The 53,089-nt window shown below is 71.7% G+C and carries 59 protein-coding genes, 2 tRNA genes, 1 other RNA gene and 1 pseudogene (2 of these 63 cut by a window edge); 31 read left to right on the top strand and 32 right to left on the bottom strand.

Translation table 11 applies throughout. From position 1 onward, the window contains the following. Nucleotides 1-404: the final stretch of a serine hydrolase gene (locus ABWI07_RS05705; protein ID WP_353817823.1), read on the top strand. It extends 478 nt beyond the left edge of the window; the window shows 404 of its 882 coding nt (coding positions 479-882); the start codon falls outside the window, past its left edge; it ends in the stop codon at nucleotides 402-404. A gap of 7 nt (nucleotides 405-411) precedes the next feature. On the opposite strand, the gene ABWI07_RS05700 is transcribed toward ABWI07_RS05705, so the two are convergent. Beyond that, nucleotides 412-888, bottom strand: a complete 477-nt coding sequence (locus tag ABWI07_RS05700) for a MarR family winged helix-turn-helix transcriptional regulator (RefSeq protein ID WP_149262892.1) — start codon at nucleotides 886-888, stop codon at nucleotides 412-414. Between the two features lie 63 nt (nucleotides 889-951). Between ABWI07_RS05700 and ABWI07_RS05695 the strand changes: the two genes are divergently transcribed. The 3 genes from ABWI07_RS05695 to ABWI07_RS05685 all read left to right on the top strand — a co-directional run bounded on the left by ABWI07_RS05695 (nucleotide 952) and on the right by ABWI07_RS05685 (nucleotide 4,035). Further along, entirely contained in the window at nucleotides 952-1,332 is a 381-nt protein-coding gene (locus ABWI07_RS05695; RefSeq protein WP_353817822.1) for a hypothetical protein, read from the top strand. Nucleotides 1,333-1,404: 72 nt separating this feature from the next. After that, on the top strand, nucleotides 1,405-3,168 hold the full coding sequence (locus ABWI07_RS05690; protein ID WP_353817821.1) for a S9 family peptidase: 1,764 nt from the start codon (nucleotides 1,405-1,407) through the stop codon (nucleotides 3,166-3,168). 156 nt (nucleotides 3,169-3,324) lie between these two features. Continuing rightward, on the top strand, nucleotides 3,325-4,035 hold the full coding sequence (locus ABWI07_RS05685) for a hypothetical protein (RefSeq protein ID WP_353817820.1): 711 nt from the start codon (nucleotides 3,325-3,327) through the stop codon (nucleotides 4,033-4,035). On the opposite strand, the gene ABWI07_RS05680 is transcribed toward ABWI07_RS05685, so the two are convergent. After that, on the bottom strand, nucleotides 4,013-4,681 hold the full coding sequence (locus tag ABWI07_RS05680) for a TetR/AcrR family transcriptional regulator (protein WP_149262889.1): 669 nt from the start codon (nucleotides 4,679-4,681) through the stop codon (nucleotides 4,013-4,015). The two genes, ABWI07_RS05685 and ABWI07_RS05680, sit on opposite strands and share 23 nt — an antisense overlap. Before the next feature lie 105 nt (nucleotides 4,682-4,786). On the opposite strand from ABWI07_RS05680, the gene ABWI07_RS05675 reads away from it, so the two are divergent. Beyond that, nucleotides 4,787-5,194, top strand: a complete 408-nt coding sequence (locus tag ABWI07_RS05675) for a nuclear transport factor 2 family protein (RefSeq protein WP_353817819.1) — start codon at nucleotides 4,787-4,789, stop codon at nucleotides 5,192-5,194. Here the strand turns inward: ABWI07_RS05675 and ABWI07_RS05670 are convergent. Further along, nucleotides 5,184-6,248, bottom strand: a complete 1,065-nt coding sequence (locus ABWI07_RS05670; protein WP_353817994.1) for an aspartate-semialdehyde dehydrogenase — start codon at nucleotides 6,246-6,248, stop codon at nucleotides 5,184-5,186. The two genes, ABWI07_RS05675 and ABWI07_RS05670, sit on opposite strands and share 11 nt — an antisense overlap. Before the next feature lie 200 nt (nucleotides 6,249-6,448). After that, entirely contained in the window at nucleotides 6,449-7,723 is a 1,275-nt protein-coding gene (locus tag ABWI07_RS05665) for an aspartate kinase (protein ID WP_149262887.1), read from the bottom strand. A 203-nt stretch (nucleotides 7,724-7,926) separates the two neighbouring features. Between ABWI07_RS05665 and ABWI07_RS05660 the strand changes: the two genes are divergently transcribed. The 4 genes from ABWI07_RS05660 to ABWI07_RS05645 all read left to right on the top strand — a co-directional run bounded on the left by ABWI07_RS05660 (nucleotide 7,927) and on the right by ABWI07_RS05645 (nucleotide 11,409). Beyond that, the gene (locus ABWI07_RS05660; RefSeq protein WP_353817818.1) at nucleotides 7,927-8,955 is read left to right on the top strand and encodes a hypothetical protein; all 1,029 of its coding nucleotides are present in this window, start codon (nucleotides 7,927-7,929) and stop codon (nucleotides 8,953-8,955) included. Nucleotides 8,956-9,193: 238 nt separating this feature from the next. Beyond that, nucleotides 9,194-10,441, top strand: a complete 1,248-nt coding sequence (locus ABWI07_RS05655; protein ID WP_353817817.1) for a hypothetical protein — start codon at nucleotides 9,194-9,196, stop codon at nucleotides 10,439-10,441. Between the two features lie 5 nt (nucleotides 10,442-10,446). Beyond that, nucleotides 10,447-10,707, top strand: coding sequence for a peptidoglycan-binding domain-containing protein (locus ABWI07_RS05650; RefSeq protein ID WP_200842248.1), 261 nt, complete (start codon nucleotides 10,447-10,449; stop codon nucleotides 10,705-10,707). A 207-nt stretch (nucleotides 10,708-10,914) separates the two neighbouring features. Beyond that, nucleotides 10,915-11,409 (top strand): winged helix-turn-helix transcriptional regulator, encoded by a 495-nt coding sequence (locus ABWI07_RS05645; RefSeq protein ID WP_149262884.1) that lies wholly within the window; start codon nucleotides 10,915-10,917, stop codon nucleotides 11,407-11,409. A gap of 26 nt (nucleotides 11,410-11,435) precedes the next feature. Here the strand turns inward: ABWI07_RS05645 and ABWI07_RS05640 are convergent, their stop codons facing one another. Beyond that, entirely contained in the window at nucleotides 11,436-12,284 is an 849-nt protein-coding gene (locus ABWI07_RS05640) for an LLM class flavin-dependent oxidoreductase (RefSeq protein WP_353817816.1), read from the bottom strand. Between the two features lie 103 nt (nucleotides 12,285-12,387). Continuing rightward, complete coding sequence (locus tag ABWI07_RS05635; protein WP_353817815.1) at nucleotides 12,388-13,557, bottom strand: FAD-dependent oxidoreductase; 1,170 nt, start codon at nucleotides 13,555-13,557, stop codon at nucleotides 12,388-12,390. 111 nt (nucleotides 13,558-13,668) lie between these two features. Between ABWI07_RS05635 and ABWI07_RS05630 the strand changes: the two genes are divergently transcribed. The 4 genes from ABWI07_RS05630 (at nucleotide 13,669) to ABWI07_RS05615 (ending at nucleotide 16,499) form a co-directional block, all read left to right on the top strand. Further along, complete coding sequence (locus ABWI07_RS05630; RefSeq protein WP_200842247.1) at nucleotides 13,669-14,235, top strand: TetR/AcrR family transcriptional regulator; 567 nt, start codon at nucleotides 13,669-13,671, stop codon at nucleotides 14,233-14,235. 173 nt (nucleotides 14,236-14,408) lie between these two features. Beyond that, entirely contained in the window at nucleotides 14,409-14,960 is a 552-nt protein-coding gene (locus tag ABWI07_RS05625) for an RNA polymerase sigma factor (protein WP_353817814.1), read from the top strand. Then, nucleotides 14,957-15,916, top strand: a complete 960-nt coding sequence (locus tag ABWI07_RS05620; RefSeq protein WP_353817813.1) for a CU044_5270 family protein — start codon at nucleotides 14,957-14,959, stop codon at nucleotides 15,914-15,916. The genes ABWI07_RS05625 and ABWI07_RS05620 overlap by 4 nt, the downstream gene beginning before the upstream one ends. 271 nt (nucleotides 15,917-16,187) lie before the next feature. After that, on the top strand, nucleotides 16,188-16,499 hold the full coding sequence (locus ABWI07_RS05615) for a hypothetical protein (protein ID WP_149262878.1): 312 nt from the start codon (nucleotides 16,188-16,190) through the stop codon (nucleotides 16,497-16,499). Nucleotides 16,500-16,581: 82 nt separating this feature from the next. On the opposite strand, the gene ABWI07_RS05610 is transcribed toward ABWI07_RS05615, so the two are convergent. From ABWI07_RS05610 to ffs, 5 genes are all read right to left on the bottom strand, one after another. Continuing rightward, the gene (locus ABWI07_RS05610; protein ID WP_149262877.1) at nucleotides 16,582-17,139 is read right to left on the bottom strand and encodes a DUF5063 domain-containing protein; all 558 of its coding nucleotides are present in this window, start codon (nucleotides 17,137-17,139) and stop codon (nucleotides 16,582-16,584) included. After that, a complete protein-coding gene (gene recR / locus ABWI07_RS05605; protein WP_141579784.1) occupies nucleotides 17,132-17,731 on the bottom strand; it encodes a recombination mediator RecR in 600 nt (199 codons plus the stop codon). Before recR ends, ABWI07_RS05610 begins: the two co-directional genes overlap by 8 nt. 42 nt (nucleotides 17,732-17,773) lie before the next feature. Next, nucleotides 17,774-18,142 (bottom strand): YbaB/EbfC family nucleoid-associated protein, encoded by a 369-nt coding sequence (locus ABWI07_RS05600; RefSeq protein WP_149262876.1) that lies wholly within the window; start codon nucleotides 18,140-18,142, stop codon nucleotides 17,774-17,776. A 162-nt stretch (nucleotides 18,143-18,304) separates the two neighbouring features. Continuing rightward, nucleotides 18,305-20,623, bottom strand: coding sequence for a DNA polymerase III subunit gamma and tau (locus ABWI07_RS05595; protein ID WP_353817812.1), 2,319 nt, complete (start codon nucleotides 20,621-20,623; stop codon nucleotides 18,305-18,307). Between the two features lie 86 nt (nucleotides 20,624-20,709). Beyond that, an RNA gene (gene ffs, locus ABWI07_RS05590) (signal recognition particle sRNA small type) lies at nucleotides 20,710-20,805 on the bottom strand. A gap of 60 nt (nucleotides 20,806-20,865) precedes the next feature. Here ffs and ABWI07_RS05585 point away from each other — a divergent pair. Then, entirely contained in the window at nucleotides 20,866-21,210 is a 345-nt protein-coding gene (locus ABWI07_RS05585; RefSeq protein ID WP_149262874.1) for a DUF952 domain-containing protein, read from the top strand. A gap of 10 nt (nucleotides 21,211-21,220) precedes the next feature. After that, nucleotides 21,221-21,308: transfer RNA gene (locus tag ABWI07_RS05580), tRNA-Ser, on the top strand. A gap of 53 nt (nucleotides 21,309-21,361) precedes the next feature. Here ABWI07_RS05580 and ABWI07_RS05575 read toward each other — a convergent pair. Continuing rightward, nucleotides 21,362-21,814 (bottom strand): Lrp/AsnC family transcriptional regulator, encoded by a 453-nt coding sequence (locus tag ABWI07_RS05575; protein WP_235037206.1) that lies wholly within the window; start codon nucleotides 21,812-21,814, stop codon nucleotides 21,362-21,364. Between the two features lie 76 nt (nucleotides 21,815-21,890). Here ABWI07_RS05575 and ABWI07_RS05570 point away from each other — a divergent pair, with 76 nt between their 5' ends. The 4 genes from ABWI07_RS05570 (at nucleotide 21,891) to ABWI07_RS05555 (ending at nucleotide 25,165) form a co-directional block, all read left to right on the top strand. Further along, nucleotides 21,891-22,829 (top strand): SMP-30/gluconolactonase/LRE family protein, encoded by a 939-nt coding sequence (locus ABWI07_RS05570; RefSeq protein ID WP_353817811.1) that lies wholly within the window; start codon nucleotides 21,891-21,893, stop codon nucleotides 22,827-22,829. A gap of 78 nt (nucleotides 22,830-22,907) precedes the next feature. Next, nucleotides 22,908-24,329, top strand: coding sequence for an ATP-binding protein (locus tag ABWI07_RS05565; protein WP_353817810.1), 1,422 nt, complete (start codon nucleotides 22,908-22,910; stop codon nucleotides 24,327-24,329). Further along, nucleotides 24,326-24,715: a cytidine deaminase family protein gene (locus ABWI07_RS05560; RefSeq protein WP_149262871.1), complete on the top strand. Its 390-nt coding sequence runs from the start codon at nucleotides 24,326-24,328 to the stop codon at nucleotides 24,713-24,715. Before ABWI07_RS05565 ends, ABWI07_RS05560 begins: the two co-directional genes overlap by 4 nt. 141 nt (nucleotides 24,716-24,856) lie before the next feature. After that, nucleotides 24,857-25,165: a type II toxin-antitoxin system VapB family antitoxin gene (locus tag ABWI07_RS05555; RefSeq protein WP_149262870.1), complete on the top strand. Its 309-nt coding sequence runs from the start codon at nucleotides 24,857-24,859 to the stop codon at nucleotides 25,163-25,165. On the opposite strand, the gene ABWI07_RS05550 is transcribed toward ABWI07_RS05555, so the two are convergent. The 7 genes and pseudogenes from ABWI07_RS05550 to upp form a co-directional block, all read right to left on the bottom strand. Beyond that, nucleotides 25,166-26,419, bottom strand: a complete 1,254-nt coding sequence (locus ABWI07_RS05550; protein WP_353817809.1) for a CynX/NimT family MFS transporter — start codon at nucleotides 26,417-26,419, stop codon at nucleotides 25,166-25,168. A 151-nt stretch (nucleotides 26,420-26,570) separates the two neighbouring features. After that, on the bottom strand, nucleotides 26,571-27,269 hold the full coding sequence (locus tag ABWI07_RS05545; protein ID WP_149262868.1) for a FadR/GntR family transcriptional regulator: 699 nt from the start codon (nucleotides 27,267-27,269) through the stop codon (nucleotides 26,571-26,573). A 129-nt stretch (nucleotides 27,270-27,398) separates the two neighbouring features. After that, nucleotides 27,399-28,841 carry a helix-turn-helix domain-containing protein gene (locus ABWI07_RS05540; protein ID WP_353817808.1) on the bottom strand — a complete coding sequence of 481 codons (1,443 nt, stop codon included), beginning with the start codon at nucleotides 28,839-28,841 and terminating at the stop codon, nucleotides 27,399-27,401. Between the two features lie 607 nt (nucleotides 28,842-29,448). Next, nucleotides 29,449-29,958, bottom strand: a pseudogene (locus ABWI07_RS05535) (PH domain-containing protein); the annotation flags it as partial. 7 nt (nucleotides 29,959-29,965) lie between these two features. Further along, nucleotides 29,966-30,124 carry a hypothetical protein gene (locus tag ABWI07_RS05530; RefSeq protein ID WP_200842246.1) on the bottom strand — a complete coding sequence of 53 codons (159 nt, stop codon included), beginning with the start codon at nucleotides 30,122-30,124 and terminating at the stop codon, nucleotides 29,966-29,968. 101 nt (nucleotides 30,125-30,225) lie between these two features. Next, on the bottom strand, nucleotides 30,226-30,486 hold the full coding sequence (locus tag ABWI07_RS05525) for a hypothetical protein (RefSeq protein ID WP_149262865.1): 261 nt from the start codon (nucleotides 30,484-30,486) through the stop codon (nucleotides 30,226-30,228). Nucleotides 30,487-30,662: 176 nt separating this feature from the next. Beyond that, nucleotides 30,663-31,301, bottom strand: a complete 639-nt coding sequence (gene upp / locus ABWI07_RS05520; RefSeq protein ID WP_149262864.1) for a uracil phosphoribosyltransferase — start codon at nucleotides 31,299-31,301, stop codon at nucleotides 30,663-30,665. A 194-nt stretch (nucleotides 31,302-31,495) separates the two neighbouring features. Between upp and ABWI07_RS05515 the strand changes: the two genes are divergently transcribed. Then, nucleotides 31,496-31,708 (top strand): hypothetical protein, encoded by a 213-nt coding sequence (locus ABWI07_RS05515; protein WP_149262863.1) that lies wholly within the window; start codon nucleotides 31,496-31,498, stop codon nucleotides 31,706-31,708. A 155-nt stretch (nucleotides 31,709-31,863) separates the two neighbouring features. After that, nucleotides 31,864-32,349, top strand: coding sequence for a tRNA adenosine deaminase-associated protein (locus ABWI07_RS05510; RefSeq protein ID WP_149262862.1), 486 nt, complete (start codon nucleotides 31,864-31,866; stop codon nucleotides 32,347-32,349). Nucleotides 32,350-32,483: 134 nt separating this feature from the next. Here the strand turns inward: ABWI07_RS05510 and ABWI07_RS05505 are convergent, their stop codons facing one another. Then, nucleotides 32,484-33,803 carry an alkaline phosphatase family protein gene (locus tag ABWI07_RS05505; RefSeq protein WP_353817807.1) on the bottom strand — a complete coding sequence of 440 codons (1,320 nt, stop codon included), beginning with the start codon at nucleotides 33,801-33,803 and terminating at the stop codon, nucleotides 32,484-32,486. A 186-nt stretch (nucleotides 33,804-33,989) separates the two neighbouring features. Between ABWI07_RS05505 and ABWI07_RS05500 the strand changes: the two genes are divergently transcribed. The 3 genes from ABWI07_RS05500 (at nucleotide 33,990) to ABWI07_RS05490 (ending at nucleotide 35,000) form a co-directional block, all read left to right on the top strand. Next, nucleotides 33,990-34,427, top strand: coding sequence for a tRNA adenosine deaminase-associated protein (locus tag ABWI07_RS05500; RefSeq protein ID WP_149262860.1), 438 nt, complete (start codon nucleotides 33,990-33,992; stop codon nucleotides 34,425-34,427). A 37-nt stretch (nucleotides 34,428-34,464) separates the two neighbouring features. Then, nucleotides 34,465-34,902 (top strand): tRNA adenosine(34) deaminase TadA, encoded by a 438-nt coding sequence (gene tadA, locus ABWI07_RS05495; RefSeq protein ID WP_200842255.1) that lies wholly within the window; start codon nucleotides 34,465-34,467, stop codon nucleotides 34,900-34,902. A gap of 10 nt (nucleotides 34,903-34,912) precedes the next feature. Beyond that, a tRNA-Ser gene (locus tag ABWI07_RS05490) sits at nucleotides 34,913-35,000 on the top strand. A gap of 138 nt (nucleotides 35,001-35,138) precedes the next feature. Here the strand turns inward: ABWI07_RS05490 and ABWI07_RS05485 are convergent. From ABWI07_RS05485 to ABWI07_RS05470, 4 genes are all read right to left on the bottom strand, one after another. Next, on the bottom strand, nucleotides 35,139-35,648 hold the full coding sequence (locus ABWI07_RS05485; RefSeq protein ID WP_149262858.1) for a hypothetical protein: 510 nt from the start codon (nucleotides 35,646-35,648) through the stop codon (nucleotides 35,139-35,141). A gap of 327 nt (nucleotides 35,649-35,975) precedes the next feature. Beyond that, complete coding sequence (locus ABWI07_RS05480; RefSeq protein WP_353817806.1) at nucleotides 35,976-36,854, bottom strand: EamA family transporter; 879 nt, start codon at nucleotides 36,852-36,854, stop codon at nucleotides 35,976-35,978. Further along, nucleotides 36,854-37,519: a B3/B4 domain-containing protein gene (locus tag ABWI07_RS05475; protein WP_149262856.1), complete on the bottom strand. Its 666-nt coding sequence runs from the start codon at nucleotides 37,517-37,519 to the stop codon at nucleotides 36,854-36,856. Before ABWI07_RS05475 ends, ABWI07_RS05480 begins: the two co-directional genes overlap by 1 nt. A gap of 120 nt (nucleotides 37,520-37,639) precedes the next feature. Beyond that, on the bottom strand, nucleotides 37,640-38,077 hold the full coding sequence (locus ABWI07_RS05470) for a MarR family winged helix-turn-helix transcriptional regulator (RefSeq protein ID WP_149262855.1): 438 nt from the start codon (nucleotides 38,075-38,077) through the stop codon (nucleotides 37,640-37,642). An 86-nt stretch (nucleotides 38,078-38,163) separates the two neighbouring features. Here ABWI07_RS05470 and ABWI07_RS05465 point away from each other — a divergent pair, with 86 nt between their 5' ends. After that, nucleotides 38,164-39,366, top strand: coding sequence for an alpha/beta hydrolase (locus tag ABWI07_RS05465; protein ID WP_353817805.1), 1,203 nt, complete (start codon nucleotides 38,164-38,166; stop codon nucleotides 39,364-39,366). 145 nt (nucleotides 39,367-39,511) lie between these two features. Further along, on the top strand, nucleotides 39,512-40,096 hold the full coding sequence (locus tag ABWI07_RS05460) for a helix-turn-helix domain-containing protein (RefSeq protein ID WP_149262853.1): 585 nt from the start codon (nucleotides 39,512-39,514) through the stop codon (nucleotides 40,094-40,096). Nucleotides 40,097-40,198: 102 nt separating this feature from the next. Here ABWI07_RS05460 and ABWI07_RS05455 read toward each other — a convergent pair whose 3' ends face one another. Continuing rightward, nucleotides 40,199-40,657, bottom strand: a complete 459-nt coding sequence (locus tag ABWI07_RS05455; RefSeq protein WP_353817804.1) for a winged helix-turn-helix transcriptional regulator — start codon at nucleotides 40,655-40,657, stop codon at nucleotides 40,199-40,201. An 82-nt stretch (nucleotides 40,658-40,739) separates the two neighbouring features. Here ABWI07_RS05455 and ABWI07_RS05450 point away from each other — a divergent pair, with 82 nt between their 5' ends. Next, on the top strand, nucleotides 40,740-42,065 hold the full coding sequence (locus ABWI07_RS05450) for an MFS transporter (RefSeq protein ID WP_353817803.1): 1,326 nt from the start codon (nucleotides 40,740-40,742) through the stop codon (nucleotides 42,063-42,065). A gap of 269 nt (nucleotides 42,066-42,334) precedes the next feature. On the opposite strand, the gene dnaN is transcribed toward ABWI07_RS05450, so the two are convergent. The 3 genes from dnaN to ABWI07_RS05435 all read right to left on the bottom strand — a co-directional run bounded on the left by dnaN (nucleotide 42,335) and on the right by ABWI07_RS05435 (nucleotide 45,556). Continuing rightward, on the bottom strand, nucleotides 42,335-43,489 hold the full coding sequence (dnaN, locus tag ABWI07_RS05445; protein WP_353817802.1) for a DNA polymerase III subunit beta: 1,155 nt from the start codon (nucleotides 43,487-43,489) through the stop codon (nucleotides 42,335-42,337). A 74-nt stretch (nucleotides 43,490-43,563) separates the two neighbouring features. After that, nucleotides 43,564-44,052 (bottom strand): methylated-DNA--[protein]-cysteine S-methyltransferase, encoded by a 489-nt coding sequence (locus tag ABWI07_RS05440; protein WP_502912802.1) that lies wholly within the window; start codon nucleotides 44,050-44,052, stop codon nucleotides 43,564-43,566. 31 nt (nucleotides 44,053-44,083) lie between these two features. Next, entirely contained in the window at nucleotides 44,084-45,556 is a 1,473-nt protein-coding gene (locus ABWI07_RS05435) for an AlkA N-terminal domain-containing protein (protein ID WP_149262849.1), read from the bottom strand. Nucleotides 45,557-45,734: 178 nt separating this feature from the next. Between ABWI07_RS05435 and ABWI07_RS05430 the strand changes: the two genes are divergently transcribed. Continuing rightward, a complete protein-coding gene (locus ABWI07_RS05430) occupies nucleotides 45,735-46,097 on the top strand; it encodes a nuclear transport factor 2 family protein (protein ID WP_149262848.1) in 363 nt (120 codons plus the stop codon). Nucleotides 46,098-46,156: 59 nt separating this feature from the next. On the opposite strand, the gene ABWI07_RS05425 is transcribed toward ABWI07_RS05430, so the two are convergent. Then, complete coding sequence (locus ABWI07_RS05425) at nucleotides 46,157-46,912, bottom strand: SDR family NAD(P)-dependent oxidoreductase (protein ID WP_149262847.1); 756 nt, start codon at nucleotides 46,910-46,912, stop codon at nucleotides 46,157-46,159. A 9-nt stretch (nucleotides 46,913-46,921) separates the two neighbouring features. Continuing rightward, nucleotides 46,922-48,310 (bottom strand): MFS transporter, encoded by a 1,389-nt coding sequence (locus ABWI07_RS05420; RefSeq protein WP_353817800.1) that lies wholly within the window; start codon nucleotides 48,308-48,310, stop codon nucleotides 46,922-46,924. A gap of 245 nt (nucleotides 48,311-48,555) precedes the next feature. Between ABWI07_RS05420 and ABWI07_RS05415 the strand changes: the two genes are divergently transcribed. Then, nucleotides 48,556-49,206, top strand: coding sequence for a DUF4097 family beta strand repeat-containing protein (locus ABWI07_RS05415; protein ID WP_200842245.1), 651 nt, complete (start codon nucleotides 48,556-48,558; stop codon nucleotides 49,204-49,206). An 11-nt stretch (nucleotides 49,207-49,217) separates the two neighbouring features. On the opposite strand, the gene ABWI07_RS05410 is transcribed toward ABWI07_RS05415, so the two are convergent. Then, the gene (locus ABWI07_RS05410; RefSeq protein WP_149262844.1) at nucleotides 49,218-50,864 is read right to left on the bottom strand and encodes a serine/threonine-protein kinase; all 1,647 of its coding nucleotides are present in this window, start codon (nucleotides 50,862-50,864) and stop codon (nucleotides 49,218-49,220) included. A 75-nt stretch (nucleotides 50,865-50,939) separates the two neighbouring features. Between ABWI07_RS05410 and ABWI07_RS05405 the strand changes: the two genes are divergently transcribed. Then, nucleotides 50,940-51,797, top strand: a complete 858-nt coding sequence (locus tag ABWI07_RS05405; protein WP_353817799.1) for a helix-turn-helix domain-containing protein — start codon at nucleotides 50,940-50,942, stop codon at nucleotides 51,795-51,797. A 16-nt stretch (nucleotides 51,798-51,813) separates the two neighbouring features. Here the strand turns inward: ABWI07_RS05405 and ABWI07_RS05400 are convergent, their stop codons facing one another. After that, nucleotides 51,814-52,185 carry a YrdB family protein gene (locus ABWI07_RS05400; RefSeq protein WP_353817798.1) on the bottom strand — a complete coding sequence of 124 codons (372 nt, stop codon included), beginning with the start codon at nucleotides 52,183-52,185 and terminating at the stop codon, nucleotides 51,814-51,816. Between the two features lie 17 nt (nucleotides 52,186-52,202). On the opposite strand from ABWI07_RS05400, the gene ABWI07_RS05395 reads away from it, so the two are divergent. Beyond that, nucleotides 52,203-53,089, top strand: the 5' portion of a protein-coding gene (locus ABWI07_RS05395) for a methyltransferase (RefSeq protein ID WP_353817797.1). Its footprint extends 235 nt past the window's final position; the window shows 887 of its 1,122 coding nt (coding positions 1-887); the start codon lies at nucleotides 52,203-52,205; its stop codon lies off the right edge, out of view.

Genomic DNA, 53,089 nt, shown 5'->3' with positions numbered 1-53,089 from the left:
TCACCGCGCACGACGAGATCAAGCTGCTGGAGCGGCTCACCGCACCGAACGCGCTCCTGCCCGCCAAGGCCCGCGCGTACGCGCTGAGGCTGATGCACGAGGTCGTCCCGGCGCAGCGATGGGGCACCCCCGCCGGGCACCCCGCCGACGTGACCTGGCATGTGAAGAACGGCTGGCTGCCACGTCCCGGGGGACACTGGCGCGTCCACAGCATCGGCAGCTTCGACGGGGACGGCGAGGACTACATGATCGCGGTCCTCACCCAGGACACCCCGTCCATGGCCTACGGGATCAGCACGATCGAGCGCGTCGCCCGCGCCGTCCACTGGACCCTGAACTCGTCGAAGCGCCCGGCCTCCCCCAGGCACCACCCGTCCCGGCCACGGAAGAACAAGGCCCGCTGACCAGCCCCTACGACGACTCCCGATCGAGGCTCTGCTCCAAGGCGGCCTCGTAGGCGCGCAGGGCGTTGAGGACCGTGGCCCGTTCGACGGGGGCCAGACCGCGCATGACGCGCTCCCAGGCGGAGGCGCTGCCGGAGAGCCATTCACCGATCGGCACGGCGAAGTCGGGGGCGATGGCGACGATGCGGCGGCGCCGGTCGGCCGGGTCGGCGGTGCGCTCCAGGACGCCCAGCCGCGACATTTCGCTCACCATGAGGCTCACGGTCGTCGGGGCGACCTCCAACCGGGCCGCGAGCTCGTTGACGCCTGCCGGGCCGTCGTACTCCAGATGGGCGAGCAGCGCGAGATGGCGCGGCGCCAGGTCGAGGCCCTGGAGCGCCGGGGGAATGGGCAGGCGCTTGGCGCGTCCGACGATGCGCGGCATGAGCAGCAGCAGGGCGCGGACGGCCTCGTCGACGGCCGGACCGCCCGGTTCGGTGGACATCGGCACCCTCCACAAGTACCTTTGCAATCAAAGCTTTTAGGTTCAAAGAGAACGGGGACCACTGTGCCGCACCTGACCGCCCACCTGCCAGAAGACAAGCTGGCGGGCAGGGAATCCGAGCTCGTCACCGCCCTGACCGAGGCGATCGTCGGCGTCTACGGCGAGTGGGCCCGCGACCTGGCGACCGTCCACCTGTCCGGCGTCCCGGCGGGCCGCCTCGCCCAGGGCGGCAAGGCCGTGGACACGAACGCCTCCCTGGTCATGGGCGTCCGCGCAGCCGCCTTCGACCGCCCCGACGCCCCCGAGATCATGGCCTCCCTCGCCGCCGGCCTCACCGACGCGATCACCACCGTCCTCGGCGAGGACTTCCGCCCCGGCACCACGGTGGAGTTGGTGCCCTCCCCCCAGGAACGCACCTTCGTGGCCGGCGTCCCCGCCCCCTGACCCCGTCAACGGCCTGGGGGCTTGGGGATTTATCCCCGTGATCCTGCCGGGGGGCTCCGGGATACTGGGGGGATGGTCGACGACGAGCGCTGGAAGGCGCGTTTCCGGGCCGCCCGGATTAGCCTGCCCCGTTGGGCGCGTGACGCCCCGAGCCGCAGCATCTACCGCTCGAACCTGAGCGGGACCTGGGAGGTCTACTCCTGGGACCGCGAGTCGGGTGAGCAGCGCCAGGTGACCGACCGGCCCAACGGGACGTGGTACGGCACCATCGACCCGACCGGCGAATGGGTGTGGTGGTTCGCCGACACGGACGGGGACGAGTTCGGCGTGTGGAAGCGCGTGCCGTTCGGGGAGACCGAGAGCGCTCCGGCCGTTCCCGAGCTGGAGCCGGCGTATCCGTCCGGGCTGGCGCTGGGACGCAGCGGCCTCGCCGTGGTCGGCCGGACGACCGAGGAGGGCAACACCGTCTACCTCTGCCGGCCGGGGGCGGCGCCGGAGGTCCTCTACCACCACGCCGAGGACGCCCACGTCGCCGGCCTCTCGCGGGACGAGTCGCTGGTCGCGATCGGGCACAGCGAGCACGGCGACAGCCGTCACATGGCCCTGCGCGTCATGCGGCAGGACGGCTCCCCGGTCGCCGACCTCTGGGACGGACCGGGCAAGGGCGTCTACGGCGCCGGGTTCGCTCCGGTCGACGGTGATTCGCGGCTCCTGGTGAACCACGAGCGGCGCGGCCGGGAAGAGATGCTCATCTGGGACCCGGTCGCCGGCACCGAGCAGGAGATCGTCCTCGACCTGCCCGGCGAGGTCGGCGCGACCTGGTACCCGGACGGGGCGGCGCTGCTGGTCTCCCACTCGTACGAGGCGCGCGACGAGCTCTACCGCTACGACCTGGCCGACGAGTCGCTGACCAGGATCGACACACCGCGCGGGGTGCTCGGCGGGGCGGACGTCCGGCCGGACGGGACGGTCGAGTTCTCCTGGTCGTCCGCCGCCGAGCCGCCGGTGATCCGCTCGACGTCCGGCGCGGTCGTCCTCACCCCGCCCGGGCCCACCGCGCCGCCGTCCGTCCCGGTCGAGGACGTGTGGGTCGACGGTCCGGCCGGACGCATCCACGCGCTGGTCAGCAAGCCGGAAGGCGACCGCCCCTACCCGACCGTGTTCGACGTCCACGGCGGGCCGACCGCGCAGGACGACGACTCGTTCGTCCCCACCGTGGCCGCGTGGGTCGACCACGGGTTCGCGGTCGTCCGGGTCAACTACCGCGGCTCGACCGGTTACGGCTCCGAATGGCGCGACGCGATCGAAGGGCGCGTCGGCCTCACCGAGCTGGAGGACATCAAGGCCGTCCGCGACTGGGCGGTGGAGTCGGGCCTCGCGGACCCGGAGCGGCTCGTCCTGACCGGGGGGTCGTGGGGCGGGTTCCTCACCCTTCTCGGCATTGGCACGCAGCCGGACGACTGGAGCGTCGCGGTCGCGGCCGTCCCCGTGGCCGACTACGTCGCCGCGTACGAGGACGAGATGGAGAGCCTCCAGGCGTTCGACCGGTCCCTGTTCGGCGGTTCGCCGGAGGAGGTCCCGGAGCGGTACCGCGAGTCGTCCCCCATCACCTACGCCGCGCAGGTCAGGGCGCCGGTGCTGGTGCTGGCGGGGGAGAACGACCCGCGCTGCCCCATCCGGCAGATCGACAACTACCTGGGGCGGCTCGCCGAGCTGGGGAGACCGCACGAGGTGTACCGGTACGACGCGGGCCACGGCTCGCTCGTCGTGGAGGAGCGCATCACCCAGATGGCCGCCGAGATCGGCTTCGCTCGGAAACATCTCGGCATGTCGTGATCTATCCCCGGGGCGGGCGGGCCGTTCCGCCCGTCCCGGGTTTACAAGATCGAGACCTCGGGCATCCCTCGATCGGCCGCACCTGACATCGGCACCCCCCGACATCACCTATCGGGGGGACCGCACATGCCACGGCCATGCAGCATCCAGTGCGCCATGCCGGCCGAGTGCCGGCGGGCGCCCGACATATCCCGCCACCCGGCGTTCCGTCTGGCCGCCAGGGCGACCGCGCTGGCCATCACCGCGACGATGCTCGCGCTCGCCTCACCCGGCGCGCACGCCGCGCCCCATGCCCGTTCCGGCTCGCCGCCCGCGGCGGCCGCCGGACCAGCGTCCCCGGCCGAGCGGCTGCTCGCTCCGGCGGCCGCGGCTCCGCGCAGGCGCACGGCCCGGACCGTCTTGCGGGCCTCGCGAAAACGCAGCGTCCCGCCACGGGATGCCCTGCCGGACGCGCCGAACTCGCTGCGCATGGACCAGCAGATGGCCGAGTACGCGCTGCGCGCGAGCGGCATCGGGTGGCGCTCCACCGGAGACTGCTCCGACCGGACGGTCCGGACCTGCACGTCGTTCGATGGAATGCGGTGGGGGACGATCAGGGCGCTGATCGCGTTCGCGGAGTCGAGCGGCTGCGAGGTCACCGTCACGGGCGGCACCGAGCACGGCCACGCGGGCGGGACGTACAGCCACGCGAACGGCTACAAGGCCGACATCGCGACCGGGGACTGCGTCGACCGCGCGGTGCGGCGCTACCCGTTCACCGGCGTGCGGGGCGACGGCGCGCGGCTCTACCGGTCCCCCGAGGGCGTCGTCTTCGCCCGCGAGAAGGACCACTGGGACATCCTGGTCAGGCGCGGACCTCGCGGATGATGCCCACCAGCTCGCGGGTCACCGACTTGAAGCCGGGGATGCGCGACATCGCGACCATGCGGTTGACCAGCGGGACCGTCCGCTCGACGAGCAGGTAGGTCTTGCGGCAGCCGGGCGAGCTGTCGTGCACCCAGTACAGCACGATGCCCATCGAGTAGATCCACAGCAGCTCGGGGAGCTCCGCCCGGAACTCCTTGTCGATCTTCAGATCGGAGCCCTCGACGACCTCGCGGTAGATCGCCACCGCCGAATCGCGGGCGGGCCCGGACTCGGCGCTGAACGGGTTGAGCGGGCTGGTCGGCTCGGCGGCGAACTTGAAGAACTTCCCGGCGAACTCGTGGTACGGGACCATCGTGTCGACCCGGGCCTTCAGGACGCCCAGCAGCCGCGGCGCGAACTCGGTCTCGGCCTCCAGGACGGCCCGGCAGGCGGCAACGTGCTCGTCCTGCAGTTCGTCGTAGTAGGCCTGGATCAGCTCTTCCTTGGAGCCGAAGTAGTAGTAGGCGTTGCCGACCGAGACACCCGCCTCCTTGGCGATCGCCCGCATCGTCGTCTGCTCGTATCCCCGCTCCCGGAACAGGCGCAGCGCCGTCTCGACGATCAGGGCGCGCGTCTGCTCGGACTTCACGGCCTTCGTCTCGGTCACGACTGCCACCCTAAAGCCCGAGTGCGGCCGACCGCTCATGCCACGATCCGGCGCGCGCCGCAACCCGGCGCCCCGTACCGGTGTTCACGAGGCATGATCAACACTTTGGAAACCCTCGAATGCTTCTACGCCGCGGAGGCCGACTACCTGGCCGCGGGCGGCCCCGGCAAGGGGGACTTCTCCGTGATGGCCGCCCACCTCGCCCCGGACGTCGCGATGTACCAGGCGCCCAGCCTCCCCTACGGCGGGACGTGGCGCGGCCACGACGGCATGGAGCGCTTCATGGCCGTGATGAGCGAGGCGTGGTCGGAGCTGACGTTCCGCGAGCAGCACTGCGCGGTGGACGGCGACACGGTCGCTGTCCGCAACGACTGCGTCTTCCGGGCCCGCGCGACCGGACGGGAGGTGGAGACCTCCGTGCTGCAGTGGATCACGGTCCGGGACGGGCTGGTCAGCGAGTTCCGCCCGTTCTACCTGGACACCGCCGCCGTCCTCGCGGCGCTCAGGGGGTGAGCTCGGCGGCGACCAGCTCGGCGACCTGGGCCGTGTTGAGCGCGGCGCCGTTGCGCAGGTTGTCGCCGCAGAGGAAGAGGTCGAGCGCCTTCGGGTCGTCCAGCGAGCGCCGCACCCGTCCCACCCAGGCGGGATCGGTGCCGACCACGTCCGCCGGGGTCGGGAACTCCTGCGTCTCCGGGTTGTCGCAGAGGACGACGCCGGGCGACCCGGCGAGGACGGCCTGCGCCTCCCGCTGGTCGACCCGCTCCTCGAACACCGCGTGGACCGACAGCGAGTGACCCGTCACCACCGGGACGCGGACGCACGTCGCCGTCACCCGCAGGTCGCGCAGGCCGAGCACCTTCCGCGACTCGTTCCGGATCTGGAGCTCCTCGGAGCTCCAGCCGCCGTCGCGCACCTCGCCCGCCCACGGGACCACGTTCATCGCGAGCGGCGCCGGGAACGGTCCGAACTCGCCGACCGCGCAGCGCAGGTCGCCCGCGCGGTTGCCGAGCGTCCGGTCGCCGCCGACCTTCTCCATCTGCTCGTACAGCGTGCCGACGCCCTCCAGCCCGGCGCCCGACGCCGCCTGGTAGGACGAGACGACGAGCTCGCGCAGCCCGTACCGGCGGTGCAGCGCCCCGACCACCGTGATCATCGACAGCGTCGTGCAGCTCGGGCTCGCGACGATCCCGCGCGGCCGCCGGCGCACCCGCTCCGGGTTCACCTCCGGGACGACGAGCGGGACGTCCGGTGCCATCCGGAACGCGCCGGAGTTGTCGACCGCCACGGCGCCGCGCTTCGTCGCGATCGGCACCCAGCGGGCGGCCACGTCGTCCGGCACGGCGAACATCGCGATGTCGACGCCGTCGAACACCTCCGGTGCCAGCGGCGCGACCTCGACGTCGGCCCCGCGCAGCGGCAGCGTCCGTCCCGCCGACCGGGGCGAGGCGACCAGCCGGATCTCCCCGTACACGTCGCGGCGGGTGGACAGCAGGTCGAGCATGACGGACCCGACGGCCCCCGTGGCGCCGACGACGGCGAGCGTCGGCCCGCCCGTTCCCCTGGTCATCGCGCCGCGGGCAGTCAGGGCCATGGTCGCACCCACCCTCTCGCCGTCGAGTCGTGTCCGCACGTCCAACTCCCTGGGAATGCGGCCGGTTCCCTAAAAGACCCTGCCACCGCCCACGCGCGGCGTCAGCGTCACGCGCCACAGGACGAACAAGACAAAGCGGGCCGCACGGAGTCCGTGCGGCCCGCTGAGGCGTGCGGTCAGCGGCCGGTGCCGCCGTAGACGACGGCCTCGACCTGCTCGGCGTCCAGGTCGAACGCGCGGTGCGCGGCGGCGACCGCGGTGTCGATGTCGTCCTGGGCGACGACGACCGAGATCCGGATCTCCGAGGTGGAGATCATCTCGATGTTCACGCCGGCCTCGGCGATCGCGCTGAACAGCGACGCGGTGACGCCCGGGTGCGAGCGCATCCCGGCGCCGATCAGCGACACCTTGCCGATGCGGTCGTCGTAGCGCAGCGACTCGAAGCCGATCTTCTCCTTCAGCTTGTTCAGCGCGGTGAGCGCGCTCTGCCCGTCCGTGGACGGCAGCGTGAAGGAGATGTCGGTCCGCCCGGTGGACGCCGCCGACACGTTCTGCACGATCATGTCGATGTTGATCTCGGCCTCGGACAGCACCGTGAAGATCGTGGCGGCCTCACCGACCTTGTCCGGCACCCCCACCACGGTGATCTTGGCCTCGCTCCGGTCGTGCGCGACGCCGGAGATGATCGCCTGCTCCATGTCCTGTCCTTCGATCTCGCTGCTGTCGACGACCCACGTGCCCACCTTCTGACTGAACGAGGACCGCACATGGATCGGGATGTTGTAGCGGCGCGCGTACTCCACGCAGCGCAGATGCAGGATCTTCGCCCCGCTGGCCGCCATCTCCAGCATCTCCTCGTAGGAGATCTTCGGGATCTTGCGGGCGGCGGCCACGATGCGCGGGTCGGCGGTGAAGACGCCGTCGACGTCGGAGTAGATCTCGCAGACGTCGGCGTCCAGCGCCGCCGCGAGCGCGACGGCCGTGGTGTCGGACCCGCCGCGGCCGAGCGTCGTGATGTCCTTGGTCCCCTGCGAGACGCCCTGGAACCCGGCCACGATGCAGATCGAGCCCTCGTCCAGCGCGGTCCGGATCCGTCCCGGCGTCACATCGATGATCTTGGCTTTGCCATGCGAGCCGTCGGTGATCACACCGGCCTGGGAGCCGGTGAACGAGCGGGCCTCGTGGCCCAGGTTCGCGATGGCCATGGCCAGCAGCGCCATCGAGATCCGCTCGCCGGCGGTGAGCAGCATGTCCAGCTCACGGGCGGGCGGCAGGGGGCTGACCTGCTTGGCCATGTCGATGAGGTCATCCGTCGTGTCGCCCATGGCGGAGACCACGACGACCACGTCGTTGCCCGCCTTCTTCGTCGCGACGATGCGCTGGGCGACCCGCTTGACGCCTTCGGCGTCGGCGACGGAGGAGCCACCGTACTTCTGCACGACAAGAGCCACGGGTGGGCGCTCCTCGGATCGGGGTCAGGCGTTCTGCTCGTCGAGTCTACAGAGCCGGACACACCGGATCACGACCAGGTAACCGTCCGCCCAACCCCCGCGCGCACCCCGCCCCCCGTCCTCCTCGTCCCGGCCCGACCGCTTATTACGAGTGTCTGACGTGCGGCTTCCTGACCTGGCGGTCGGCAGTCCATGATCATTGGATGGGGCTCATGGCAAACCTCTCCAAGGCGGCCGTGGGCCGTCGCGTCGCCGTGCTGACCGCCGCGCCGCTCCTGTTCGGCCTCGCGACACCCCTCGCGGCGCAGGCGGCCACCACCGCCGTCGAGTCGACGAGCGTCTCACCGTCCACCATCAGCGCCGGCGAGGAGGCGCTCCAGAAGGTCACGTTGACCGAGCCCGCGCCCGCCGGAGGCACCGTCGTCGCGCTACGCGACCTGAACGAGTTCGAGGACCCCAACTACGCCAGGTCGACCGGGCGCAAGGTCACCGTGCCGGAGGGGCAGCGGTCCGTCACCTTCCCGATCCGGGTGCAGTCGGAGGACACGACGACCGTCACGTCCCTGGAGGCGTCCGCCAACGGGACCGCGGCGCGGACCGCGATCACCGTCGAGCCGCCGGACTGGCGCGAGCAGGTGGTGACGGGCTTCTGGGTGAAGCAGCAGTACGGGCAGGCGATCGCCTTGACCGGCACGACGGTGACCGGCACCGTGCAGATCAAGTCCCCCGCGCCCGTGGGCGGGCTCGCCGTCGACATCCGCAACAACCCGGTCTGGAACGACACCGCCTACTCCGCGCCGTACGTCGTCGTGCCCGCCGGCGCCACCGGCGCCACCTTCCCGATCAGCGTCTCGACCGACCAGAACCCGCGGTACGTCCAGATGACGGCGGACCTCGGCAACGACAAGGCGACCTCCAGCCTGATCGGGACCCCCAAGAAGTTCTCCGTGGGCACTGTGAGGGAGATCCGCAACAAGTCCGGCTACTGGCCGAACTACGGCGTGGTGGGGCTCGGCGACATCTGGCACCCCTTCGGCGCCGTGATCAAGCTGACTAGCGACACGCCGGGCGTCACCGTCCCGCCGGAACTGCAGCTGTCGTCCTCCGAACTCGGCCGGACCTTCCCCATCCAGGTGGACCCGTCGACCCCGATCGGAACGAAGGTCAAGATCACCGCCACCTGGGTCCTCGGCCCCGCCCCGGTGACCACCGAGATCACCATCCAGGACTGACGCCGACGACCACCGGAAACCACCCCAGAAGACGGCCGGGCCCTGCACGAAGCACGCGGAACAGAGCCCGGCCAGGCGGGGCGAGGCAGGCACGCTCGACGTGCACGCTTGCCGCTTCGGGCGATTTGAACGGCCATGGGCCAATATGTAAACGCCATGGATCGCGACGGCCGTCGCACGCGAATAGCCTGACCCTCAGGGCGGTGCAGAGAGTGCCATGCCGAAGGGAAGGATACGAATGTGGCGCCGCAGACTACGAGAGAAGTACAAGTTCTGGCTAATTAAAAGAATTCGCGAAAAATCCAACTGGGTGCTCTGTGAGGGAGTGAAGGCGAACGTCCTAGAGTTGGCTGCTCAGTTGCCCTCCAAGGCTGCAACTTTTCACTCCTCAGAGCATAGACAACTAATCTCCAATGCCAGTTTGGCGTTGAACAATGCGCGCCGCGTCATCAACGCCGACGAGAATCCTCGAGGTCGGACGACGGCACAGGTGGACGCGGCGCAGATGCACGTCAATTCCGCACGCACCATGTGGTTGCGGACTCTGTCCCCTGAGGACCTCGTACCCCACCTGGCGGACCAACTAGCCATCATCGAGCAGCATCTTCCTGCGAACGACACCCATCGGGTCGCCGCCGAGAAGGCCGCGTTGGAGTTGCAGAAGGCGCACTCGGCGCACCGCGCCGCCCACAATGGAGCAGGCCGCCACCACTGGTGGCCGGTGACGCGCGGCGCCGACCACTCCGCGCACCTCGTCCCGGAACTGTCGACCGTGCTGGACGCGGTCGATGCCGCTCGCGAGGCCTCTCTGAAGGAGAGGCTGCGCGCCGTGAACTTTGCGCGTATCGTTTGGATGACGGCGCTCGGCCTTTCCTGCCTCGCGGTCGCCATCGCCGTGGCCGGGGCCATCTGGAAGTCGGCCGTTCCCCTTTGTTTCACACCCTTCAACAAGGTCGCGTGTCCCAGCCAGACCGTCAGCCCGCCGCCTCCGAATTCGCCCGGCTCGGTGGCCTCGCCAGGGGACTACGCCATCGTCGAGATCGCTGGAGTGACCGCGGCCTGTATCGCAGCGGCAGCCGCTCTACGGAAAGTCCAGGGCTCCGCGACCTCCTACGGTATTCCCGTGGCACTGGCCTTCCTGAAACTTCCCACCGGGGCACTTGTGGCCGTGCTCGGGCTCATGCTCCTGCGAGGCGAGGTCGTCCCGGGACTGACTGCCCTCGACACATCGGGCCAGATCATCGCCTGGGCGGTGCTGTTCGGTTACTCGCAGGAACTGTTCACCAACTTCGTGGACAAGCAGGGCCGCCAAGTGCTGGAACGCGTGCACGGGACCCCCGATCCAAAGACGCCACGGGAGGTCGCCGTTACGCAGGCGATGGCAACGACCCCCGGGTCGGCACCGGTGCCGCCACCGAGTAGCAACGGCTACCGGCAGCCCACCGAAGCGGACAAACGGTTGTTCACACAATCCACGATGAGGTGATCAACGTGACTGATCAGAGTGTTCAGGCAGCCGTGCAGGCTCCGCCGTGGCCAGGGCGGTTCCTCGCCCTGATGAAGGGTGACGACGTCCGCACCTGGCAGGACAAGATGCGCCAGCGCGGCTGGACGAGCCTTGCGGTCGACGGCATCTACGGCACCCACTCGGAGGAGGTCTGCATAGCCTTCCAGAAGGAGAAGGGGCTGAACGCCGACGGCATCGTCGGACCCCAGACCTGGGAGGCGACCTGGAAGGCGCCGATCACATAGCATCCTTCCGCTCACACAACGGGCGTACCGACCACGGCACGCCCGTTGCCACGAGGACTGATCCCAGGCCCGGCGGGCCCTGATCGAGGTCCATGCGGGGCGCGGATGTGGGCGTGAACCGGGTCCTCTCAGCCGAGGCGCCGGTTCTCCTGGTGGGTGTCGGTTATCTCTTGTTACCGGCTGGAGCGTCCGACACCATGAGTGAGCATGGAAGACGGAACTTTCGCGTCCCCGGGTTGCTGCGGGGTCACCGCCGCCGACGAGGACGTTCTGCAGTGGGACACCCGCAACGACTGCGAGGTCCGGCAGATCCTCGACCGCATCGCCGACAAGTGGTCCCTGCTCGTCATCGCTCTGCTGGACCAGCGGTCCCTGCGCTTCACCGAGTTGCGCCGCCGGATCGACGGCATCAGCCAGCGGATGCTCGCGCGGACGCTCCGGCACCTCGAACGGGACGGGCTCGTCAGCCGCACCGTCCATCCGACCGTCCCGCCGCGCGTCGACTACGCGCTCACGCCGATGGGCGCGACCCTGCACGACACGATCCGGTCGCTCGTGGTGTGGACGGAGCAGCACCAGAGCGCGATCGCCGCAGCTCGGACCGCCTATGACGCCCGGATCGAAGCCGAACGGCAGGCGGCGGAGCAGGAGGCGGCCGAACGGGACGCCGTCGCCCATGACGTCCTCGCCTACCGGCGCTGACCTCACTTCTCGGTGGAGCGGGGACGCTAGAGCTTCGGCGGGCCCTGTTCGATGCGGCGGAGGACGGGGGCGAGGCGTTCGTTGTCCTCGGTGCCGATGAGCCGGCGCTCGTCCCACCAGGTGGCGCCGGCGTCGCGCAGGGGGCCGACCACGTCGCGGGCGTCGGCGGGGCTGGCTCCGCCGACGACGATCTCGAAGGGGCCTTCGCCCTCCCGGTGCCGCCGGACGTAGTCGACCAGGTCGCGGACGTCCTCGACGGCGGGTGCGCGGCCGTGCGAGCCGGGGCCGAACAGCGGGACGGCGCCGTCCCAGCGGGCGGCCCGCCGCATCGGCCGCCGGTTCGGCCAGAAGCCGGCGATCCAGACCGGCGGCCGCGGCCGCTGGGCCGTGGCGGGGAGCAGCGCCACGTCCTCCACTTGGTAGTGGCGCCCGTGGTGGGTGACGGGTTCGCCGGACCAGTAGCGTTCGAGAAGGCCGAGCCCCTCGTCCAGGCGCTCGGCCAACACGGCGGGGTCGGTGGGTTCGCCGAACGCGCCGTACTCGTCGGCGACCGGCCCGCCGAGCCCCGCCGCGAAGACCACCCGTCCGCCGCTGAGGACGTCCAGCGTGGCGACCTGGCGGGCCAGCTGCTGCGGACGCCGCCGCGGGACGGGCGTGACCAGCGTGCCGAGCCTGATCCGGCTGGTCGCCAGCGCCGCCGCGGTCAGCAGCATCCACGGGTCGCCGAAGGACTTGCGATCGCTCCTCACGTGGACGACGTGGTCCCACACGAAGAGCCCGTCCCACCCGGCCTGCTCCGCCGCCTCCGCGACCCGCGCGACGGTCCGCGGGTCGGCGAAGTCGCCGAAGTTCGGAATGTTGATCGAGTACCGCATCCCCGCATGCTGCGCCGCCCCGGACGGCCGCGGCAAACGATTTAGCCGGGGGCTTCATCCTCGGCCGCGTCGAGGCGGCGCATCCGTCCCAGCTTCGCCCTGGTCAGCGGCGAGCGGGGTCCGTGGACAGCTCGGAGAGGTTCATCGCCATCGCGCGGTGGACGGCGGGGATCCAGTCGAGGGTGCGCAGCAGGGTGTTGCGCATCCCGCGCAGCACCGGGCTGCCCACGGTCGCGACGTGGGTCATCCTGTCGGTGAACGCGACGACCTGCTCGGCGACGGGACGGCGCTCCGCCTCGTACTCGTCGAGCACGGAGTCGGGGGCGCCGTCGCCCAGGACGGCGGCGAGCTTGCCGGCGAGGTTGAGGGCGTCCTGGATGCCGGTGTTCATGCCCTGCCCGCCCGCCGGGCTGTGGACGTGGGCGGAGTCGCCGGCCAGGAAGACGCGGCCCGCGCGGTAGTGCGCCGCCAGCCTGTGGTGGACGCGGAATCGGGAACTCCACACGACGTCCTTGACGCGCGCCGGGTGCTGCTTGGGGCCGCGCGCGTCCAGGAGCGTCTGGACGTCGGCGGCGGTCGGGGCCGGGGGCGCCTCGTCGACGGTCGCGACGATGCGGTGCCGTCCGCCGGGGAGCGGCGCGACGACCGTGACGCCCTCCGCCGAGAAGAACAGCATGACCTCCTCGCTGCCGCCTGCCCAGTCCAGGTGCACGTCGGCGAGGACGAACGACTGCGGGTAGGCGTCGCCCTCGAAGGCGATCCCGGCGTGCTCGCGGACGATGCTGTGCATGCCGTCCGTCCCGACCGCGTAGGCGGCGCGGATCTGCTCGCCGCCGGCCAGGGTCGCGGTGACCCCTTCCCCGTCCTGCTCCAGGCCCGTCACCTCGAACGGCCGGTGGACGAGGCCGCCCTCCTGCTGCAGCCGTGCGAGCAGGATCTCCTCGGTGACGTTCTGGGGGACGAGCAGCGTGTAGGGGAACTCGGTCGGCAGGTCGCCGAACTCGACGGTGAGCAGCACGCGGTCCCGCTCCCGGACGGTGAAGCGCGGCACGATGATCCCGCGCTCGACAAGCTCGTCGGTCACCTTGAGCTCGCGCAGCGCCTCCAGCGTGCGGGCATGGACCACGGCCGCCCGGGAGGTGTTCGCGCCCTCCGCCGCCTTGTCCAGCAGGACGGCGTCCACTCCCTTCTGCCGCAGGGAGGCGGCGAGGGACAGCCCCACGGGCCCCGCGCCGATCACGAGCACGTCGGTGGACTTCGGAACAGCGTTCATGGTCACTCCAGGTGCCAATGGCCGTTTGCCAACAGTTGATGGCCAACTGGTGTTGGACTCTAGACCCGGACCGCCGTGTTTGCCAACGCTTGATGGCATATGTTGGCGGGCATGGCTTTCACCGAGCGTTCAGCGGCGACCCGGACGGCCATCCTCGGCGCGGCCCGGCGCCGGTTCGCCGAGGACGGCTACGAGCGCACGACGATCCGGGCGATCGCGGCGGACGCGGACATCGACCCTTCCATGGTCATCCGGTACTTCGGCAGCAAGGCCGAGCTCTACGCCGCCGCCTCGGCCATCGACCTCGCCGTACCCGACCTCAGCGGCGCCGACGACGTGGCGGCCGCCTACATCCAGGCCTTCCTGGCCCGATGGGAGGCCGGCGAGAACACCGCCGAGGCCGTCCTGCTGCGCACCGCCCCCACCCACCCCGACGCCGCGGCCCGCGTCCAGGCGATCTTCGACAAGGAGATCGTCCCCGCTCTGGAGAAGGTCCTGCCGGACGACCCCGCCGTCCGCGAGCGCGCCGCCCTGCTGCTGAGCCAGACCCTCGGCATGGCCTACGGCCGCTACCTGCTGGGCATCGAACCCCTGGCGTCGATGGACGTCCGCGAGATCGCCGCGATGGCCGCGCAGGCCGCCAAGGTCCCTCTCCACGCTCCGCGCAACTCGTCCTGAGGCGCCCCCGCGCCGCTGTTCAGAACTCGCCGCCCTGATCGTGCTCGTCTTCAGCGTCTGGACGGGCGGCCCCTCGGGCGCGCGTCGTCTTCCGGTGGTCCCGATCAAGGTGTAGGCGGAACGGCCCTGCCGGACATCTCTGGGCGACACCGACCCGAGAGAAGGGAGCCGGCGTGCCGGATCCAGACGGGGAGTTCACCCGGTTGTGGGACGCGCACTACGACGACGTGCTCAGGTACGCGGCGCGTCGGATCGACCCCGACACGGCCCGGGACGTCGCCGCGGAGACGTTCCTGGTCGCCTGGCGGCGGCGCGGCGACATCCCGCCCGACCGCCCGTTCCCATGGCTGCTGAACGTCGCCCGCAACGTCCTCGCCAACGAGATGCGCGGCCACCGCAGGCGCACACGGCTGTGGAGCCGGCTGCGCGGCGACCGCCCGCACGCCCCCGCCCCGGCCGCCGACGTGGCGTCCGGTCTGGCCGAAGGCGGGCGCATAGCCGCCGCGCTCGGGCGCCTGTCCGCCCGCGACCGCGAGGTCCTCCAGCTCGTCGGCTGGGACGGCCTCGACGCGCGGGCCGCGGCGACCGCGGCGGGCTGCTCGGTCAAGACGTTCTCCGTGCGCCTGCACCGCGCCCGGCGCCGCCTGACCGACGCCCTCGCCGAGATCGACGCCGCCGACCGTCCCGCACCCGCCGCCCCGCTGCAGAGGAGCCACCAGGCATGAACGACCTCGACGAAGTCCGCCGCATCATGGCCCCGGCCGACCCGTGCCCGCCGGGCGCCTTCGACGGCGCCGCCCACGACCCGGCCGGACGCGCCGCCTACGAGCGGATCACGGCGTCGGAGGCCCGTCGCTCCGGACCGTCCCGCCGGACGACGTTCCGCCTCGTCGCCGCGGGCGGCGTCGCCGGGGCGCTCATCGCCGGCGCCGCCGTCGCCACGGGCGGCAGCGGCGAGCAGCCGGCACCCGTGGCGGCGACGGAGACGCAGCGGGTGCTGAACGTCGCCGCGACGTTCGCGCTGAAGCAGCCGTTCACCGCGCCGCGTCCCGGCCAGTGGGTCTACACCGAGACCCGTTACCGGCGCAGCGGCGCCCCCGGCCGCGGCCAGGTCGTCAGGCCGGGGTCGCCGCTGAAGACGCAGGTCGACCGGAACTGGGTCCGGGCGGACGGCAGGCGCATGGCGTTGTACGACCACGGCAAGCTCGTCACCTCCGCCACTGGCGGGGGGATGCCGCCGATCGACTACGCCACCGTCGCCAAGCTGCCCACCGACCCGGACGGCATGCTGGCCTGGGCCCGCGCCCAGGAGACCCCGAACGAACCGAACGGGGGCGCGTTCCAGCTGCTCGGGTCGCTGCTGCTGAACAACGGCGCGCTGCCGCCGGCGCAGACGGCCGCCGCCTACCGCGCGATGGCGAAGATCCCCGGCGTCACCGTGGACCGGGCCGCCAAGGACGGGGCGGGACACAAGGCGATCTCGGTTTCGTTCCTCATCGAGGGCTGGGCGAAGGACGAGATCCTCTTGCACCCGTCCACCTACGCCTACAAGGGCCACCGCACCACCGTCGCCAAGGATCACACCATGCCGGACGGCGGGCGCTTCCTGAAGGGCGCCGTCGACAGCTATTCCGTCCGCCTGGCGGCGGGCGTCGTGGACCGTCCCGGCCAGCGTCCCTGACGTTCCATCGTTGCGCCGAGGGTCGTCCGGTCAACCCGACCGGGCGGTCCTCGGCACGTCCCGGCTCGCTGAGGCGCTGGTGACGCAAGGGTTGCTCCGCCGTAAGCGGTATGAGGCGCTCCCGGCCACCGTCAAGATCTTCTCGACGGACCACCCTTGGGTGGGGCCAAGCGTCTATGTAAAGGCAGGCGTCTGCGGGGTGCCGTGGTTCATCCCGGCCATCGGGGATCCGCTGCGTCCGTGCCATGACCCGGCGGGGGCGGGTGCGGCGATGATCGAGCTGATGGGAGAGCTGATGAGCGGGTTCGACGAGTTGCCGAGGGTTCGCCGGGGACCGGTGCCGTCCCTGTACGCGGCGCTGCGGCGGAGGGCCCCGCAGGTCGCGGCGGCGCGGCCGGACGACGAGGCGTTACTGCACGTCTCCTACCGCGGGCAGGAGGCGCAGGTCGCCTGGGACGACGACCTCGAACAGTACGCGTGGCGCCGCGGGGGGAGCGGGCAGATCGGCTCGGATGCCGAGAAGGCGGCCGAGCTGATCGCGTGGGCGCTGGGCGCGCGGACCGGCCCCGCCACGTCCGGCTAGGCCGGCGCACGGCCGGTCGGGCCAGGCGGAGGCGCGGTCGGGCCAGGAGGAGGCGCGGTCAGGTAGGCGGCGGGCGGTCGGATCAGGCGGGGGCGGCTTCCGTGGCCACTTCCGTGGCGACGCTCAGGCGGGCGTTGGCGACGAAGGCGTGCAGAGCGCGGAGCGCGGCGCCGGCGTGGTTGCCCCAGTGGTTGAAGTAGGAGTACTGCCACCACCAGAGGGCTTCCAGCGGACGGTCCTGGTTGTAGTGGCGGAGGCCGTGGACGAGGTCGCTGGCCACGTCGACCAGGTCGTCCGACAGGCGGTAGGGGGTCGGCTCGGTGTCCTTGTAGGGATCGAAGACCTCGATGTAGTCGTCCATGGACTGGAGGCGCTCGGCCAGGCCCTGCCGGATCGAGTCGAGGTCGGGGTCGTCGCCCACCTCGGGCTCCCAGTTGTCCGGGAGGATCACGTCGGCGCTGGCGCCGAGCTGCGCGCCGGCCAGGATGACCTGCGACACCTCCAGCAGGAGCAGCGGGATGGTGTGCACCCCTCCGTCACCGCGGGCGACCGCCTCCAGGCCGTTCAGGTAGTTGTCGACGTGGCACGCCACGCGCTCGGCGAGGGCGTTCCAGTCCTGCGGGCTGTTGGTGTCAGACATCGAGCAGCCTCCGTCCTTCGAATGCGCGGCCCAGCGTGACCTCGTCGGCGTACTCGAGGTCGCCACCCACCGGCAGGCCGCTGGCCAGTCGGGTGACCGTGATGCCCATGGGCTTGACCAGCCGGGCGAGATACGTCGCGGTCGCCTCGCCTTCCAGGTTGGGGTCGGTGGCGAGGATGAGCTCGGTCACCGTCCCGTCCGCGAGCCGCTGCATCAGCTCGCGGATGCGCAGGTCGTCCGGCCCGACGCCCTCGATCGGGCTGATCGCGCCGCCGAGCACGTGGTAGCGGCCCCGGAACTCGCGGGTCTTCTCGATCGCGACGACGTCCTTCGACTCCTCCACCACGCAGATGATGTGGGGGTCGCGGCGCGCGTCACGGCAGATCCGGCACTCCTCTTCCTCCGCGACGTTCCCGCACGTCTTGCAGAAGCGGACCTTGTCCTTGACCTCCTTGAGCGCCTTGCCGAGGCGCTCGACGTCGGCCGGATCGGCGGCGAGGAGGTGGAAGGCGATCCGCTGCGCGCTCTTGGGGCCGACGCCGGGCAGCCTGCCCAGCTCGTCGATGAGGTTCTGAACCACCCCTTCGTACAACGGGCCCCTCCTTTACTGGTCGTGTGCCGCTCGCGTTCCGGTTCAGGCGCCGCCGAGGCCGGGGAAGCCGCCGGGGATGCCCCCGCCGCCGCCGAGGCCCTGGGCGAGCGGGCCCATCTTCTCCTGCTGGAGCTCCTGCGCCTCGCGGGCGGCGTCGCGGATCGCGGCCAGCACCAGGTCGGCCACAGTCTCCGCCGTGTCGGCCGGGTCGTCGGTGTCGATCGCCTTCGGGTCGATCGACAGGCCCGTGACCTCGCCCTGCCCGTTGACCTTCGCGGTGACGAGCCCGCCGCCGGCGGTCCCCGTCACCTCGGTCTCCGCGAGCTCGCGCTGGGCGTTGAAGAGCTGCTCCTGCATGGCCTGTGCCTGCTGGAGGAGTTCCTGCATGTTCAGCTGACCACCGGGTTCCACGGTGCACTCCCCATTCCGGCCCCCGAGGGCCTGCTCTCTGGCGCTCCGCCAGCCACCGGACGTCCGTCCCACGAGACTACGGGTTCCCAGGCCGTTTCGGTAAGCGAGGACCTCGGCACGCCATTTCGGAAGCACGTCCGGGATGCGGCCCCCTCCGGCGGGCTACGGGGCGGAGTTGTCGATCTCGCGGATGATCTGGCCGCCGAGCTCCCGCTGGATGAGCGCCATCCCGCTCATCTCGGCCTCGGTGCCGTCGGCGTCGGCGTCGCCTTCCGGGTCGACCTCGTCGCTCTCGTCCACGGGAGAGGGCTCGGGCGGCGGCGGAGGCTCGTCCGGCGGCGGGGGCGGGGGCTCCGGCGCCCGGTCGGCCCTCGGCGCGGACGGCTGAGCAGACGGCTGGAAGGGCGGCCGCGGCTGTGGTGCCGGGTTCGGTGTGGCCGCCCCACCGAACCCTGCGCTAGGGCCCGGCCGTCCTCCTGGGGGGGACCCGCCGGGCGCCCCGCCGACGACGGTCTCTATCCGCCAGTCGACGCCCATCCGCTCCTTGAAGACCTCGCGCAGGACGGCGTCGCGGCCGCCGTTGACGAAGCCGAGGCGCCGCCCTTCCGCGTCGAAGCCGAGCGTGAGGACCTTGCCGTCCAGGGACACCGGCTGGACCCCGGACATGATGACCATCCAGGTGGCGCGGCTCTTCTGCTTGACGGCCTCGACGACGTCGGGCCAGAGGCGCTGGATGGTGGAGAAGTCCGTTCCTCCGGCCCCTCCGCTGGGCGCGGGTGGTGGGCTGGAGGGCGCGGACGGTGCGCTGGGCGCGGGTCGCGCGGCGGCCGCAGGGCGTGCGGTGGCCGGCGAACCTGTGGTCGGTGCACCCGTGGCTGGTCCGCCTGGGGCCGGTCCGCCCGTGGTGGGGGCGGCCGTGGTGGGGGCGGCCGTGGTGGGGGCGGATCCGTGGTTATCCACAGAACCGGGTTCTGCGGGTGCCGTAACGGGGCTGGGGTTGACACTGGAAGTGGGGTCGGCCCCCCGGGCGGGAGGGGACTGGGTTCCGTGCGTTGCGGAACCGCCATTCTGGGACGGTGTCGCCCCCGCCTGGCCGGGCGTCCCCTGCGCCGCGCCGCCTTGTCCATGGGCCCCTGGCGCCGCACCGGCCGAGCCGGACGTCCCTTCGGCAGCCCCACCGTGCCCGGACGCTCCCTGTGCCCCGCCGACCTGCCCCGGAGCCGCCCCGGGAGCCGGTGCCGCGGACGCGAAGGCCTGCGCAAGAGGATCACCGCCCTGGCCGCCGAACCCGCCCTGGCCAGCACCGCCACCGAAACCGCCCTGGGAGGCCTGACGCTCCAGACGGTCGAGCCGGGCGAACATGGACGCCTCGTCCTCGTACGCGGCCGGCAGCAGGATCCGCGCGCAGATCAGTTCCAGCAGCAGCCGCGGGGACGTGGCACCGCGCATCTCGGTGAGGCCGGTGTGCAGCAGGTCGGCCGCGCGGGTCAGTTCTCCCGGCCCCATCGAGGAGGCCTGGCGCCGCATCTGCTCCAGCTCGTCGGGCGGGACGTTCAGCAGCCCCGTCCCCCCGGCCTCCGGCACGTTCGACAGGATCACCAGGTCGCGGACGCGTTCCAGCAGGTCGGCCGTGAAGCGGCGCGGGTCCTGGCCGCTCTCGATCACGCGGTCGATCGCGGCGAACACGGCGGCGCCGTCCCGGGCCGCGAAGGCCGCGATGACCTCGTCCAGCAGCGCGGAGTCGGTGTAGCCGAGCAGCGACACGGCCCGCGCGTACGTGATGCCCTTCTCGTCCGATCCGGCGAGGAGCTGGTCCAGGATCGACAGCGTGTCGCGGGCGGAACCCGCCCCGGCCCGCACGGCCAGCGGCAGCGCGGACGCCTCGTACGGGACGTCCTCGCTCTGCAGGATCTCCTCGACGAGGTCTTGCAGGACGCCCGGAGGGATCAGCCGGAAGGGGTAGTGGTGGGTCCGGGACCGGATCGTCCCGATGACCTTCTCGGGCTCGGTCGTCGCGAACACGAACTTCAGGTGCGGCGGCGGCTCCTCGACGAGCTTCAGCAGCGCGTTGAAGCCCTCGCGGGTGACCATGTGCGCCTCGTCGATGATGTACACCTTGAAGCGCGCCGACACCGGGGCGAAGAAGGCCCGTTCCCGCAGGTCGCGGGCGTCGTCCACACCACCGTGGGACGCGGCGTCGATCTCGATCACATCGATGTGCCCGTTGCCGGACGGCCCGAGCGCGACGCACGAGTCGCACTTGCCGCACGGGTCGGGGGTCGGCCCCTCCTCGCAGTTCAGCGAGCGGGCGAGGATCCGGGCGCTGGACGTCTTGCCGCAGCCGCGCGGCCCGCTGAACAGGTACGCGTGGTTGATCCGGCCGTTGCGCAGCGCCTGCTGGAGGGGCTCGGCGACGTGTTCCTGCCCCTTCAGCTCGGCGAACGTCGCTGGCCGGTACTTGCGGTACAGAGCCAGACTCATCGGGGGTCCGCCCTCCCTCGAGAAGCAGAGCGTCAGAAAGCGCCGTGTCGCCGTGGACCGGTCATCGCGGACCGGTCGCCGTCAAACCAAGGGACCCCCCGCACACCCGCCAGAGCCTGCTTATCCTTGCTGCCTTCCGGCCCTGGGGAGGTTCACAGGGTGACGCCGTGCGAGGGGTCTGCCCAAAGTCTATGGCATCCCCGGCCCAGGATCGCCACGCTTTCCGGCGTAGTCTCCGCCCCATGCCCGCCTCTCCCCAGGACACGCTCCTGCACATCGCCGAACGAACCCGCTGGGAATCCGCCCGGACCACGGGCGTGGCGTACGCCATGTCCACCCTGGGCCGGACGCTGGACGAGGAGGGCTTCATCCACTGCTCGTCCGACATCGCCCAAGTGGAGGGCGTCCTCGGCCGCTTCTACGGCGACGTCCCCCGCGAAGACCTGGTCCTGCTGGTCATCGACGTGTCCCGCCTGGACGCGCCCGTCCGCTACGAGCCGGCCGGAGACGAGCTGTTCCCCCACGTCTACGGACCGATCCCCGTCGACGCGGTAATTGAGGTCAGGTCACTGCCCGAGAACCGGTAGGCTACCCCGTGGAGGATTCGCCTAGTGGCCTAGGGCGCACGCTTGGAAAGCGTGTTGCGTGCAAGCGCTCGCGAGTTCGAATCTCGCATCCTCCGCCACACCGAGGCCGGTGCCCGACGCGGGCACCGGCCTTTCGCGTGCCGGGGCGCGTTCACTGGCCCAGCGGGGAGATCGGGCGTTCGAAGAAGGTCTCCAGGACGACGGTCGCCTTCGTCCCGCTGACGCCCTGGATCTCGTACAGCCGCCGCAGCACGTCCTGGAGCCGCCCGGTCGTCGACGTCCGCACCTTGACCAGGACGGACGCGCTGCCCGCGACGACGTGGGCCTCCTGAACCTCCGGTATGGCGGCGAACTCCGCCGCGCGGTCGCCCATCCACACCGACGAGTCGATCAGGGCGAAGGCCAGCACGCCCTGCCCGAGCGCGGCCGGCTCCACGTCCACGCTCGTCCGCCGGATGACGCCCCGCTCGCGCATCTTCCGTACCCGTTCGTGGACGGCCCCGGCCGACAGGCCGACCGCCGTACCGAGTGCCGCGTAGGACCGGGTGGCGTCCTCCTGGAGGAGCTCCAGCAGGCGACGATCGATGTCATCCACGTTCTTCACAAGATGACTGTATCGCGTACGATCATCCCGAAGTTGTTCTGAACAACATTCAGTCATGGCGGATCAAGGGAGAACCATGCCCAAGGAAGCGGTCAACGGGATATACGAGGTTCTGGACGAGCGCTTCCGTACTGGACGGTGCTGCCACGGCGACCAGCACCTCGAAAACCTTCACTCCGGCTCCCGCTGGGCCGAGGGCCCGCTGTACCTCCCCGCCTGGCGGCAGCTGGTCTGGAGCGACATCCCCAACGACCGCATGCTGCGCTGGGACGAGGCGACCGGCGCCGTCTCCCTCTTCCGCGCGCCGGCCGGGCACAGCAACGGCAACACCCTCGACGCGCAGGGCCGGCTGATCACCTGCGAGCAGGGGAACCGGCGGGTGACCAGGACCGAGCCGGACGGCACCGTCACCGTCATCGCCGACCGCTACCGGGGCAGGCGCCTCAACAGTCCGAACGACGCGGTCGTCCGCTCGGACGGGTCGGTCTGGTTCTCCGACCCCGACTTCGGCATCACCAGCGACTACGAGGGCCACCGCGCCGAGAGCGAGATCGGGTCCTGCGACGTCTACCGCGCCGATCCGGTGACCGGCGAGGTCCGCCGCGTCGCGGACGGCTTCGGCGGACCGAACGGCCTCGTGTTCTCCCCGGACGAGCGCCGCCTCTTCGTGTCCGACACCCGCGCCGCCCACATCCGCGTCTTCGACGTCCGCGACGACGGCACGCTCTCGGACGGCGAGGTCTTCACCGCGGCCCGCGACGGCGTCGGCCGCTTCGACAACATCCGGTTCGACCGGGACGGACGGCTGTGGGCGGCGGCCCTGGAGGGCGGCGTGCACTGCTACGCCCCCGACGCCACCCTCATCGGGCGCATCCGCGTCCCCGAGCCCGTCTCCAACATCACCTTCGGCGGCCCCAAGAACAACCGCCTGTTCATCACCGCGACGACGGGCCTGTACTCCACGGTGACCTCGGTGACCGGCCTACCCCGGATCCCCCAGACGATCAAAAACTGACGCGGCCGCGCACTACCGAACGGAAGACTCCCATCAGCGATACTATCGCTGTTGATACTATCGCTGGCGGGAGTATTGATGCGTCGCTTCATTGGTCGGAGCCGTGAGCTGGCCGTGCTCGCCCGTGCGCTCGAACAGGTACGGGCGGCCAGCGGCTCGGTGAAACCCGGCCGCTGCATCCTCATGCGCGGACGGCGACGGGTCGGCAAGTCCAGCCTTGTCGAGGAGTTCGTGCGCCGCGCCGGTGTGCCGTCGCTCTTCTTCACCGCGGCCGGGGGCCCCGCGGAGGACGAGCTGGCAGAACTGCACGACGCCGTCGCGAACTCCACCCTCGCGGACCGGGCCTTGTTCACCGAAGAGGCGCCGGCGCAGTGGAACGCGGCGTTCAGGCTTCTCGCGGAGATCCTCCCCGACGACGTGCCGAGCGTCATCGTCCTCGACGAGGTCCCATACCTGATGAACCGCGTCGACGCCTTCGAGGGGATGCTCCAGCGGGCATGGGACCGCCTGCTCTCGCACAAGCCGGTCCTCCTGCTGCTCATCGGGTCGGACATCTCGATGATGGAGGCGCTGAACGAGTACGACCGGCCCTTCCACCAGCGCGGGACCGAGATGGTGGTCGGCCCGCTGAACCCGGCCGACATCGCCGAGATGCTCGACCTGGAACCGGCGACGGCGTTCGACGCCGCCCTGGTCACGGGCGGGCTGCCGCTCATCTGCGCCGATTGGCGGCCCGGCGCGTCCCTGTGGGAGTTCCTCCGCGAGTCGCTCGACGACCCGATCTCCGCGCTGCTGGTCTCCGCCGAACGCTCGCTGGCCGCGGAGTTCCCGCCGCAGGCGATGAGCCGGGAGGTCCTGCGGGCCATTGGCGCGGGCGAGCGGACCTTCACCAACATCGCCCGCGCCGCCGGGGGCATCTCGCACACCACCCTCACCCGCGCCACGGACGTCCTGACCCGCAAGCGGGTGGTGGCGGCCGAACTGCCGATCTCGACGCGCCCCTCCAAGGAGCGGCGTTACCGGGTCGCTGATCCCTACTTGCGGTTCTGGCTGACGTTCCTCGACCCGCACATGGCCGAGATCGAACGCATGCGCGGCGACCTGACACTCGGCCGCATCAGGCAGGGCTGGACGAGCTGGCGGGGCAGGGCGATCGAACCGCTGGTCCGCGAGACGCTGGCGCGCCTCCTCCCGGACGGTGACCTCCCCGCGGCCCCCGCCATCGGCGGCTACTGGACGCGGGGCAACGAGGTGGAGATCGATCTCGTCGGTGCGGACCGGGAGCCCGTCGCCCGGCGCCTGCTCTTCCTCGGCTCGATCAAGTGGGTGGAGAACTCGTCGTTCGACTCCCACGACCTCGCCGCGCTCCAGCGGCACAGAGCGGCGATCACCGACGAGCCCGTGCCACTGGTCGCGGTGACACGGAACGGCGTCGCGTGTGGTGGGCTCCGGGCCGGTTACACCGCGGAGGACCTTTTGAGCGCTTGGGCGGGGACATGACGGTCGATCATGAGTTGATCCGGGCCGCTGAGCGGGTCGCGGCCGGGTGCAGTCGGGGGGACGAGCACACGGTGGCCGCGGCCGCCCGTGCCCGCGACGGGCGGATCGTCACCGCGATGAACGTCCACCACTTCACCGGCGGGCCGTGCGCGGAGCTGGCCGTGATCGGCGCCGCGGCCGCCCAGGGGGCCCACCGGCTCGACATGATCGTGGCGGTCGGGGACGGCGGCCGCGGGGTGATGTCGCCTTGCGGGCGGTGTCGGCAGGTCCTTCTGGACTACTTCCCGTCCATCCTCGTCATCGTCGACATGGGCGGTGTTCTGCGCGCCGAGCCCGTGGCCGAACTGCTGCCCGCCGCCTACATATGGTCCGACCATCAGGCCTGATCCGTGACGTTCCAGCGGACCGGTATTTAGTCACGGGCCGGTTGACCTGCGCCGTAACTGGTTTACCGAATCCGGCAAGTGGAGTGACGGATGTTGTTGCGCTGCCTTCTCCGCGCCCTTGCCAGCCCTTAGACTCGAAGGGTGATCTTCAAGTCGGTGGGTGAAGGAAGGCCCTATCCCGAGCACGGTCTATCGTCCCGGGACTGGGCCAAGATCCCTCCTCGCCAGGTCCGCCTCGACCAGCTCGTCAGCACCAAGCGGGAGATGGACCTCCAGTCCCTGCTGTCGAAGGACTCCACCTTCTACGGCGACCTGTTCCCCCACGTCGTCCAGTGGCAGGGCGAGCTCTACCTGGAGGACGGCCTGCACCGGGCGCTCCGGGCGGCCCTCCACCAGCGGCAGGTCCTGCACGCCCGGGTCCTCGACCTGGACGCCGTCGACATGGGCTGATCAGCGGGTGCGGGCGGGCTCGGGCGCCGGGAGGGACTTCGGCTCGACCAGCCGCGCCGGCTCCGCCGGGTGGACGAACCCGGGCCGCGCGGCCAGCAGGCCGACCACCACCTCGGGCACCACCAGCACGAGCAGCAGGGCCACCGGAACGTTCCAGCCGCCCGTGGCCTCGTGCAGGATGCCGACCGCGAACGGGCCGGCTGCGGCGAGGAGGTAACCGCCCGTCTGCGCCATCCCGGACAGGCCCGCGGCCACCGAGGGGCTCGGCGAGCGGAGGCTGAGCAGCGTGAAGGCCAGCGGGAACGCGCTGCCGGTGCCGATGCCGAGGATCACGACCCACGCCCAGCCGGCGGACGGGGCGAGCAGCAGGCCGACCAGGCCGACGACCATCGTGGCCGCGACGGCGAGGACGAGGGGGCGCTGGTCGCGGAGGCGGGCGGCGAACACCGGCACGACGAAGCCCAGCGGGATCCCGACGATCAGCATGGTCGAGACCATCATCCCGGCGGTCGCGGCCGGGTGGCCGGCGTCCTGCATGACCTCCGGCAGCCACGACATGAGCACGTAGAACATCAGTGAGGCCAGGCCCATGAACGCGGCGACGGACCAGGCCGTCAGGGAGCGCAGCAGCGATCCCCCGGCGCGCGGGGCGGTGACCGGGGCGGTCGGGGCGCGGCGGCCCCGCACGGCGAGCGGGCCCCACACGAGCGCGGCGATCAGCGACGGGACGGCCCAGACCACGAGGGCGAGGCGCCAGCCGCCCGCCTCCGCCAGCGGCACCGCGAGCCCGGCGGCGATCGCGCCGCTGGCCGCCATCAGCATCATCGCGAGCCCGGTCAGCGAGCCCAGGCGGGTCGGGAACGCGCGCTTGATCACGGCTGGCATGAGGACATTGCCCATCGCGATGCCCGCACCGGCGACGATCGTGCCGAAGAACAGCGAGACCGGGGACTGCACCACCCGCAGCACGATCCCCGCGGTGATCATGACGAGGGAACCGGCGATCACGGTCTCGGCGCCGAACCGCCGCGCGGCGACCGGCGCGACGGCCGCGAAGACGCCCAGGCACAGCACCGGCAGCGTGGTGAGGACGCCGGTCTGCGCACCGGACAGCCCGAACGCGTCCCGCAGGTCGCCGAGCACGGGCGAGATCCCCGTGATCGCGGCGCGCAGGTTGATCGTCAGCAGCACCAGGCCGATGAGCGACCACACGGCCGCGGCCCGGGTCACCGGAGTCGTCGTCGAGCTGTTCATGTCACCTTCGTCGTTCGGCCGCCACGAGCGCGGGATCGCCGCGCCGAGCGGTGGTTCTGCTGCGTCCGGTGCCATGCGTTGACGGCCGCCGGGCACCACGACGACCGCCCGTGAGGTGGGCGAGACCCGATACGGGCTTGCGCCTACCGCGTCAGGACTCCTGCGGAGCTTTTGCAGGAGCGGTGAGGGCGGAGGCGAGGATCTGGTCGAGACACGCATGGGTCGCATGGGTCGCGGCGTCCGCGTCCCCCGCCTCGATGGCCGCGGCGATGGGGCCGTGCGGCACGTCGGCGTGTTCGAGCAGGCTCCCGGCCGCGCCGATGCTGGCCCGGAGCGCGGCGCTGAAGTCGCGGTACAGGTCGGTCAGGACGCGGTTGTGGGTGGCCTCGACGACGGCGGTGTGGAATTCGAGGTCGGCCTCGACGAACGCCGAGTGCTCGCCCGCCGCCCATGCCGCGTCCCTGCGCGCGAGGGCGACCGCGATGGCGGCGATGTCGGCCTCCGTGCGCCGGGTCGCGGCGAGCCTGGCCGCCTCGACCTCGAACCCCCGCCGGACCTCGAGGATCTCGACGAGTTCGGCCCGCTCCAGCCGCCGCCGGACGGCCCCGGACAGCTCGCTCGTCGCGCGCACGTACGTCCCGTCGCCCTGGCGGCTCTCCAGAAGCCCCGCGTGGGTCAGCGCCCGCACGGCCTCCCGGACGGTGTTGCGCCCGACGCCGAGCGTCTCCGACAGCACCGGCTCCGGCGGGATCTTGGCGCCCACCGGCCAGCCGCCCCCGGTGATCTCGCCCCTGAGCTGCTCGATCACCTGGTCGACCAGCGAGGACCGCCGTGCCGTCCGCAGAGTCACCCGAACCTCCAGTCAACCAGTCATCCCATGTCTGAATGATACGACATCCGCGCTCCGCGCTTTATTCCGCCCCCGGCACAGGACGAGGCGGCACGCGCTGTCGCGGCCGCCTCTCCTACCCCTCGGGTCTTAGCGCTGGGCGCTCACAGGGACGAGGTTGAAGACCGACAGGCCCGCCGCTTCCAATGCCTGGCGGTAGGCGGTGGCGGCGTTGTCGGAAGACCCGGTCAGTTCGTAGAGCTCGCCGAGTTCCCGGTAGAGGTGCGCCGCCGGACGGCCCTTGGGAAGGGTCGCCAGCTGCTCGGAGGCGGCGCGAAGGACGACCTCCGCGGCCGTGGTGTTCCCCTGGGCGACCCGTGCACGGGCAAGGACAAGGCGGGCCAGAACGGTCTTCTGGGTGCGGACGCCCATCTCGTCCGCGGGCTGAGGCGCCAGCGAGGAGTCGCTCGCGGGGGCGGCGAGGGCCATGCCGGTGTCGAGGAACTGTTCGAGCGCGGCGATGGCCTCGTCCAACTCGCCGATGAGGACGAGCGCGCGGGCCTTGGCGATGGTGCTCTCGGTGGACTCGGCGTCGTCGAGGCCGGTCGCGGTCTGGAGGAGGGTGAGCGCCTCCTGGGCCGCCTCGCGGGTGCCTTCCTGGCGCGGACGCTCGAACCCGTACTCACCGGGCGGCGCGGCGTCGGGCGGCGCGGCGACGGAGAACGGCTCGACCCCTCTGAGCAGCGCCTTGGCTCCGGCGAGGGCGAGGCGCGCCTCGGCCTGCCTGGGAGGCGTGTCCGTGCGCGCGGCGAGGGCCTGGTCGGCGAAGTAGAGGGAGTCGCCGACCGCGGCCTCCTCAAGGGCGCGCATGCTGGCCCGCTGGTAGTGGACGCTCAGCGGCTCGGCGTCCTCGCCCCCCTGGGGATGGAGGAGGCGGCGTCCCAGCTCGTGGGCGCGGGCGGGATCGGAGCGATCCACATAGGCGAGCAGCAGGATGCGTCCGGCCTCGGTGTACTCGTGGCCGGCATGGAGGCCGAGCCGCTCCAGCCGTTCGAGGGCGCGCTCGCCGAGCGCGATGGCCTGCCCCAGGTCGCCGACGGCGTGGTACGTCCGGGCCAGCGCGATCACCGGCGGCAGCCAGCTGGCCCGGCCCGGGTCGCGCTCGGCCTGCTCGCGCAGCTCCTCGAACAGCGCGATCGCGCGGTCGGTGCGGCCCAGCTCCTCGAGGGCGCGGGCGCGGCCCCAGCGGGCGCGGGCCGTGAGGTCCGGGTCGTCGCTGCGGGCGATCACCTCGTCGAACCCGGCCTCGGCCGTGGCGGCGTCCCCGCGCAGCAGGGCCAGGTGGGCGTGGCGTTCCCGCACCTCCAGGTGGGCGCGCTGCTCAGGCTCGACGCCCTCGGCGAGGTACTCGGGGGTGCAGCCGAGACGCTCGGCCAGCATGCGCAGGACGGTCGGCGTCGGCGTGCGCTTGCCCGACTCGATCAAGGAGATGTAGCTGTCGGAAAGGTCGTGACCGGCGAGTTGTGCCTGCGACAAGCGTCTGGTCAGCCGCAGGTTGCGGACACGTTCGCCGACGTTGCCTGGACCCGGCATGTGGACTCACTTAGCGGAAGTAAACAGGCGGCTGGGGTGCCGACATGATTGCACATTGCGGGTTATCGCACATCGAGAGCAAGGAAGCGGCAGAAGACGAGACCGGCCGCGGGGCCCGCGCGCACGGGCCGCGAGGTTCGCCGGTTCGCGCCGGCGGCCCCTCCCGTCGATCGCGACGTCTGTCACCGGGCCGACGGTATCCGACCATCTGCCCAAGATCGCATAGACCGCCGATATTGATCAGTCCGCCGCGTTTTCCGGCCAGTTCCGGCCGCCCGGTTGCGCCGTCCCCGGAGGTGGGACCGCTCCCGCGGAAGCGCCCCGACCCCGGGCCGGGCGAGCGGGCGGCGTGCGCGGGACAAGACGGGCATGATCCGGACCGTCCCGCATGGTCTCGGCCTCACTCCGGAGACCTTCGCCTCACCGGCGACCGGCCCGGGCAGGCACAGCGCTCCCGCGGCTCGCGGGCGGCGTCACCGGGAGCGGCGCGGAGCTAGACCTCCCCGTCGGCGCCGTCGTCCTTGGGCATCGACGAGGTGGGGGCGTCCTCCCGCGGGCGGGGCCGCGGCGGCGGGGGCGGGGGCAGCTTCTCCTCGGGCGCCGGGTTCTTGTTCGGGAAGATCATTTCGCAGACTTCGAGGTAGAGCTGCTCGGGATAGGGCAGGAAGGGCACGTTGGTGAGCGCCTGGTCCTGACCGGCGGACTCCAGGACGAACTCCCCGTAGCCGAGCATGCGGCCCGTGATCGTCCGCTTGAAGCTCATGTCGGTGACCTTGGCCAGCGGCATCATCGCGACCTTGCGGGTGATGAGGCCGGTGGTGAGCAGCATCCGCTGGTTGGTGATGACGAAGTAGTCGACGGACCACTCCGCGACCCGCCACACGAACCAGGCGAGCAGGATCAGCCAGCCCCACCAGACCCAGCTGAAGACCGCGCCGCCGCTCTCGGCGAGCGTCTGGCTCAGCATGCCGGCGAGGATGAGGCCGCCGAGCAGGAGCCCGACCGGGACCATCAGCACGGCGGGGTGCCGCCGCACAGTGATCACCTGGTTCTCGTGGGGGAGCAGGTACTTGTTGACGGATGCCGGCGCGGAGTCGCCGGGGGTCACGAGCCTCATGCCGGCCTCAGGCGAGCGAGTTGACGAAGGTGGCGAGGGAGTCGGCGGCCGACGAGATGCCGGACGCCGCGGTATCCACCGATCGGGCCGCGCTGTCCGGCTGCGTGATGACGTAGAACGCCACGAAAGCCGCGGCGGCCCACGTGATGTACTTCTTGGCCGGCACGGCTGCCTCCCGGAGCGTTGACCCACGGACCCCGGGTTCAGTTTCGCACAGCCCGCACCGGCGGCAAAGCAGCGCGTCGTCGCGCGGCACGGGCCCCCCGGCTAGGGTGCGTTGTCGAGCGACGAGCGGCGCGCCTTGCGTCGCTTCTCGGCCGCGACCGTCGCCAGCACCTCCAGGTGCCGGCGCGCGATCCGCTCGACGAGGGCGGGCGGCGCCGATCCGGTGACCTCCTCGGCGCCGTACCGCGCGGCGGAGACGCACCGCTCCACCGTGTCGGCGCCGTGGACCTCGCGGAACTCCTCGGTGAGCCTTTCCCCGATCTCGGTGTAGCGCGGCAGGTCGCCATCCCCTGGGTGAGCCATCATGTGTCCCCGAAGCTCGCTCGCGCCGCCCGGTCCGTAACGGTCCCCTGTGCCGGGACGGCGGAGGGGAACGCGCGCTCGCGTTCCGTAAGGGTGGTGGTACCCCCGCGCCGTCCGGAACGAACATCGCAGGTCACGTCGGGTCTCGGCGGGGCCGAGAGGCTCCGGCGGGCGGGTCAGACGACGCCGTAGAGCCGGTCCCCCGCGTCGCCCAGGCCCGGCATGATGAAGCCCTGCTCGTTGAGGTGGGAGTCGATCGCGGCCGTGACCACCTTGATGGGCGCCGAGATGTCGGAGAACGCCTGCTCCAGGTACTTCAGCCCCTCAGGGGCGGCGAGGAGGCAGAGCGCCGTGACGTCGTCGGCGCCGCGCTCGATCAGCAGCCGGATGGCGGCGGCGAGCGTTCCGCCGGTCGCGAGCATCGGGTCGAGGACGTAGCACTGCCGCCCGGACAGGTCGTCCGGCAGCCGCGTCGCGTAGGTCTCGGCCTGCAGGGTGCCCTCGTCGCGGACCATGCCGAGGAAGCCGACCTCGGCGGTGGGCAGCAGCCGCGTCATGCCGTCCAGCATCCCGAGGCCCGCGCGCAGGATCGGCACCACGAGCGGCTTCGGGCTCGCGAGCTGGACGCCCTGCGCCTGGACGAGCGGCGTCTGCACGGTGACCTCGGCGACCCTGACGTCGCGGGTCGCCTCGTAGGCGAGCAGGGTGACCAGTTCGTCGGCCAGCCGGCGGAACGTGGGGGAGTCGGTGCGGGCGTCCCGCAGCGTGGTGAGCTTGTGCGCGACGAGCGGGTGGTCGACGGCGAGGGTCTGCATGCGCTCACCGTAGCCCACCGGCCGGGGCGGTCCGGGGCCGCAGGATAGGACGCCGCTGAGCTGGGCAGGATGGCCATATGAACAGCGAGAGCGATCAGCAGCCGAGCGGCCGCTCTTGGGTCCGGGGCTCAGCCCCCGATCCGCCCGCGCCCACCTCGGCTCCCGGCTCAGAGCCCCCGTCCGCCGACCCCGCGGTGACCGAAGTCACAGGTGAGGACTCCCCGACGCGCCCCGGACCCCAGGGCGACATCTCCCCCGAGCAGGTGCGCGAGCACCTCCGCCGCAGGGCGGTCTTCCTGCGCGAACTGGCCGAGGCGCGCGAGCTGCGCCGCCGGGTGACCCCGCACCGCTCCCGGCGCGCGCGGATCCACGCGGCACTTCGCCGCCGCACGTTCCGCATCAATTGATCCAGATCGGTTAGGTTCATGCCGCCGGGCACCGGAATCCGGCGCTGACTCCCGGCATCACGGCCGGGTGCGGCGGCGAGTTTGGTGGTGGGGCACGCGAGTGCGCGCCGCATCTGCGACCATGCCCTGGCAGGAGACGTGCCGGTGGGGTGGAAATGACGGATGTGGACGCGACGGACTTCGCCGTCGTGGTGTACCGGGAAGACGAGGGCTGGGAGGCCGAGATCCTTCCGGTGGCGCTGACCGAGGACCTCGCGGGGCTGATCCATGCCCTGCGCCAGCAGCCGAGCCTCGGCGGCACGGTCGGCCTGGTCTCGGTCGGCGACGACTTCTTCGTCGCGATCCGCCTGCTCGGCGACGAGGTCATGGTGTTCCTGTCGGACGTCACCGCCTCGGTCGACTGGCCGCTCGCCGGCCAGGTGCTCGACTACCTGGACATCCCGATCCCCGACGAGGAGGAGCTCGACCAGGTCCTCCCGGTCGGCGACATGTCGATCTTCGCCGACCTCGGGCTGGACGAGATGGAGCTCGGCGCGATCTCCGGCGACCTGGAGCTCTACCCGGACGAGATGCTGCTCAGCATCGCCGGCCGCATCGGTTTCGCCCCCGCCTTCGAACGCGCCCTCGACACCATCTCCTAGCGGCCCCGACTCCGGTCGGGGCGGATCAGAGGTCCACTCCGGCCAGGTGGGCGTCGCCGTCGCCGGTGGGCTCGACGCCGTCCATGGCCCGTTGACCGCCGCCATCAGCCGGTTCGGCGTCGATCGCTGAGCGGTCAGCGGGGGAAGCCGTTGCGGCGGGCGTAGTCGTACAGGCCCGCCCAGTCGTCCCCGGTGTGGCTGTGCTGCGGGTCGAGGCAGCCGAGGCTGATCGGCCGCCTGGCGTCGTAGCGGGGCGCGTGCAGGTCGGGCGGGTCGCTGAAGTTCAGGACCTCGGCGATGTTGCGGGCCTCGGCGTCCCGCACGGTCAGCGGCTCCAGGCCCCAGCGCCACTCGATCGCCTTCAGGACGGACGTGTGGTCGTACACCTCGTGCGCGACGGCCCCGCGCCGCGCCCGCGGGGAGATCAGCAGGCACGGGACGCGGAAGCCGCGCAGCGCGGTGCCGAGGTCGGGCCGCGGGTCGGGGCCCTCCGGCGGCGGGACGTGGTCGAAGAACCCGCCCCACTCGTCGTAGTTGATCACGAAGAGGGTGCGGGGCCAGTTCGGCGAGGTGACGAGCGCCGTGTAGACCTCGTTGAGGAAGGCCTGACCGAAGCGGATGTCGGCGAGCGGGTGCTCGTCCTCGGACATGCCGGGCAGGAAGAGCTCGCCGAGGAAGGCGGGCTCGACGAAGCTGACCGCGGGCAGCCGCCCGTTGCGGGCGTCGTTCCGGAACTCCGCGATGTTCCGGCTGATGTCGAGGTGCCGCAGGCCCCACAGCGCGGTGAACGGGACGTCGCTGAAGTAGTACCGGCAGGAGACGCCCTTGGCCTTGAGGCGGTCCCAGACGGTGGTGGTCTCGGAGATCGTCAGCGCGTTGGAGATCCGGTCGGTCTGCCCGGCGTGCTGGAAGATCCGGTTGGGGAACGTGGACGACATGATCGCCGGGAAGTAGCGGTCGCAGACCGTCCAGTCGAGGGCGGCGTGCCCGTGGAAGCCGAGGTCGGGGCCCTCGTAGTAGCCGATGGAGAACACGTCGTTGTCGCCGGCGCGCAGCCATCCGTCGCACTCGCCGCCGTTGTACTCCGTCCTGCCGCCCTGGTAGGAGTGGTCGGGATCGTTGAAGCCGCAGCCCCACGGCACCTTCAGGTGGTGGGTGTCGTGCGCGTTGCCGTCGGCGTCGGTGAAGGTGAGCCCGGCCTGGCGGCCGTCCGCGCCGGGCAGCCAGCCCATGTAGTGGTCGAAGGACCGGTTCTCCATCATCACGACGACGATGTGGTCGATGCCGGACTCCTCCGGATCGGGAAGCTCGGCGATCGGGGCGCGCCTGGCGGCGGCCAGCTCCGCCGCGTGGGCCTGGGTGGACGAGCCCCCGGCGGCGCCCGCCGCGATGATCGCCGCGGCGCCCGCCGTCCCCGCCAGAAAACCGCGCCTGGTCAGTTCGTCCGCACCCATGGCACTCCTCCCGGGATGGCGATCGCTGAGCAGTATGCGGATTCGGGTGACGCTGGGGAAGAACGCCGGACGTCCGCCACCGGACGAGAACGCGAAGTTTATTCACAACCGTTTCCGGGCACCCGGCCGCCGATTCCCGTGCGCGGGGGGTGTGACCGGGTCGGCCGCCTGGGCCACAATGAGCACGTGTCCTACTTCGCCGCCGTGTTCGCGCAGACCCCCCAGGGCTGGGTCGGGACGGAGGCCGTGCTCGCAGAGGCGGAGAACGTCGACGACGTCGCCGACCTGATGCGGGAGGCCGCCTTCGAGTCCTCCGGAGATCCGGTCCTGCTGCTGGTCGAGCAGGACGACGACTGGTTCGCGATCGTCCGGCTCGACCGCGACGACGAGCCGCGCGCCTACATCTCCGCCGTCCGCGAGGACGGGCTCGGCTCCCTGTTCCAGCAGCTCGTCGGCGAGGTGCCGGAAGGCGACGCCGCCGGCGACGCCGACCTGCTGGAGGACTTCGACCTCGACGCCAAGCGGCTCGGCGAACTCGGCGAGCGCGCCCTCCCCGGCGACGCGCTCCTCACCGTCGCCGAGCATGCCGGGTTCGGCGAGGAGTTCGACCGCCTCCGTGACTGACGCGCGCGATCCGGTCGTCGAGCGGTTCCGTCCGGCGATGCTCCGGGCCCTGGAAGCGGCCCGGGAGGCCGCCGAGGACGGGGAGATCCCGGTCGGCGCCGTCGTCCTGGACGCGTCCGGCGAGATCATCGGAACGGGCCGCAACGAGCGCGAGCGGACCGCCGACCCCACCGGCCACGCGGAGATCGTCGCGATGCGGCGCGCGGCGGCGGCGCTCGGCGGGTGGCGGCTGTCCGGCTGCACGCTCGTCGTGACGCTGGAGCCGTGCACGATGTGCGCCGGGGCGTCCGTCCAGGCGCGGCTGGACCGCGTCGTCTACGGCGCGGTCGACCCGAAGGCGGGCGCGGTCGGGTCGCTGTGGGACGTCGTCCGCGACCGCCGGCTCAACCACCGCCCCGAGGTGATCGCCGAAGTCATGGCGGAGGAGTGCGCCGCCCCGCTAATCGAGTTCTTCGCGCGCCGCAGAGTCGGGTAGGCTCTCCCGCGGTGGTGTCGCCTAGTGGACGAGGGCGCACGCCTCGAAAGCGTGTGAAGGGCAACCTTCCGTGGGTTCGAATCCCACCACCACCGCCACGTTGGACTGGCAGGACGTCAGGGGCGGCACCCTCCCGGGGGTGCCGCCCCTGACGCGTCGGGCCCTGGACGCCGCGCCGCCGCTCGCGCGACCGCGCCCCCGAGAGATCTGGAACCCCGGGTGTCCGCTTCGGCCGCTCAGGGGTTGTCCACCCAGGCCTGCAGCCTTATCTCGCTGGTGTAGTTGGTCATGTAGTTGTACAGATGACCGTTATTTGCGTTGCACCAGACGGTCGCCGTTTCGAGGTACCCGGTGCGGGGAAGCGAGACGGAGCACTGCGCGAGCAGCCATTTGAGGTGGCTCGATTTGACGTAGAAGATGACGGCCGCCCCTCCTTCGCCGCCGTAGTTCCGAAACGTTCCGGCGACATTGCATCCGGAGTACTTGTCGCACGACCCACGGAATTCGATCGAAACGGTTCTGAACTTCGGCCGGTCCGGGATTGAAGGCCGCGGGGGGCGGGCGCCCGAGTTCCCGTTGGGAACGCCACCCGCCTCAGGGGGTGTTCCAGAGGACCCGGGAGCGGGCTTCTTCGTGATCCCTTCGAGCAGGTTCACGCCGGTGAGCTCATTGAAGCCGATGAGGGTCGTGATGATCGCGGCGACGATGCCCGTCCACGTGGCGATGCTGCGCTGGGGCTCGTCCAAACCATACCCCCGGAAGGAAAGAGAGCCATCCGCCGAGACGCACAACTCGAGCCGGTCCCCGCAGTATATTGTACCAAAAATTACGGCCTGGCCATATCGACCGCGGGATTTGTCCGAAAAGAAGATGTGTGCCCTTGCGGGCAGCGGCCAGGAAATTAGTACCTTGAGGATTAGTCGCCCTGGCGCGTTATTCGGCGAACTAAAGACGCCCCAGCCGTGCATGCCATGCCGGGGGATTCCGATCCAATACCACCGCCCACCGCAAAGGCCGCCGTCCCGCATTCGGGAGGGCGGCCTTTCTCCTTGCGGACGTGCCGGTGAACGACCTCAGCCGACCGTGACCAGGGCGACGCCCGCGACGGCGACGGCCATGCCGACGCGTTGGACGGCGCGCAGGCGTTCGCTGTAGGCGACTCTCGCCAGCAGGACGGTGATCGCCGGGTAGAGGGACGTGAGGACGGCCGCGAGGCTGAGCATGCCGCTGTGGACCGCGAGGAAGTACAGGACGTTCGCCCCGGCGTCCAGACTGCCGGACAGCAGCGCCAGCATGATCAGCGTCCGCCCGGTCAGCCTCGGGCCCGCGTTGGCGCCGCGGGCCGCCAGGAACAGCAGCGCCACGGCCACGATCGCGAGGTTGCCGAGGCGGGCGCCGACGATCGGCCAGAGCCCGGTGCCGTCCCCCGCCTCCTTCAGCAGGACGAAGAACACGCCGAAGCAGGTACCGGACAGACCGGCCATGACGGGGCCGGAGTCCAGCAGGCGGCGCCGCCCGCCCGTGCCCGCCGCTGTCGCCTCCTCGCCGTTCGCCTCCATGCTGACGAGGCCGATCGCGACGAGGCAGAGCAGGACGCCGAGCAGGACGGACGCGTCGAGCCGCTCGCCCTGGGCGACGCCCACCGCGACCGGGAGCACCGCCGCGGCCAGCGCCGACACGGGCGCCACCACGCTCATCGGGCCGCGCGCGAGGGCGCGGTAGAAGGCGATCAGCCCGCCGCCGCCGCTGAGCCCGGCCACGAAGCCCCAGGCCATCGGGCCCGGGCTCGGGTGCCCGCCGGTGAGCAGCGCCGACACCAGCACGACGCCGAGCCCGATCGGGACGCACCAGGTCAGCGCCCTGATCGCGGTCGAGCCGCGGGTCACGGTGCCGCCGAGGAAGTCGGCGACCCCGTAGGCGAGGGCGGCGGCCAGCGCGAGAACCGTGACCATCACCGTCCGCCGATCAGCCTGGTCTGGATCCGCACCCCGGGCGAGATCGCCCGCAGCCGCTCCGCGAGCCGGTCGCCGGCCTCGGCCAGCCTGTCCAGCGGGTACGGCTCAAGGCGTTCGAGCAGGAAGAGGCCGTTCTTGGTGTCCTCGGTCAGGCGCGTCCGGACGCACTGGCGCCAGTTCCAGCGCCGGCAGGTGACGCCTTGGTCGTCCCGCCAGACGACCTCGCCGGGGGTCGGGTGCTCGACCGCGGGCTCGCCCCCGGCGATCACGTCGAACGGCTCGTCGCCGGTGGCCCTGACCAGGCGCGCCGGGCCCTGGTAGGCGTCCAGGTCCTCGCCGCCGATGGGCAGCGCGTACTCGACGCTCACCGCGTTGTAGGCGTCCACGACCCGGTTGATGGACGGGAGGGCGTCGGCGCGGCGCAGCAGCGCGTCCACCGAGGGCCGGGTCCGCTGCGGTTTGGCGCCGAACGCCCGGTACGCCTCGCGCCACGCCTCGACGTGCGGGTCCCCCGCGTCCGCCGCTTGCGCGGCCTCGGCGAGCCACCCCTCACCGACCTCGTCGCTCGGACCGTTTCCGAGCCCCTCGGCGGTCATGACGAGCACGGCGAAGTCGGGACGCAGCTCCCGCACGGCCTCGTCCACCACGATCCGCTCCAGCATCCCGTTACTCCCCTCCGGACGGTCATTTGAGTGAACTCAAAAGTTCATCATACCGACCGAGGAGCGTCCCGGGGGACCCTCCCCCAACACGCGGACGCCGCCGGTTGTTCTCCTGGGCGCTCACTCGGGTTCGGGAAGCGCACGGACCAGGTCGAGCAGGCGCCGGACGTCCGGCAGGACGTCGTCGAGGCCGGCCTCGACGAGCGCGGCGGCCGCCCGGTCGAAGTAGGGCTGCCGGGCGGCGATGACGCGCTGGACGAGGTCCTCGCCATCCGGCGTGAGGGTGAGGTCGGTCCGGCGCCCGTCGTGGGGCGAGGGGCGGCGCTCGATCCACCCGGCGGCGGCGAGCCGGTCGGTGAGCCGGCTGGGATGGCCGGGGTCGGCGGCCATCCGGGCGCCGAGGTCGGCGATGGAGACCGGCTGCCCGTCGGCGATGATCAGCAGCGCCTCGGCCTGGACGGCGGTGACGCCGAGGGGGCGCAGCAGGTGGTTGAACCGCCGCTCGACCTCTCGCTGCGCGGTCTTCAGGGCCATGAGCAGTTCGAGTACGGGCTCCACGAGGGGAAGTCTATTGCTTTATGTGTCATGACATGCATAAGCTCGGCACCGACAAATATGTGTCATGACACAGAAATGGGTCTCGGATGTGCAGGATCAGGTTCTCCCGGACGCCGGCGTTCGACTTCGAGGCGCTGCGCGGGCTGTGGACCGCGGCCTACGACGGCGGCGAGGTCGGCGAGGTCGCCGCCGTCATGGCGCGGGTCCGCCGAGGCGACTTCGAGTCGTGGTACCGCGAGTGGTCGGCGATGGCGGACCGCGTCGCGGCGCGAGGACGGGCGTACGGCGAGCCCGTGTCCCGGGGCACCGCGATGCTCCGGGCCGCCAACTACTGGCGGCAGGCCGAGTTCTTCCTGGACGCGACGGACCCGCGCCGCGCCGCGGCCGCCACAGCCGGCAGCGACCTGTTCGACGCGGGGCTGGAGGCCCTCGGCACGGACGTGACCCGCGCCCGCATCCCCTACGACGGCGCCGACCTGGAGGCGCTGTTCATGGCCCCCGCCGACCCGGACGCCCGCACGGTGCTGGTCGTGCAGGGCGGTTTCGACTCCACGCTCGAGGAGTTGTACTTCATGATCGGCGCCGCGGCGGTGCGCCGCGGCCACTGCGTGCTGATGTTCACCGGCCCGGGACAAGGGTCGGCGCTGCGCGAGCACGGCATGCCGTTCACCGCCGAGTGGGAGCACCCCACCCGGGCCGTGCTCGACTGGCTGGGCGGGTTCGTAGAGGCCCGGCTCCTGGTCGGCGTCGGCATCAGCTTCGGCGGCCACCTCCTCGCCCGGGCCGCCGCGTTCGAACCGCGCTATGACGGTGTCGTCCTGTACGACTACTTCCCCGGCATGCTCACCGCGTTCCTGCACAACGTGCCCCGGCCGGTGCGCGGCGCGTTCCAGCGCATGCCTTGGTGGATGCGGCGCGCCGTCCCCCTGTACGGCAGGTTCGACGCCCAGGCCCGCTGGGGGATCGGCAACGCGCTCTGGACGTTCGGAGCCGCGACGCTGCCCGGCCTGATCGACGCGATGCGCCCCTTCGACGACCGCGACTGGGCCGGCGACATCACCGCGGACGGCCTCGTCCTGCTGGCCGAGCGCGAGCACTTCTACGACCCCGCGCTCGGCCACGACTTCGCGGCCCGGCTCACCGGCGCCCGCTCGGTACGGGTGCACACCTTCGCCGAGGCCGACGGCGGGCACCTGCACTGCCAGAACGGCGCCCTCCAGCAGGCCCACGAGGTGATCTTCGACTGGGTCCACGGCCTGGCCACCGGCGCGGTCCCCCGGCGCGCATGACCGCGCGAACCGGTACCGGTCCCTCTCCGCGGGTGCACATTCAGTGGTGAGCACCGAGACGGCGCATGTCCCCACCTGTGATGGTGGGATCGTTGGAGACGTCGGATCACGGGCCGTGCGCGGCCGTGCGGGCGGGAGGCCGGGGTTGAGTGGGCAGGAGACCGGGTCGGTCGGGCAGGAGGCGATCGGCGAGGCCGTGGCGCGGACGGTGCGCGCGCTGCGGGCCGGGCACGGATGGAGCCTGGACGAACTCGCCGGGCGCGCCGGGGTGAGCAAGGGCGTGCTGGTCGGCCTGGAGCAGGGCCGCGGCAACCCGAACCTGGGCACGCTCATCCGGATCTCCGACGCGCTCGGGGTGGCGCTGACCCGGCTCGTGCAGGTGGAGGAGGAGCCGCCGGTGCGGCTGTTCCGGCCGGAGCGGCACGTCGTCCTGTGGGAGGGCGAGCACGGCGGGACGGGGACGCTGCTGGCAGGCAGCGATCCGCGGCCGTCGCTGGAGCTGTGGAACTGGGCGCTCCAGCCCGGCGAGACGCGCGAGAGCGACGCCCATGTGCCGGGCACCAAGGAGATCGCGTACGTCCAGGAGGGCACGCTGACGCTGGGCGTGGACGGCCGCACGGACCTCGTCGAGGCGGGCAGCGCCGCCGTGTTCGCAGGCGACCGCCCCCACTCCTACGGCAACGCGGGAGAGAAGGAAGTCCGCTTCGTCCTGGCCGTCCTCGACCTCTGACCCCACCGCGACACGGCCGAGCGGGGTTCCGCTCCGTCTCGGCCGCCCTCGACCTCCCGTTCCCACCCCAACGTCGGCGAATGCGAACCACCGGCTCGGGGGTCAGGTGGGACGTTGGACCGACGTCGTGTCGCTTGTCAGGGGTGAGCCGTCCGCCGCCACGGGCAGGAGTTCGGGGACGCGGGCTCCGTCGCCGTCGACCAGGACCGAGTGCGCTTCGCCCGCCTTGAAGGCGTGGCGCTCGCCCCACTGTCGCAGCGTGACGATCACGGGGAAGAGGTCCTTGCCCGCGTCGGTGAGCGCGTAGAGCTTGCGCCTGCCCGACGGGGCGTCCACCTGGGTGAGCAGGCCGTGCGCGGTGAGCTTGCGGAGCCGGTCGGTGAGGATGTTGCGCGCGATGCCGGTGCGCTGCTGGAAGTCGGTGAACGAGCGGGCGCTGTCCATCGCGTCGCGGATGATCAGCAGGCTCCAGCGGTCGCCGACCAGGTCGACCGTGCGGGCGACGGGGCAGTTCGGGTCCGTCCACGCGGGGTCCTGCCCGTCAGCGGTGTCGCGCGCCATCACCCCTCCAATGAGTTGCGTATTGAAACCATACTGACCTACGCTCCGATCAGTTTCAAAATAAAACCAATTGGAGGTTTTCATGCCCTGGAGGACGAGGCTGCTGCTGGCGTCGGTGTGCGGTGTCGCCGTCGCGAGCGTCTACGCCGGACAGCCGGTACTCGGGCCGATGGGGCAAGACCTGGGCGTTCCGGTCGGCACGGTCGGCCGGCTCGTGGCCACCGGCCAGCTCGGCTACCTGGTGGGACTGGTGCTGCTGGTGCCGTTGGGCGACGTGTTCGACCGCAGACGCCTGATCGCCGCCCACCTCGCGTTGGTGGCCGCCGGGACGGCGATCACCGCGGCCGCCCCGTCCGCTTGGGCGGCGTACTCCGGTCTGGCCGCGGCGGGCGTGTTCGCGGTGGTGGTGCAGACCGCCGTCGCGTACACGGCGTCCGTCTCGCCGCCCGCAGAGCGCGGCCGCAACCTCGGCATCGTGACGTCGGGCGTGGTGATCGGCATCCTGGGCGCGCGCGTCGTCGCGGGCTTCCTCGCAGACCTGTGGGGATGGCGGAGCATCTACCTGGCCCTGGCGCTCCTCGCCGCCGTCCTCGCACTGCTCACCCTCGCGCTGCTGCCTGCGGACGTCCGCCCGGACGCGGCCCGTTACGGGCAGGTCCTCCGGTCCTTCGGGGGGCTCTTCGGGCAGCCGGTGTTCCTCAGCCGCGGGCTGATCGCGTTCTTCCTGTTCGCCTCGTTCGGCACCCTGTGGAGCGGCATGGCCCTGCCGCTGGCCGGTGCGCCGTGGCACCTCGGCGAAGCGCAGATCGGCCTTTTCGGCGTCGCCGGGCTCACCGGGGCGCTCGGTGCCGCCCGGTCGGGACGCTGGGGCGACGCCGGGCACGCACACCGTGTCACCGGCATCGCGCTCGCCCTCCTGATCGCCTCCTGGGCGGCGATCGGACAGCTCCCGTGGTCGCTGCCGCTGCTGGTCCTCGGCGTGATCCTGCTCGACTTCGCCGTCCAGGTCGTGCACGTGAGCAACCAGCACACGCTCGCCGCCGCCTACCCCGACCGCACCAGCACCACGATCGGGGCCTACATGGTCTTCTACTCGCTCGGCTCCGCCCTGGGAGCGGCCGCGACCACCGCCCTGTACGGCGCCACCGGCTGGACCGGCCCCACCGCCCTAGGCGCGGCACTCGCCCTCTGCGCCCTCGCCACCTGGGCAGCGTCCACCACCCTCAAGCCACGCCACACGCCCCCTCACCCCCAGCCCAGCCGTCCAGAAAGCAAAGAGGGCTCCCTACGGCCGGAGCGTGCATTTAGCCGCGACGTGCGCGCAGGCGAGGCGCGCGGAGAGACCGAACGCGCCTGCAGGCGCAACCCGTCGCGAAGGCGGAGCACGCATGGAGGCAGGCGCGCGTGAAGGCTGGGCGCGCGTGAAGGCAGGCGCGACGGGAACCCGCAGGTACTGGGGCTAAGGCCTGACTCGAAGTGGCCTCGGCCACGCGCGCGAACGCGTGACCTGCCCGGTGGAGCGAAGCCGGAGGCGAGCGGAACCGGGCAGATCGCGAAGCGATGCCGCGTTCGCCCAGGCCCGGTCACGTAGCGAGCCGCCAGGCGAGCGGAGTGGGCCGGGACTGTGTAAACACAGCCGCCAGGCGAGCGAAGTGGGCCGGGACTGTGTAAACACAGCTAGCTGGTCAGGCGGACGGGCATGGCCAGGTAGCGGTAGCCGGTGTCGGCGCCTTCGGCGGCGGCGGCGGACTCGTCGTCGTCCTTCTTGTCGGGGATGGCGGTGAGGAGGGCGGCCTTGGTCGGACCCGAGCATTCGAGGCGGGCGTACTCGGTGTCGATGCCCGCGAGGCCGTCCAGCAGGTACTGGGGGGCGAACGCGATGTCGATGTCCTCGCCGTCGAGGCGGACACCGAGGCTCTCGTTGGCGCGGGCGGAGTCGCCGGTGGCGGCGCGGACGCGGACCTCGTCGGCGGTGAAGGCCAGCCGGACCGGGGTGCCGCGCTCGGTGACGAGGGCGGCCCGCTTGATCGCCTCGACGAACGGGGCGACCGGGATCTCGGCGACCGAGGTCCAGGTGCCGGTGAGCCGCGACCGGTAGTTGATGTACTGGTCGTCGAGGAGGCGGCTGGTCATGCTGCGGCCGCCGCCGGAGATGCCGATGAGGGTGTCGGCGGTGCCGCCGAGGCCGATGGACACGTCGGCGCCGCGCCTGATCGCCTTGGCCGTGTCGGCGAGTGTGCGGGCGGGGACGACGACACCGGCGGTGAACTCGGGGTCCTCCGGGGACCAGGTCAGCTCGCGGGCGGCGATGCGGTAGCGGTCGGTGCAGGCGAGCCACATCGTGTCGCCCTCGATGTCGATCCGGACGCCGGTGAGCATGGGCAGGGTGTCGTCGCGCCCGGCGGCGGGGGTGACCTGCGCGACGGCGGCGGCGAACAGCTCGCCGGGGACGGTGCCGGCGACGGCGGGCGGCTCGGGGAGGGTGGGGTAGTCCTCGACGGGGAGCGTGAGGAGGCCGAACTCGGCGGGGCCGCAGCGGACGACGACCTCGGAGCCCTTGGTGAAGACGTCGACGGGCTCGCTCGGGAGGTTGCGGACGATGTCGGACAGCAGCCGCCCGGGGACGAGGACGCGGCCCGGCTCCGCCACGGCCGCCTCGTCGGTGGCGTGGGCGGACACCTCGTAGTCGAACGCGGCGAGGGTGAGCTCGCCCCCGTCGGTGACCTCGATGAGCATCCCCGCGAGGATGGGGAGCGCGGGACGTGCCGGCAGCGTCCGCGCGGCCCACGCCACGGCGTCGGCGAACGTCTGGCGGTCGACTCGGAACTCCACTCGATCAGCCCTTCTCAGGTCGGACGGCCTTCACGAGCACGCTAACCCCCGCCTCGGACATTCCTCCGCGCGGGTCAGAACAGCGCGTTCTCGGAGGCCCTGGTCTTGCGTTCGAAGTCGAGGAGGTAGCGCTTGCGGTCGAGGCCGCCGCCGTAGCCGGTGAGAGACCCGGTGGACCCGACGACGCGGTGGCAGGGGACGATCACGCCGACCGGGTTGCGCCCGTTGGCGAGGCCGACCGCGCGGGACGCGGACGGGCTGCCGATCTCGACGGCGAGTTCGCCATAGGTGACGGTCTGGCCGTAGGGGATCTCCTGGAGCGCCGCCCAGACGCGCTGCTGGAAGGGCGTCCCGTGGAGGCGGAGCGGCAGGTCGAACTCGGTCAGTTCGCCCGCGAAGTACGCGGCGAGTTGCTCGGCGACGGTCGCGAAGGGGTCGTCCCCCGGGTCGCCGGGTGCGCCGAAGGTCTCCTGGGACGGGCGGTGCCGCTGCATGTCCATGTAGAGCCCGGACAGGGCACCGTCGGTCGCGACCAAGGTGAGCGGCCCTACGGGGCTTTCCATGACGACGTGCGTTGTTTCCACGGCGGTTCCTTCAGTTCGCGGGGAGCAGGTTGATGGGGTGGTCGAGGGTGGCCCACAGGTACTGGACGGCGTAGGCGCGCCATGGCCGCCATTGTGCGGCGCGCCGGGTGAGGGCCGCAGGAGTCGCGGGGAGGCCGAGCGTCGCGGCGGCGGCCCGGATGCCCAGGTCGCCTGGGATGAACGCGTCCGGGTCACCGAGGGCACGCATGGCGATGCTCTCGACGGTCCACGGACCGAAGCCCGGGAGGGCCGACAAGCGCGCGCGGGCCTCGTCCCAGTCGCTCCCTACGCCGAGGTCGACCTCCCCCTTGGCGAGGGCGTCGACAAGGGTCGTGAGGGTGGTGCGGCGGGTCTTGGGGAAGGCGAGGGTCTTCGGGTCGAGTTCGGCAAGGGCGGCAGGGGTCGGGAACAGGTGCGTCAGCCCGCCGCCCGGGTCGTCTATGGGGTCGCCGTAGGCGGTGACCAGGCGCGCCGCATGGGTGCGGGCCGCGGCCGTCGACACCTGCTGGCCGAGGACGGCGCGGACGGCGAACTCGGGGGCGTCCACGGTGCGGGGCACGCGCCGCCCAGGGGCCTTGTCGATGAGAGGGGCGAGGACGGGGTCGGTGCGGAGCAGGTCGTCCACGGCGACGGGATCGGCGTCGAGGTCGAGCATCCAGCGGCAGCGGCTGATGGCGATCGGGAGGTCGCGCAGGTCGCTGAGGCCGAGCGTGCAGGCGACGTGGTCGGGCTGGGGACGCAGGGTGGCGATGCCGTGTCCGTGGGGCAGCCGCATGGCGCGGCGGAACGAGCCGTCCCGCCATTCCTCGACGCCTGGGACGGCGGTGGCCGCGAGGTGCCCGAACAGGTTGTCCGGGCACAATGGGGCCCGGAACGGCAGCCGCAGCGACAGCGCACCGGGCCCGGCCGGCGGGTGCCCCTTGGCGACGCGGTCGCGCAGCGCGGACGGGGTGAGGGCGAACACCTCTCGGACGGTGTCGTTGAAGGCGCGGATGCTGGCGAACCCCGCCGCGAACGCCACGTCGCCCATGGGAAGGGCCGTCGTCTCGATGAGCAGCCGAGCCGTCTGCGCGCGCTGGGCCCGTGCCAGGGCGAGTGGACCAGCGCCCAGTTCGGCGCTGAGCTGACGCTCGATCTGGCGCGTGCTGTAGCCGAGCCGTGCGGCGAGCCCGGGAACGCCATCCCGGTCGACGACGCCGTCCGCGATGAGGCGCATCGCCCTGGCCACGACGTCCGCGCGGTGGTTCCACTCGGGGGAGCCTGGGGACGTGTCGGGGCGGCACCGCTTGCAGGCACGGAACCCCGCCTGCTGGGCGGCGGCGGCGCTCGGGTAGAAGCGCATGTTCTCCGGCTTGGGCGGCACCACGGGGCAGCTTGGACGGCAGTAGATCCCCGTGGTCACGACCCCGGTGAAGAACCATCCGTCGAAGCGGGCGTCCTTCGACTGGACGGCCCGCACGCACCTTTCCACGTCCTCGTGCATGCCTCCAGCATCACCGATGGTCAGGGGGATCCACTGGCGGGAATCCGACATCATCGTCGCGGTCCGGGCCGCCGGAGGCGCGGGCATGACCTCCCAGGTAATCGATCTTCCGTCGCGGACCCGGCAGCGTAGGGGTCATCGGGGCGACGAACCCGAACGATCAGACGGGAGTCATGACATGAGCGATGTGCAGCAGCGGGTCGAGCGCTACCTGGCCGTGTGGAACGAGACCGACCCGGCCGCCCGGCGCGCCGCGATCGACGAGCTGTGGACGGAGAACCCGGTCTACGTCGACCCGCTCGGCGTCGCCGAGGGGCGGGACGCGATCGACGCGTTCGTCGGCGCCGCGCAGCAGCAGTTCCCCGGCCTGGTGTTCCGCGGCGCGGGGACGGTGGACGCCCACCACAACGTGGCCCGCTTCACCTGGGAGCTCGGCCCCGAGGGCGGCGAGGCGATCGTGGTCGGCTTCGACGTGGCGACGTTCGACGACGAGGGCCGGTTCGACCGGGTGACCGGGTTCCTCGACAAGGTCCCGTCCTGACCTCTGCCTGCGATGGGGGGCCGGCGTGCCGGACGCCCGCGACGTCCGGCACGCCTCGTTCAGAGTTGCCGCAGCGCTCCCCCGTCCACGGCCCATTCGGCGCCCGTGACCTGGGCGGCCAGCGGTGACAGCAGGAAAGCGATGACCCGTGCGACGTCCTGGGGCGTGCCAAGGCGTCCGGTGGGGAGGCGCCGTTCGTCCTGGACGAATCGCTGGATCGCCTCCTCCACCGGTAGGCCGTACTGGTCGGCCAGCTGGTCGGCGAACCCTCCGGGCTCGTCCCAGAGGCGCGTACGGGTGGGGCCGGGCGCGACGACGTTGGAGCGGATGCCGCACCGGCCGAACTCCCCCGCAAGCGTCTTGGACACCGACAGCAGCGCCGTCTTGGACGCCGCATAGTCGACCAGAGGCGTATCGGGAAACCGTGCGGCCTCGCTGGAGACGTGCACGATGCTCCCCGCACCCTGGTCGATCAGCGCGGGCAGCGCGGCTCGGGCCATGCGCACGGCCGCATGCAGGTTCAGCTCGAACGTCGCATGCCATTGGGCGTCGGTGACGTCGAGGAACCCGATCCGGGATTCGAGGGCGCCCGCGTTGTTGACCAGGCCGTCCAGGCGCCCGTGCCGTTCCAGGGCGATGTCCACGACGCGTTGGGCCGCCTCAGGCCGGGTGAGGTCGGCGGCCACGTCGACGGGGGAGCGCGCCACCCGGACGGCGTGGGCGCCCTCGCGGGTGAGGAGGTCGGCGGTCGCCTCACCGATCCCGGCGGACGCGCCGGTCACGATGTAGACCCTGCCTTCGAGTTCGAGATCCATGGCGTCCCCCTAGGACCGGCGCAGGAACGCCCCGGCGAGGGCCGCGCCTGCAAGGACGATCGCGACGTTCACCGCCGTCGCCGTGTGGACGCCGCCCAGGACGGACGCGTTCGCGGTGGCGACGGCGCTCATCACAGGGATGCCGAGCGTGATCGCGACCTGCTGCGTCATCGTGGCGAGCCCGGTCGCGAGGCCCTGCTCACCGTCCGGCAGCCCCGACGTCGCGATCCCCATGAACGCGACGATGGCGACGAGGTTCCCGAATCCCCCGATCGCGGTGGCGACGAGCAGCAGCCCCAGGCTTCCGCGCGTCTCCCCCAGGCCCAGCAGCGCGGCGGTCGCGGCGGCCTGCAGGACGAGCCCGGACACGAGCGTCCCCCGGCCGCCGAGCCGCCCCATGACGCGGGGCGCGGCGACGCCTCCGGCGAACGTCCCGGCGCCGAGGACGCCGAGCGCCAGCCCGGTCGCCAGCGGCGAGAAGTCCAGGACCTTCTGGAGGTAGATCGTCATCAGGAACACCAGCGACGTCTCCGTGGCGAACGCGACGAACCCGCCCACGTTGCCCCAGGTGACGGTGCGCCGCGTGAGGACGTTCAGCGGCGCGAGCGGAGCCGGCGAGCGCCGCTCGACCAGCACGAACGCGACGAGAAGCAATGCGGCGGCGGCCAGCGTGCCGAGCGCGGCGGGGGACCCCCACCCTGCCGACCCGGCGGAGGTGATCCCGTAGACGAGGGCGAGGAGGCCGCCGGTCACGGTCACCGCGCCCGGAACGTCCAGCCTCGCCCTGTCCCTGGAACGGCTCTCCGCGACCACGGCGGGCGTGACCGCGAAGATCAGCACCGCCACCGGGACGTTGACCAGGAACGCCCAGCGCCAGCTCAGCAGGTCGGTCAGCAGCCCGCCGAGGATCGCGCCGACGGTGAACCCGGCCGACATCAGCGCGCCGCTGAGCCCGAGCGCCCGCGTCCGCATCGGCCCCTCCGGGAACGACGTGGTGAGCAGCGAGAGGGCGGCAGGCGTGGCGATCGCCGTGGCCAGGCCCTGGAGGACGCGTCCGGTGAGCAGCACCGCCGGGGACGTGGCCAGCCCGCCGATCAGCGAGCCTCCGGCCAGGAGCGCCATGCCCAGGAGCAGCATCCGGCGCCGCCCGGCCAGGTCGGCCACACGGCCGAACAGCAGCGTGAACCCGGCGGCGGGCAGGGCGAACGCCGTGGCGATCCATTGGAGTTCGTCCAGTCCGAAGCCCAGTCCGCGACCGACTACGGGCAGCGCGACGTTCAGGATGGAGAAGTCGATGGCGAGCATGAACTGCGCGCCGAGCAAGAGGGTCAGAACCAGCTTGTGCCGTGACGACATCCGCTCTGGAGGAGCGGACACGGCGGTAGTGAGTGCGGTCATGGCAGAGACCCTCGTCGCGTTGGCCCCACCTACCCAGTCCCCGCCCGTTCGTACCACTCCCAGTAGCAGGCTCAGCGACCTCGGAGGGAGAACCAACCTGGCTCCCTGGCGTGACGGCCGTCCGGCACCCGTTTCCTTAGGCTCAGCAGCGTCCAGCCAGACCGACCAGGAGGATTCCCTTGCGTGGCAAGCTTTCTGCCCTCGCCCTAGCCGCGGTCGGCGTGACCGCACTCAGCGCATGCGACGTGGCATTCGCTTCCACCTACGAGGACGACGCCACGCTGAAGGGCAAAATCACCGCTGTGCGCCTGGACGACATCGGATCGGGCGGTGTGACGCTGCACGGTGGCTCGTCCAAGACGTCCCTGCACCGCACCATCAAATATCGCGGTGACAAGCCCGATGGGCCAACGCACCGCATCGAGAACGGCGTCCTGACGCTGCACGGCTGCGGCTCCCGCTGCTCGGTGAGCTACACCCTCGAACTCCCGGCCGGCCTCCCGGTGTCGGGCAGCACCTCGAACGGCTCCATCACCCTGTCCAAGGTGGGCGCGGTGGACGTGTCCACCCACTCGGGCTCGGTCCACCTGGACGGCGTCGCGGGGCCGGTCAAGGCCAGGACGTCCAACGGCAAGATCCGGGGGAGCGGCCTCAAGGGCGGCATCGAGGTCGAGACGTCCAACGGCTCGATCACCCTGACGCCCGGTTCGCCGCAGAACGTCCGCGCGAAGACGTCCAACGGCGACATCACGCTCACCATGCCGCAAGGGCGCTACCGCGTCAGCGCCGACACCAACAACGGCGACAAGAAGCTCGGCGTCCCGAACGACTCCTCCGCCCGGTACCTGCTCGACCTGAGCACCAGCAACGGCGACATCACCACCAAGACCGCCTGACGCACGGGCGGTCAGGTCAGCGCGTTCAGGCGGGTGACGGCGTACTGCCGCATCTTCTCGTCGTGCAAGGAGTCGGCGACGTCACGCGCCTGCTCGTACCTGGCGATGGCCTCGCTCTTTGCGCCGGTGTCGCGGAGGCACCCGGCGAGCTTGCACAGCGTCCATCCCTCCATGAGCCGATCCCCCGTCCGGGTGGCGACGCCCAGCGCGGCTTCCAGGGCGTCCTTGGCGCGGTCGTGCTTCCCGCGCCCTCGGGCGGACTCGCCGAGGTCGTACCAGACCCAGCCCGCGCGGCGGAGGTCACCGGCCGCCTCCGCGGCATGGGCGGCGTCCAGGAACAGGGACTCGGCCATCTCAGGATCATTCAGCTTCAACAGGGCGCGCGCCTGCCCCACCAGGGCCTCAACATGGATCTCCGGGTGGTCGACGGAGGCGATCACGGCCTCGTTGTAGAGGTCATTGGCGGCCTCGGCGTCGCCACGTGCCAGAGCGAGTCCGCCGAGATTGCACAGATTCCACGCCTGGAGCACGGTGTCGCCGACCTCCTCGGCAGCGGCGAGCGCCGCGGCGAAGGCCTCTCCGGCCGGCCCGTCCTCCCCGCGTTGGCGCAGGCAGACGCCGAGTCCGTCCAGCGCCCAGCCCTCGTCCTGGCGGGCCCCGACGGCGGCGGACGCGTCCCGGGCCTGCTCGAACAGGCCCTCGGCGCGGTCGAGCCTGCCCGAGGAGCGGGCGGCGTGCGCCTGGTCCAGCAGGCTGCTCGCCGCCAGGACGCGGTCTCCGGCCGCGACGGCGATCGCGTGGAGGCCGAACGCGATGCCCTCCGCGCGGGCGTGCTCGTGCGCGGCGCGGGCGTCCGCGTAGGCGGCCTGGAGCTGCTCCACCTGCGGGCGGCGGGTCATGGCCTCGCGGAGCGACCGGACGGACGGCCGGTCCGCCGGGTCCTTCGCGAGCGCCCGGCGGACGATGTCGCGCAGCCAGCCGGGAACCCCCGTCAGGTCGGGCTCCAGGTTGTAGATCTGGCTGATGATCGCCGGTGCCGAGTCCGCCGGGAAGCAGGGCCGTCCGGTCGCGGCGTAGGCCATCACGGCGCCCCAGCCGAAGACGTCCGCCGCCCCGGTCGGCTTCCTGTTCTCCAGGACCTCGGGCGCGATGTAGCGCAGGGTGCCGACCGGCCTGGTCGTGATGCGGGTGCTGTCGACGTGGTGGGCCACGCCGAGGTCGATGAGCACCGGCTCCCCGCCCGCGATGACGATGTTGGCCGGTTTGACGTCCCGGTGGACGAGCCCGGCCCCGTGGACGGCGTCGAGGGCCTGCGCAAGCCCGAGCCCCAGTCGGAAGAGGTCCTCCGACCCGAGCGGGCCGCCCGCCATGACCGCGTCCAGGGATCGCCCCTGGACGTACTCGGTGACCAGGTAAGGGGTCGGGCCCGCGAGGTCCGCGTCCACGAACGCGGCGACGTTGGGGGCCGCGACCTTGCGGAGCGCGGCGACCTCGCGCTCGAACCTGCGGCGCCCGTCCTCGCTCTGGTCGGCGAGCCCGTTCATCGTCTTCACCGCGACGATCCGCCCGTCCGGCGCGCGTCCCAGATGGACGGCCCCCATGCCGCCCTCGCCCAGTTCGCACAGCAGCTCGTACGGCCCGAACCGTCGTGGGTACATCCGGCCCCCCGCCACATGTCAGGACAAGTGGGGACAACGGTAACGCGCGCGGCGGCCCCGGATAGCCTCGGCGGCATGGCGCGCAATGGCGAACTCGGCGAGTTCCTCAAGTCGCGGCGGGCGCGGCTGCGTCCCGAGGACGCCGGCCTCCCCACGTACGGGACGCGGCGGCGCGTGCCCGGGCTGCGGCGCGAGGAACTGGCGCAGCTGGCCGGGGTCAGCGTCGCGTACTACATCAGACTGGAGCAGGGCACCGCCGACGGCGTGTCCACCGAGGTCCTGGACGCGATCTCGCGGGCGCTGCGGCTGGACGGCGACGAGCACGCCCACCTGCACCGGCTCGCGCACCCGCCGCGCCGCGCGCCCATCACCGCGCCTCCCCGCCTGCGCGCCCCGCTCCAGCACCTGCTCGACTCGTTCACCCACGCGCCCGCCTACGTGGTCGGGCACTACACGAACGTGGTCGCGTGGAACCGGCTCACCGCGGCCGTGTTCGTCGACCTGGCGAGCGTCCCGCCGGACGAGCGGACCTGGTCCCACCAGATCCACCTGAACGCCGACTACCAGGCCCGGCTCGGCGACAACTGGCCGACGGTGGCCCGGCGCAACGCCGCCTACCTGCGGTTCCGCTCCGGCCAGGACCCGGACGACCCGCACCTGCGCGCGGTCATCGACTGCCTGCGCGAGCGGAGCCCGGAGTTCGGCCGCCTGTGGTCGGCCCACCACGTCACGGACCTGACGCACGGCGAGGCCCGCATCGACCACCCAGAGGTGGGACGGCTCGTCCTGCCGTTCGAGACCCTGCACCTGCCCGGTGACCCCGACCTCAGCCGCCTCATGCTCTACGCGGCCGAACCGGGCTCCCCCTCAGAGAGGGCCCTGCGCAAGCTGGCCGAGACCTCCACCCACCTCTCCAGCGCCGACCTCACCTAACGCGGCCGGTACTGGCTCATTGGGCGGCTGTGTGGAAGTGGGCGTCTCGGTCGGCGGTGGCTAGGGCCGTGTTGAGGAAAGCCACCACCGCGAAGGCGATGCCCGCCGTCGGGTGGCCGACGCCGTAGAGGGCTAGGGCGCCGGCGCCGAACACGACCGCCTTCACCAGGAGGACGAGCGGAAGCGCGATTTTGAAGCGGGCCCGTGGCGCGGCGAACATCCCCCACAGGATGATCGCGGCTGCCGGTGCCGCGAGGCCGAGGACGATGTTGACCAGGACGTTTCCGGTCGCTGTAAAGCCCCACCACGCGAGCGCGGCGATGGCGACGAGTTCCAGCAGGAAGGCGAGGCCTTCGTTAAGGGCATGCAATGGCCCGGGTAGACGCACGCCGATACGGTACCCCTGTGGACGAGATCTCCTGGCAGGAGGACGGCCGGGACCATCGCGTCCGCTGGCGGTCGGAGAGCGGAGCGCCGCCGCCGCGCCGCGTGATGGTCGCCGACGACGAGACGCGCGCGGACCACGCCTACCGCCTGGCCTGCGAAGGCACGGCGCTGCTGTGGCGCGGCGACTTCCAGAACGCGCGGCAGCTCCTCAAGGCCATGGCACGCCGTATCGACCGTCCACCACGGCGACGTAGGAACAAGCCCGAACCGGAGCGGGCGCAAGCGTTCCACCTCTACCGCCAGGCACGCGCCCAGCGCGCGCGGACGCTCGGCATGCTGCTCATACCGTTCGACCCCGGCCATGTGATTCCGCTGCGGCGCGCACCGGACGTCCAGGACGCCTGCACGGAGGCCTACGGTCCGGACGACCAGCCCTACGTCGCATCACTGCGTGAACTGCTCGGCCTGATCGGCGCCCACGAATGGCATGAGAAGGGCGTTCCGATCCCCGCGCTGGGCGGCGACCGCATCCATCCGCACTACGGCGTCTTCTCGCCCATCAGGGGCGAGTACGTGGACCTGGTGGGCGAGGCACCGCTGCCGTCCACGCAAACGGCGTTCGACGTAGGAACCGGTACGGGTGTCCTAGCTGCGGTCCTGGCTCGTCGGGGCGTCGAGCACGTTGTCGCTACTGACCAGGACCCACGCGCGCTGGCCTGCGCCCAAGAGAACGTCGACCGGCTCGGTGTGAACGTCGAGGTCGTCCAAGCCGACCTCTTCCCGGAAGGGCGCGCCGGTCTCGCCGTCTGCAATCCGCCCTGGGTCCCGGCCAAGCCGAGCACGCCGCTGGAGCACGCCGTCTACGACCCGGGCAGCCGGATGCTGCGCGGTTTCCTGGCCGGCCT

Origin of the sequence: Actinomadura sp. NPDC000600 (assembly GCF_040492135.1) — a bacterium.
Classification (GTDB): domain Bacteria; phylum Actinomycetota; class Actinomycetes; order Streptosporangiales; family Streptosporangiaceae; genus Spirillospora.
The sequence above is the reverse complement of the archived record's forward strand: the minus strand, read 5'-3'. Positions and strand labels throughout refer to the sequence as shown.

Bases quoted from the DNA above. Each gene is read 5' to 3' on its own strand.
- ABWI07_RS05700 (WP_149262892.1), bottom strand. From the start codon at position 888: ATGTCCACCGAACCGGGCGGTCCGGCCGTCGACGAGGCCGTCCGCGCC.
- ABWI07_RS05690 (WP_353817821.1), top strand. From the start codon at position 1,405: ATGGTCGACGACGAGCGCTGGAAGGCGCGTTTCCGGGCCGCCCGGATT.
- ABWI07_RS05685 (WP_353817820.1), top strand. From the start codon at position 3,325: ATGCCGGCCGAGTGCCGGCGGGCGCCCGACATATCCCGCCACCCGGCG.
- ABWI07_RS05670 (WP_353817994.1), bottom strand. From the start codon at position 6,248: ATGACCAGGGGAACGGGCGGGCCGACGCTCGCCGTCGTCGGCGCCACG.
- ABWI07_RS05660 (WP_353817818.1), top strand. From the start codon at position 7,927: ATGGGGCTCATGGCAAACCTCTCCAAGGCGGCCGTGGGCCGTCGCGTC.
- ABWI07_RS05655 (WP_353817817.1), top strand. From the start codon at position 9,194: ATGTGGCGCCGCAGACTACGAGAGAAGTACAAGTTCTGGCTAATTAAA.
- ABWI07_RS05645 (WP_149262884.1), top strand. From the start codon at position 10,915: ATGGAAGACGGAACTTTCGCGTCCCCGGGTTGCTGCGGGGTCACCGCC.
- ABWI07_RS05640 (WP_353817816.1), bottom strand. From the start codon at position 12,284: ATGCGGTACTCGATCAACATTCCGAACTTCGGCGACTTCGCCGACCCG.
- ABWI07_RS05635 (WP_353817815.1), bottom strand. From the start codon at position 13,557: ATGAACGCTGTTCCGAAGTCCACCGACGTGCTCGTGATCGGCGCGGGG.
- ABWI07_RS05630 (WP_200842247.1), top strand. From the start codon at position 13,669: ATGGCTTTCACCGAGCGTTCAGCGGCGACCCGGACGGCCATCCTCGGC.
- ABWI07_RS05620 (WP_353817813.1), top strand. From the start codon at position 14,957: ATGAACGACCTCGACGAAGTCCGCCGCATCATGGCCCCGGCCGACCCG.
- ABWI07_RS05615 (WP_149262878.1), top strand. From the start codon at position 16,188: ATGATCGAGCTGATGGGAGAGCTGATGAGCGGGTTCGACGAGTTGCCG.
- ABWI07_RS05610 (WP_149262877.1), bottom strand. From the start codon at position 17,139: ATGTCTGACACCAACAGCCCGCAGGACTGGAACGCCCTCGCCGAGCGC.
- ABWI07_RS05595 (WP_353817812.1), bottom strand. From the start codon at position 20,623: ATGAGTCTGGCTCTGTACCGCAAGTACCGGCCAGCGACGTTCGCCGAG.
- ABWI07_RS05585 (WP_149262874.1), top strand. From the start codon at position 20,866: ATGCCCGCCTCTCCCCAGGACACGCTCCTGCACATCGCCGAACGAACC.
- ABWI07_RS05570 (WP_353817811.1), top strand. From the start codon at position 21,891: ATGCCCAAGGAAGCGGTCAACGGGATATACGAGGTTCTGGACGAGCGC.
- ABWI07_RS05565 (WP_353817810.1), top strand. From the start codon at position 22,908: ATGCGTCGCTTCATTGGTCGGAGCCGTGAGCTGGCCGTGCTCGCCCGT.
- ABWI07_RS05560 (WP_149262871.1), top strand. From the start codon at position 24,326: ATGACGGTCGATCATGAGTTGATCCGGGCCGCTGAGCGGGTCGCGGCC.
- ABWI07_RS05550 (WP_353817809.1), bottom strand. From the start codon at position 26,419: ATGAACAGCTCGACGACGACTCCGGTGACCCGGGCCGCGGCCGTGTGG.
- ABWI07_RS05540 (WP_353817808.1), bottom strand. From the start codon at position 28,841: ATGCCGGGTCCAGGCAACGTCGGCGAACGTGTCCGCAACCTGCGGCTG.
- ABWI07_RS05525 (WP_149262865.1), bottom strand. From the start codon at position 30,486: ATGGCTCACCCAGGGGATGGCGACCTGCCGCGCTACACCGAGATCGGG.
- upp (WP_149262864.1), bottom strand. From the start codon at position 31,301: ATGCAGACCCTCGCCGTCGACCACCCGCTCGTCGCGCACAAGCTCACC.
- ABWI07_RS05510 (WP_149262862.1), top strand. From the start codon at position 31,864: ATGACGGATGTGGACGCGACGGACTTCGCCGTCGTGGTGTACCGGGAA.
- ABWI07_RS05505 (WP_353817807.1), bottom strand. From the start codon at position 33,803: ATGGGTGCGGACGAACTGACCAGGCGCGGTTTTCTGGCGGGGACGGCG.
- tadA (WP_200842255.1), top strand. From the start codon at position 34,465: ATGCTCCGGGCCCTGGAAGCGGCCCGGGAGGCCGCCGAGGACGGGGAG.
- ABWI07_RS05480 (WP_353817806.1), bottom strand. From the start codon at position 36,854: ATGGTCACGGTTCTCGCGCTGGCCGCCGCCCTCGCCTACGGGGTCGCC.
- ABWI07_RS05475 (WP_149262856.1), bottom strand. From the start codon at position 37,519: ATGCTGGAGCGGATCGTGGTGGACGAGGCCGTGCGGGAGCTGCGTCCC.
- ABWI07_RS05465 (WP_353817805.1), top strand. From the start codon at position 38,164: ATGTGCAGGATCAGGTTCTCCCGGACGCCGGCGTTCGACTTCGAGGCG.
- ABWI07_RS05455 (WP_353817804.1), bottom strand. From the start codon at position 40,657: ATGGCGCGCGACACCGCTGACGGGCAGGACCCCGCGTGGACGGACCCG.
- ABWI07_RS05450 (WP_353817803.1), top strand. From the start codon at position 40,740: ATGCCCTGGAGGACGAGGCTGCTGCTGGCGTCGGTGTGCGGTGTCGCC.
- ABWI07_RS05440 (WP_502912802.1), bottom strand. From the start codon at position 44,052: ATGGAAAGCCCCGTAGGGCCGCTCACCTTGGTCGCGACCGACGGTGCC.
- ABWI07_RS05435 (WP_149262849.1), bottom strand. From the start codon at position 45,556: ATGCACGAGGACGTGGAAAGGTGCGTGCGGGCCGTCCAGTCGAAGGAC.
- ABWI07_RS05430 (WP_149262848.1), top strand. From the start codon at position 45,735: ATGAGCGATGTGCAGCAGCGGGTCGAGCGCTACCTGGCCGTGTGGAAC.
- ABWI07_RS05425 (WP_149262847.1), bottom strand. From the start codon at position 46,912: ATGGATCTCGAACTCGAAGGCAGGGTCTACATCGTGACCGGCGCGTCC.
- ABWI07_RS05420 (WP_353817800.1), bottom strand. From the start codon at position 48,310: ATGACCGCACTCACTACCGCCGTGTCCGCTCCTCCAGAGCGGATGTCG.
- ABWI07_RS05410 (WP_149262844.1), bottom strand. From the start codon at position 50,864: ATGTACCCACGACGGTTCGGGCCGTACGAGCTGCTGTGCGAACTGGGC.
- ABWI07_RS05405 (WP_353817799.1), top strand. From the start codon at position 50,940: ATGGCGCGCAATGGCGAACTCGGCGAGTTCCTCAAGTCGCGGCGGGCG.